Annotated in this window: 48 protein-coding genes and 2 pseudogenes (2 of these 50 cut by a window edge); 25 read left to right on the top strand and 25 right to left on the bottom strand. The window is 68.9% G+C overall.

The features are described 5' to 3' along the window. Positions 1 to 873, top strand: the 3' portion of a protein-coding gene (locus DFQ15_RS04835; RefSeq protein WP_110464881.1) for a polysaccharide lyase family 1 protein. It extends 375 nt beyond the left edge of the window; 873 of the gene's 1,248 nt are visible here — the last part of the coding sequence; its start codon lies off the left edge, out of view; the stop codon is at positions 871 to 873. Positions 874 to 978: 105 nt separating this feature from the next. Here DFQ15_RS04835 and DFQ15_RS04830 read toward each other — a convergent pair whose 3' ends face one another. Beyond that, positions 979 to 1,734 carry a substrate-binding domain-containing protein gene (locus DFQ15_RS04830; protein ID WP_110464880.1) on the bottom strand — a complete coding sequence of 252 codons (756 nt, stop codon included), beginning with the start codon at positions 1,732 to 1,734 and terminating at the stop codon, positions 979 to 981. Between the two features lie 171 nt (positions 1,735 to 1,905). On the opposite strand from DFQ15_RS04830, the gene htpG reads away from it, so the two are divergent. From htpG to DFQ15_RS04815, 3 genes are all read left to right on the top strand, one after another. Then, positions 1,906 to 3,945 carry a molecular chaperone HtpG gene (gene htpG / locus DFQ15_RS04825; protein WP_110464879.1) on the top strand — a complete coding sequence of 680 codons (2,040 nt, stop codon included), beginning with the start codon at positions 1,906 to 1,908 and terminating at the stop codon, positions 3,943 to 3,945. 357 nt (positions 3,946 to 4,302) lie between these two features. Further along, complete coding sequence (gene ruvA / locus DFQ15_RS04820) at positions 4,303 to 4,875, top strand: Holliday junction branch migration protein RuvA (RefSeq protein WP_110464878.1); 573 nt, start codon at positions 4,303 to 4,305, stop codon at positions 4,873 to 4,875. Between the two features lie 121 nt (positions 4,876 to 4,996). Beyond that, positions 4,997 to 6,970, top strand: coding sequence for a serine protease (locus tag DFQ15_RS04815; RefSeq protein ID WP_110464877.1), 1,974 nt, complete (start codon positions 4,997 to 4,999; stop codon positions 6,968 to 6,970). A 200-nt stretch (positions 6,971 to 7,170) separates the two neighbouring features. On the opposite strand, the gene DFQ15_RS04810 is transcribed toward DFQ15_RS04815, so the two are convergent. Next, on the bottom strand, positions 7,171 to 7,461 hold the full coding sequence (locus tag DFQ15_RS04810; RefSeq protein WP_110464876.1) for a helix-turn-helix domain-containing protein: 291 nt from the start codon (positions 7,459 to 7,461) through the stop codon (positions 7,171 to 7,173). Then, positions 7,458 to 7,751 carry a type II toxin-antitoxin system RelE/ParE family toxin gene (locus tag DFQ15_RS04805; RefSeq protein WP_110464875.1) on the bottom strand — a complete coding sequence of 98 codons (294 nt, stop codon included), beginning with the start codon at positions 7,749 to 7,751 and terminating at the stop codon, positions 7,458 to 7,460. The genes DFQ15_RS04810 and DFQ15_RS04805 overlap by 4 nt, the downstream gene beginning before the upstream one ends. 290 nt (positions 7,752 to 8,041) lie before the next feature. Here DFQ15_RS04805 and ruvB point away from each other — a divergent pair, with 290 nt between their 5' ends. Further along, positions 8,042 to 9,106 (top strand): Holliday junction branch migration DNA helicase RuvB, encoded by a 1,065-nt coding sequence (ruvB, locus tag DFQ15_RS04800; RefSeq protein ID WP_110464874.1) that lies wholly within the window; start codon positions 8,042 to 8,044, stop codon positions 9,104 to 9,106. A 178-nt stretch (positions 9,107 to 9,284) separates the two neighbouring features. Here ruvB and moaC read toward each other — a convergent pair whose 3' ends face one another. After that, on the bottom strand, positions 9,285 to 9,767 hold the full coding sequence (gene moaC / locus DFQ15_RS04795; RefSeq protein ID WP_110464873.1) for a cyclic pyranopterin monophosphate synthase MoaC: 483 nt from the start codon (positions 9,765 to 9,767) through the stop codon (positions 9,285 to 9,287). A 152-nt stretch (positions 9,768 to 9,919) separates the two neighbouring features. On the opposite strand from moaC, the gene DFQ15_RS04790 reads away from it, so the two are divergent. After that, positions 9,920 to 11,560 (top strand): M48 family metalloprotease, encoded by a 1,641-nt coding sequence (locus DFQ15_RS04790; RefSeq protein ID WP_110464872.1) that lies wholly within the window; start codon positions 9,920 to 9,922, stop codon positions 11,558 to 11,560. Here DFQ15_RS04790 and DFQ15_RS04785 read toward each other — a convergent pair. From DFQ15_RS04785 to DFQ15_RS04775, 3 genes are all read right to left on the bottom strand, one after another. Next, a complete protein-coding gene (locus tag DFQ15_RS04785) occupies positions 11,528 to 11,881 on the bottom strand; it encodes a phage holin family protein (protein WP_110464871.1) in 354 nt (117 codons plus the stop codon). The two genes, DFQ15_RS04790 and DFQ15_RS04785, sit on opposite strands and share 33 nt — an antisense overlap. A 285-nt stretch (positions 11,882 to 12,166) precedes the next feature. Beyond that, positions 12,167 to 12,625, bottom strand: a complete 459-nt coding sequence (locus DFQ15_RS04780; protein WP_110464870.1) for a hypothetical protein — start codon at positions 12,623 to 12,625, stop codon at positions 12,167 to 12,169. 53 nt (positions 12,626 to 12,678) lie between these two features. Continuing rightward, complete coding sequence (locus tag DFQ15_RS04775; protein ID WP_110464869.1) at positions 12,679 to 13,422, bottom strand: TerC family protein; 744 nt, start codon at positions 13,420 to 13,422, stop codon at positions 12,679 to 12,681. Positions 13,423 to 13,923: 501 nt separating this feature from the next. Between DFQ15_RS04775 and DFQ15_RS04770 the strand changes: the two genes are divergently transcribed. Then, positions 13,924 to 14,388 carry a DUF3717 domain-containing protein gene (locus DFQ15_RS04770; protein WP_110464868.1) on the top strand — a complete coding sequence of 155 codons (465 nt, stop codon included), beginning with the start codon at positions 13,924 to 13,926 and terminating at the stop codon, positions 14,386 to 14,388. After that, positions 14,385 to 14,693, top strand: coding sequence for a putative signal transducing protein (locus DFQ15_RS04765; RefSeq protein ID WP_110464867.1), 309 nt, complete (start codon positions 14,385 to 14,387; stop codon positions 14,691 to 14,693). The genes DFQ15_RS04770 and DFQ15_RS04765 overlap by 4 nt, the downstream gene beginning before the upstream one ends. Positions 14,694 to 14,706: 13 nt before the next feature. Here DFQ15_RS04765 and DFQ15_RS04760 read toward each other — a convergent pair whose 3' ends face one another. Both DFQ15_RS04760 and purB read right to left on the bottom strand, forming a co-directional pair. Next, positions 14,707 to 15,267, bottom strand: a complete 561-nt coding sequence (locus DFQ15_RS04760) for a YaeQ family protein (RefSeq protein WP_055840746.1) — start codon at positions 15,265 to 15,267, stop codon at positions 14,707 to 14,709. Between the two features lie 137 nt (positions 15,268 to 15,404). Further along, a complete protein-coding gene (gene purB / locus DFQ15_RS04755) occupies positions 15,405 to 16,799 on the bottom strand; it encodes an adenylosuccinate lyase (RefSeq protein WP_110464866.1) in 1,395 nt (464 codons plus the stop codon). 121 nt (positions 16,800 to 16,920) lie between these two features. Here purB and DFQ15_RS04750 point away from each other — a divergent pair, with 121 nt between their 5' ends. Further along, the gene (locus DFQ15_RS04750; RefSeq protein ID WP_110464865.1) at positions 16,921 to 17,538 is read left to right on the top strand and encodes a glutathione S-transferase family protein; all 618 of its coding nucleotides are present in this window, start codon (positions 16,921 to 16,923) and stop codon (positions 17,536 to 17,538) included. A gap of 599 nt (positions 17,539 to 18,137) precedes the next feature. On the opposite strand, the gene DFQ15_RS04745 is transcribed toward DFQ15_RS04750, so the two are convergent. Then, positions 18,138 to 18,752, bottom strand: coding sequence for a glutathione peroxidase (locus DFQ15_RS04745; protein ID WP_110464864.1), 615 nt, complete (start codon positions 18,750 to 18,752; stop codon positions 18,138 to 18,140). A gap of 200 nt (positions 18,753 to 18,952) precedes the next feature. Between DFQ15_RS04745 and DFQ15_RS04740 the strand changes: the two genes are divergently transcribed. Continuing rightward, a complete protein-coding gene (locus DFQ15_RS04740; protein ID WP_110464863.1) occupies positions 18,953 to 19,837 on the top strand; it encodes a ferritin family protein in 885 nt (294 codons plus the stop codon). Positions 19,838 to 19,885: 48 nt separating this feature from the next. Here the strand turns inward: DFQ15_RS04740 and xopV are convergent, their stop codons facing one another. The 7 genes and pseudogenes from xopV to DFQ15_RS18105 form a co-directional block, all read right to left on the bottom strand. Continuing rightward, positions 19,886 to 20,908, bottom strand: coding sequence for a XopV/AopV family type III secretion system effector (gene xopV / locus DFQ15_RS04735; RefSeq protein ID WP_233504277.1), 1,023 nt, complete (start codon positions 20,906 to 20,908; stop codon positions 19,886 to 19,888). A gap of 165 nt (positions 20,909 to 21,073) precedes the next feature. Continuing rightward, a complete protein-coding gene (locus DFQ15_RS04730) occupies positions 21,074 to 22,294 on the bottom strand; it encodes an HD-GYP domain-containing protein (RefSeq protein ID WP_158529004.1) in 1,221 nt (406 codons plus the stop codon). Positions 22,295 to 22,599: 305 nt separating this feature from the next. Then, positions 22,600 to 25,743, bottom strand: a complete 3,144-nt coding sequence (locus DFQ15_RS04715) for an efflux RND transporter permease subunit (protein WP_110464859.1) — start codon at positions 25,741 to 25,743, stop codon at positions 22,600 to 22,602. 48 nt (positions 25,744 to 25,791) lie between these two features. Continuing rightward, complete coding sequence (locus DFQ15_RS04710) at positions 25,792 to 27,057, bottom strand: efflux RND transporter periplasmic adaptor subunit (protein ID WP_110464931.1); 1,266 nt, start codon at positions 27,055 to 27,057, stop codon at positions 25,792 to 25,794. 288 nt (positions 27,058 to 27,345) lie between these two features. Then, a pseudogene (locus DFQ15_RS04700) lies at positions 27,346 to 28,806 on the bottom strand (efflux transporter outer membrane subunit); the annotation flags it as partial. Beyond that, on the bottom strand, positions 28,803 to 29,624 hold the full coding sequence (locus tag DFQ15_RS04695) for a CerR family C-terminal domain-containing protein (RefSeq protein WP_110464858.1): 822 nt from the start codon (positions 29,622 to 29,624) through the stop codon (positions 28,803 to 28,805). The gene DFQ15_RS04695 and the pseudogene DFQ15_RS04700, both read right to left, overlap by 4 nt. A gap of 65 nt (positions 29,625 to 29,689) precedes the next feature. Next, a pseudogene (locus DFQ15_RS18105) lies at positions 29,690 to 29,935 on the bottom strand (LysR substrate-binding domain-containing protein); the annotation flags it as partial. Between the two features lie 151 nt (positions 29,936 to 30,086). Between DFQ15_RS18105 and DFQ15_RS17375 the strand changes: the two are divergent. Beyond that, positions 30,087 to 30,227, top strand: coding sequence for a hypothetical protein (locus DFQ15_RS17375; protein ID WP_158529003.1), 141 nt, complete (start codon positions 30,087 to 30,089; stop codon positions 30,225 to 30,227). Here DFQ15_RS17375 and DFQ15_RS04685 read toward each other — a convergent pair. From DFQ15_RS04685 to DFQ15_RS04665, 5 genes are all read right to left on the bottom strand, one after another. After that, positions 30,224 to 32,020 (bottom strand): methyl-accepting chemotaxis protein, encoded by a 1,797-nt coding sequence (locus DFQ15_RS04685; protein ID WP_110464857.1) that lies wholly within the window; start codon positions 32,018 to 32,020, stop codon positions 30,224 to 30,226. The two genes, DFQ15_RS17375 and DFQ15_RS04685, sit on opposite strands and share 4 nt — an antisense overlap. Before the next feature lie 323 nt (positions 32,021 to 32,343). Further along, a complete protein-coding gene (locus DFQ15_RS04680; protein WP_110464856.1) occupies positions 32,344 to 34,008 on the bottom strand; it encodes an ATP-binding protein in 1,665 nt (554 codons plus the stop codon). Positions 34,009 to 34,013: 5 nt separating this feature from the next. Further along, entirely contained in the window at positions 34,014 to 35,528 is a 1,515-nt protein-coding gene (locus tag DFQ15_RS04675; protein WP_110464855.1) for an ATPase domain-containing protein, read from the bottom strand. A gap of 176 nt (positions 35,529 to 35,704) precedes the next feature. Then, positions 35,705 to 36,958, bottom strand: coding sequence for a multifunctional CCA addition/repair protein (locus DFQ15_RS04670; RefSeq protein WP_110464930.1), 1,254 nt, complete (start codon positions 36,956 to 36,958; stop codon positions 35,705 to 35,707). A gap of 8 nt (positions 36,959 to 36,966) precedes the next feature. Further along, on the bottom strand, positions 36,967 to 37,329 hold the full coding sequence (locus tag DFQ15_RS04665) for a glutathione S-transferase C-terminal domain-containing protein (protein WP_374941001.1): 363 nt from the start codon (positions 37,327 to 37,329) through the stop codon (positions 36,967 to 36,969). Positions 37,330 to 37,447: 118 nt separating this feature from the next. Here DFQ15_RS04665 and DFQ15_RS04660 point away from each other — a divergent pair, with 118 nt between their 5' ends. Continuing rightward, positions 37,448 to 39,331: a diguanylate cyclase gene (locus DFQ15_RS04660; protein WP_158529002.1), complete on the top strand. Its 1,884-nt coding sequence runs from the start codon at positions 37,448 to 37,450 to the stop codon at positions 39,329 to 39,331. 24 nt (positions 39,332 to 39,355) lie between these two features. On the opposite strand, the gene DFQ15_RS04655 is transcribed toward DFQ15_RS04660, so the two are convergent. Beyond that, entirely contained in the window at positions 39,356 to 39,928 is a 573-nt protein-coding gene (locus DFQ15_RS04655) for a 5-formyltetrahydrofolate cyclo-ligase (protein WP_110464853.1), read from the bottom strand. Between the two features lie 10 nt (positions 39,929 to 39,938). Between DFQ15_RS04655 and DFQ15_RS04650 the strand changes: the two genes are divergently transcribed. The 7 genes from DFQ15_RS04650 to DFQ15_RS04620 all read left to right on the top strand — a co-directional run bounded on the left by DFQ15_RS04650 (position 39,939) and on the right by DFQ15_RS04620 (position 49,035). Further along, positions 39,939 to 42,023 carry a lytic transglycosylase domain-containing protein gene (locus tag DFQ15_RS04650; protein ID WP_110464852.1) on the top strand — a complete coding sequence of 695 codons (2,085 nt, stop codon included), beginning with the start codon at positions 39,939 to 39,941 and terminating at the stop codon, positions 42,021 to 42,023. A gap of 178 nt (positions 42,024 to 42,201) precedes the next feature. Continuing rightward, complete coding sequence (locus DFQ15_RS04645; RefSeq protein WP_110464851.1) at positions 42,202 to 43,170, top strand: LysR substrate-binding domain-containing protein; 969 nt, start codon at positions 42,202 to 42,204, stop codon at positions 43,168 to 43,170. Between the two features lie 340 nt (positions 43,171 to 43,510). Further along, positions 43,511 to 44,413, top strand: a complete 903-nt coding sequence (locus tag DFQ15_RS04640) for an amino acid ABC transporter substrate-binding protein (protein WP_110464929.1) — start codon at positions 43,511 to 43,513, stop codon at positions 44,411 to 44,413. Positions 44,414 to 44,547: 134 nt separating this feature from the next. Further along, the gene (locus DFQ15_RS04635) at positions 44,548 to 45,276 is read left to right on the top strand and encodes an amino acid ABC transporter permease (protein ID WP_110464850.1); all 729 of its coding nucleotides are present in this window, start codon (positions 44,548 to 44,550) and stop codon (positions 45,274 to 45,276) included. 1 nt (position 45,277) lies between these two features. Then, positions 45,278 to 45,943 (top strand): amino acid ABC transporter permease, encoded by a 666-nt coding sequence (locus tag DFQ15_RS04630; RefSeq protein WP_110464849.1) that lies wholly within the window; start codon positions 45,278 to 45,280, stop codon positions 45,941 to 45,943. Between the two features lie 14 nt (positions 45,944 to 45,957). Further along, positions 45,958 to 46,695 carry an amino acid ABC transporter ATP-binding protein gene (locus tag DFQ15_RS04625; protein ID WP_110464848.1) on the top strand — a complete coding sequence of 246 codons (738 nt, stop codon included), beginning with the start codon at positions 45,958 to 45,960 and terminating at the stop codon, positions 46,693 to 46,695. Between the two features lie 135 nt (positions 46,696 to 46,830). After that, positions 46,831 to 49,035, top strand: a complete 2,205-nt coding sequence (locus DFQ15_RS04620; protein WP_110464847.1) for a sensor domain-containing diguanylate cyclase — start codon at positions 46,831 to 46,833, stop codon at positions 49,033 to 49,035. A 145-nt stretch (positions 49,036 to 49,180) separates the two neighbouring features. Here the strand turns inward: DFQ15_RS04620 and DFQ15_RS04615 are convergent, their stop codons facing one another. Next, positions 49,181 to 50,098 (bottom strand): MurR/RpiR family transcriptional regulator, encoded by a 918-nt coding sequence (locus DFQ15_RS04615; protein ID WP_110464928.1) that lies wholly within the window; start codon positions 50,096 to 50,098, stop codon positions 49,181 to 49,183. 99 nt (positions 50,099 to 50,197) lie between these two features. Here DFQ15_RS04615 and DFQ15_RS04610 point away from each other — a divergent pair, with 99 nt between their 5' ends. From DFQ15_RS04610 to htpX, 5 genes are all read left to right on the top strand, one after another. Beyond that, a complete protein-coding gene (locus DFQ15_RS04610; protein ID WP_110464846.1) occupies positions 50,198 to 51,367 on the top strand; it encodes a M20 family metallopeptidase in 1,170 nt (389 codons plus the stop codon). A 52-nt stretch (positions 51,368 to 51,419) separates the two neighbouring features. Further along, on the top strand, positions 51,420 to 52,418 hold the full coding sequence (locus DFQ15_RS04605; RefSeq protein WP_110464845.1) for a Bug family tripartite tricarboxylate transporter substrate binding protein: 999 nt from the start codon (positions 51,420 to 51,422) through the stop codon (positions 52,416 to 52,418). A 46-nt stretch (positions 52,419 to 52,464) separates the two neighbouring features. Continuing rightward, the gene (gene pyrC / locus DFQ15_RS04600) at positions 52,465 to 53,508 is read left to right on the top strand and encodes a dihydroorotase (RefSeq protein ID WP_110464844.1); all 1,044 of its coding nucleotides are present in this window, start codon (positions 52,465 to 52,467) and stop codon (positions 53,506 to 53,508) included. Between the two features lie 187 nt (positions 53,509 to 53,695). Next, positions 53,696 to 53,905 (top strand): DUF3025 domain-containing protein, encoded by a 210-nt coding sequence (locus DFQ15_RS18180; RefSeq protein ID WP_110464843.1) that lies wholly within the window; start codon positions 53,696 to 53,698, stop codon positions 53,903 to 53,905. A gap of 157 nt (positions 53,906 to 54,062) precedes the next feature. Continuing rightward, positions 54,063 to 54,932: a protease HtpX gene (htpX, locus tag DFQ15_RS04590; RefSeq protein ID WP_110464842.1), complete on the top strand. Its 870-nt coding sequence runs from the start codon at positions 54,063 to 54,065 to the stop codon at positions 54,930 to 54,932. A 117-nt stretch (positions 54,933 to 55,049) separates the two neighbouring features. Here the strand turns inward: htpX and DFQ15_RS04585 are convergent, their stop codons facing one another. Then, entirely contained in the window at positions 55,050 to 55,694 is a 645-nt protein-coding gene (locus DFQ15_RS04585) for a flavin reductase family protein (RefSeq protein WP_110464841.1), read from the bottom strand. A gap of 480 nt (positions 55,695 to 56,174) precedes the next feature. Between DFQ15_RS04585 and DFQ15_RS04580 the strand changes: the two genes are divergently transcribed. Further along, positions 56,175 to 56,284, top strand: the 5' portion of a protein-coding gene (locus DFQ15_RS04580; protein ID WP_158529001.1) for a phospholipase D-like domain-containing protein. It continues 1,489 nt past the right edge of the window; 110 of the gene's 1,599 nt are visible here — the first part of the coding sequence; it begins with the start codon at positions 56,175 to 56,177; its stop codon lies beyond the right edge, outside the window.

Here is a 56,284-nt window from a genome sequence, read left to right as displayed (position 1 = left end):
GTGTATGACAACGCGGGGCGCCGCCCGTTGCAGATCGGCTCGAACAAGTCGATCGTCGGTTGGGGGCCTAACGCAGGCATCAAGGGCAGAGGGCTGCGCGTCGGCGACGGGAGCCGCAACGTCATCATCCAGAACCTCCGGATCACCGACATCAATCCGAACGTCGTGTGGGGCGGCGACGCCCTGACCCTGACCGACGCCGACGGGGTCTGGGTGGACCACAATCTGTTCGCCCGGATCGGGCGCCAGATGGTGGTGACAGGCTACGGCAGTGCCCGGCACATCACCCTGTCCAACAACGAGTTCGACGGACGCACCACGGATTCGGCAACCTGCGACAACCACCACTATTGGGTATTGCTGTTCCTGGGCGCGAACGACACGATCACCCTGGCCCGCAACTACATTCACGACACGTCGGGCCGCGGGCCGCATGTCGGCGGTCTGCACAATTCCACCGTGGCCGCGCACCTGGTCAACAACTATTTCGAGAACGTCAGCCGCGAGGGCGCGGCAATGCCTCTGACGGGCACGGCCACCGTTCTGATGGAGGGAAACTACTTCGACCATGTGTCGTTGCCCGTCTACCGTTATCCCTCCGCTCCGGGGGCCGGCTATGCGTATGCGCCGTTTGTCGGGCATTCCGATCCGCACGCCGGGCTGTGCCGCCGGACCATCGGACGGGATTGCGTACCCAACGATCAGACGGCCAGCGGTGCGGCCTACCAGCCCCTGGACGAGCAGGCGCTCGGCGCTTTCGCTGCGCTGCGCGGACAGCTGGTGCAACCCCGGTCGTTGGCCGACACCATCCTGTCCGTGCGCAAGGGTGCCGGCGTCGGCGTGGTCGCTTCTTCCGGCGCTGCCCGCCGCTAGGCGGTGTACTGAGCCCGGTCGCGGTCGCAATGGGGCGTCGGGTACGGCCCCCCACGCAACCGCCGCCGCTGATCCTGGACCGCCGCTGTCGCCGCGGCTTTGCCGTCAGCGGGCCGGCGGTTCCATGCCCTTGGCACGCAGCACCTCGGCCGCCTCGGGCGCGGCCAGTGCCGCCAGGAAGGCCCGGGCCGCCTCGGGATGGGCCGGGCGCGCCGCCACCGCGCCGATGTAGGTGGTGGTGTTCTGCACCTCGGCCGGCAGCGGCCCGGCCAAGGTGACGCCGGCCACCGGCAGGATCTCGCTGATCTGGTGCACCGCCAGGTCGGCCTCGCCGGTCACCAGCCGCTCGGCGACCAGACCGCCGGGCACCAGCACCGCCTTGCCGCGCATCGGCTCGGCCAGGCCCATCCGGCGGAACAGGCCGTTCAGGTAGATGCCGCTGGAGCCGCCCGAGGCCGGGTCGATATACGCCACCTTGTGCGCCGCCAGCAGCGCCTGGCGCAACAGCGGCACGGTCGACACGTCGGGCACCGGCGCACCGGCCTTCACCGCCACGCCGATGCCCACCTGCGCCAGCCGCTGCAGCCCGGGCGCCACCGTGCCCTTGGCGACCAGCGGCTGCAGGCCGGCCGGCGTGAGGATCAGCACGTCGAACGCCTCGCCGGCCTCGACCCGCTTGGCCAGGGCGCCGGCGGTGTCGTTCAGCACCTCGACCTTGTGGCCGGTGCGGGTCTCGAAGGCGGGAACCAGGGCCACGACCACCTGCTTGAAGGCGCCGGCGGTCAGCACCTTCACCGTGTCGGCATGGGCGGTGCCGGCGATCAGGGCGGCGACCAGGGTGAGGGCGGGGGCGAGGCGCATCGGCGGGCTTTCGGTGGGCCACGGGGTGGCGGATCGCGAAAGTGTAGCCACCGCATGCCGCCCCCTTGAAGCGGTCAGAATGCGGCTCCATCTGGCGAGGTCGCGGGCCGTGCGCCCGTGCCGCCACGATACTTTTTTTCTGTCGTTCGTCCTCCTGATCCACTTCCTGCCATGACCAAGCAAAAACTATCCTTCCAGGCCGAAGTCGCCCAGCTGCTGCACCTCGTCACCCATTCGCTCTACTCGAACAAGGAGATCTTCGTGCGCGAGCTGGTCTCCAACGCATCGGACGCCTGCGACAAGCTGCGCTTCGAGGCGCTCGACACGCCGGCCCTCTACGAAGACCAGCCCACGCTCGAAGTGCGGGTGTCGTTCGACAAGACCGCCAAGACGCTCACCATCGCCGACAACGGTATCGGCCTGACCGAGCAGGACGCCATCGAGAACCTGGGCACGATCGCCAAGAGCGGCACCAAGGATTTCATGAGCAAGCTGTCGTCCGACCAGAAGGCCAACGCGTCGGAGCAGGGCCAGCTGATCGGCCAGTTCGGCGTGGGCTTCTACTCGGGCTTCATCGTGGCCGACAGAATCACCGTCGAATCGCGCCGTGCCGGCGTGCCCGCGGCGGAGGGCGTGCGCTGGGTCAGCGGCGGCGCCGGCGAGTTCGAGGTGGAGCGGATCGAGCGCGCCCGGCGCGGCACCGCCGTCACCCTGCACCTGCGCGACGACGCCGAGGAATACCTCAACGCCTGGAAGCTCAAGCAGATCATCGCCAAGTATTCCGACCACATCAGCCTGCCGATCCTCATGGAGAAGGAGGAGTGGAAGGAAGGCGAGAACGACCAGCCCGGCGACATGGTCAAGACCGGCGAATGGGAAACCGTCAACAAGGCCAGCGCCCTCTGGACCCGGCCGAAGAAGGACGTCACCGCCGAGCAGTACGCCGAGTTCTACAAGCAGATCAGCCACGACCAGGAGGCGCCGCTCGCCTGGAGCCACAACCGGGTCGAGGGCGGCACCGAGTACACCCAGCTGCTCTATATTCCGGCCACCGCGCCGTACGACCTGTGGAACCGCGACAAGAAGGCGGGCGTCAAGCTCTACGTCAAGCGCGTCTTCATCATGGACGACGCCGAGGCGCTGCTGCCGAACTACCTGCGCTTCGTCAAGGGCGTGGTCGATTCGGCCGACCTGCCGCTCAACGTGAGCCGCGAGCTGCTGCAGGAAAGCCGCGACGTGCGCGCGATCCGCGACGGCAGCACCAAGCGCGTGCTGTCGATGCTCGAAGACCTGGCCAGGAAGCAGAAGACCGCACCCGACAGCGGCGAAGGCAGGATCGACATCGGATCGGGCGAGGCCGTGCCGGCCCCCGAGCCGACCGAGGTGACCGACGTGGTCGACAAGAACACCGCTACTCCGGCGGCCGAGGCGGCGGCGGAGTTCGCAGACGAGAGCGGCAAGTACGCCAAGTTCTATGCCGAGTTCGGCTCGGTGCTCAAGGAAGGCCTGGGCGAGGACTTCGCCAACCGCGACCGGATCGCCAAGCTGCTGCGCTTCGCCTCGACCACCACCGAGACCGCCAGCGTCTCGTTCGCCGACTACAAGAGCCGGATGAAGGAAGGCCAGGACGCGATCTACTACATCACCGCCGACAGCCTGGCCGCCGCCAAGAACAGCCCGCACCTCGAGGTCTTCAAGAAGAAGGGCATCGAAGTGCTGCTGATGGCCGAGCGGGTCGACGAATGGGCGCTGACCTACCTGACCGAGTTCGACGGCACGCCGCTGCAATCGGTCGCCAAGGGCGCGGTCGATTTGGGCAAGCTGCAGGACGAGGACGAGAAGAAGGCGGCCGAAGAGGTCGCCGAGAGCGTCAAGCCGCTGCTGGCCAGGCTGAAGGAGGCGCTGAAGAACAAGGCGGCCGACGTGCGCTCCACCACCCGCCTGGTCGATTCGCCCGCCTGCCTGGTGGCCGACGAGCACGGCATGAGCGGCCAGCTGGCCCGCATGCTGAAGCAGGCCGGCCAGAACGCGCCCGACACCAAGCCGGTGCTGGAGGTGAACCCCGAGCATCCGCTGGTCAAGAAGCTCGACGGCAGCGCGCATTTCGACGATCTGGCCAACATCCTGTTCGACCAGGCGCTGCTGGCCGAAGGCGGCCTGCCGGCCGACCCGGCCGCCTATGTGCGCCGGGTGAATGCCCTGCTGGTCTGAAAGACTGGATTTCCTGCTTTTCTAAGAGCGGCTAACACAACCCAGCGAAGCGGTTCTGGCTAGGCGCCGCATCGCAGACAGTACGAGTAGTACGACAAGGTGCGGCAACGACGCCAGAAGGGTTGTGTTAGCCGCTCTAAATGAAAAGTGGCTGTAGTCGGCGCGGACCGCCGACTACTAGCTATTTATTTAATAGCATTCCTTCGGGGCTGGTCCTGCGGGAGTCTTTTTTTTGCCGGTCGGCGGTGTCTTTCATGGGCCGGTGCGGTGCCGTCGCTACCATCCTCCCATGTCGCCCGCATCCTCCCCCCGCTGCCCATCTCTGCTGCCCACCGCCCGCCGCCCGGGAGCCCGCCGATGATCGGCCGACTCCACGGCCTGCTGGCCGAGAAGAACCCGCCCCAGGTGCTGCTGGACGTGCAGGGCGTCGGCTACGAGGTCGATGTGCCGATGAGCACCTTCTACAACCTGCCCGCCACCGGCGAGCGGGTCGTGCTGCTGACCCATTTCATCGTGCGCGAGGATGCGCAGCTGCTCTACGGCTTCCTCACCGCGCAGGAGCGCGACGCCTTCCGGCTGCTGGTCAGGATCTCGGGTATCGGCCCGCGGATGGCGCTGGCGGTGCTCTCGGGCATGAACGTCGGCGAGCTGGCCCAGGCCGTCTCGCTGCAGGAGACCGGCCGGCTGGTCAAGGTGCCGGGTATCGGCAAGAAGACGGCCGAGCGCCTGCTGCTGGAGCTGAAGGGCAGGCTGGGCGCCGACATCGGCGTGCGCACCGGCACCGCCAGCGACGCCCAGGCGGATATCCTGCAGGCGCTGATCGCATTGGGCTACAGCGACAAGGAGGCCGGTGCCGCGCTCAAGGCGTTGCCGGCCGACGTGGGTGTGAGCGAGGGCATCAAGCTGGCGCTGCGGGCCCTGGGCAAGTAGGCTTTCAGGTCGTAATTCCGCGGCCGTTGCGGCGGTACTCCATTACCTGGAAGCGCCGCTGGGTTTTGCATTTGTTTACGATTCGGTCCCGCTTCTGAATTTTCGACTTGAGGGGACGAGCTTGAACCGCAATCCATGGATCCGCGCCCTGAGCGCCGTCGCAGCCGCACTGCTCGTGGCCGGCTGCGGCGGCGGCGCGTCGTCGGACAACGTGGCCCTCTCGGCCAGCACCCGGTCTGTTCCGAGCACCGAGGCCGCGGCGGCACCGGCCGTCACCCAGCTCGACGCCTACGCGCCGTCGCCGGCCACGCTCCAGCAGCAGGAACGCCCCGAGCCGACCCGCGGCGCGCGGCCCGCGCCGGCCCGTGTCGCCCTGGCGCCGATGCTCGCCACGCGGAGCACGGTGCAGCCCGGTACCACGGCGAGCGGCGGCCCCGATGCGCCGCTGCAGATCGGCAGCGGCCGTTCGGTGCTGCAGACCGCCACTGCGGCCGGTATGGCCAGCCACCTGGTCTGGTCGCCGGCCACCGCCACCACGCTGGCGGCCGCCACCAGTTTTCAGTCGCCCGGCGCCGCCGCGGTGCGCATCGGCCTGCTGGTGCGCAAGCTGCCCGCCGGCGCCACGCTGCGGGTCTATGCGCAGAGCCAGGACACCGCCTACCAGGTTTCCGGCCGCGAAGTGCTGGACGTGCTCTCGCTCAACCGCATGGCCGGCGGCACGTCGGACGCCGACCGCACCTACTGGCTGCCGCCGGTTGACGGCGACGAGGCGACGGTCGAGATCGTGCTGCCCGCCGGCGTGCCCGGCAGCGCGGTCGACGTGTCGGTGCCGCAGATCTCACACCTGAAGGTCTCGGCCACGGCCGATCCGGAAGCGCTCAGGACGCTGGCCTCGGGCAGCTGCGAGATCGACGTGAACTGCACCGACGGCAACACCACCCAGCGCAACGCCACGGCGCGGATGTCCTTCGTGCAGGGCGCCAACAGCTATGCCTGCACCGGCACGCTACTCAACAACACCAACAACGACGGCACGCCGTACTTCCTGAGCGCCAACCACTGCATTTCTTCGCAGACCGTTGCCTCCACTCTGGTCACGGCGTTCTTCTACAAGTCGTCCAGCTGCAACAGCGGCACGCCGGCCAGCGGCGTGGCCGTGCTGCGCGGCGGTGCCACGCTGCTCTATGCCAGCGACACTGCCGACACCGCGTTCATGCGGCTCAACAACGCGGCGCCCGCGGGCGCCGAGTTCGCCGGCTGGTCGGTCGGCCAGCCGGCGATAGGAGCCGACCTGATCGGCATCCACCACCCGGCCGGCGACCTGCAGAAGTACGCCCAGGGCGCGCTGTCAGCCTATTTCAACTGCGTGAGAACCGGCGACGTCGGCGTGTCGTGCAGCCAGAGCGACGTCGGCAGCGCCCGGTTCCTGGGGGTGCGGTGGACCACCGGCCTGATCGAAGGCGGCAGCAGCGGATCGGGCATCTTCGCCACGCTGGGCGGCGGCCGCATGCTGGTGGGGCAGCTCTTCGCCGGTGCCGGCAGCTGCACCGACACCTCGACCCGGATGGGCATCTACGGCCGGTTCGACACGGCGTTCAATGCCGCGCTGAGCCAGTGGCTGCGGCCGGCGACCGCGCCGTCGTCGACGAGCCGGTCGCCGGTCTACAGGTTCTACAACACGGCGACCGCGGCGCATTTCTTCACGACGGATCCGGTCGAGCGCGACGGGGTGATCGCGATGTATCCGTCGTTCAACTACGAAGGCATCGGCTTCTACGCCTATGGTGCACCGGCTGCCGGCGCATCTCCGGTCTACCGCTTCTACAACACCGAGACCGGCAAGCACTTCTACACGATCAGCGCTGCCGAGCGCGACAACGTGCTCGCCACCCTGCCCAGCTATCGGCTGGAGGGCGTGAGCTGGTATGCGCAGTCGGCGGAAGGCAATGGCGCCACCGCCATGTACCGCTTCTACAACGCCGCCTACAACACCCACTTCTATACGATCAGTGCGGGCGAGCGAGACAACGTGTTGCGGACCGATCCGAACTACCGCTTCGAAGGCATCGGTTACTACGCCTGGACGGCGCAGTAGGCGGCATGCACCGGGGTGACATGGTGGCCCTGTTGTCCCAATCGGTCTTCGGACCGCTTTTTGGGTTTGTAGCCGGCACAGGCTGCCGGAGAGCAGCTATCGATTCAATAGCAAACCCGCACCCGTTCGAAGTGTTCGGTTCCGCATGGGCCCCGCCGGGGGCGGGTAGCGTAAAAGGAAAAGGCGCCCGGAGGCGCCTTTCAGGAGGTATGCGGTCTACGCGTGCTCTGCGCACGTACTTCGACATGCAGGCCCGCAGATGCGGCCATATTCACGAGCGCGTCCAGGCTGAACGTGTCGATCTTCCCGCGGCTCAGATCGGAGATGCGCGGCTGGGTGACCCCGAATTGCTGCGCGGCCTCCGCCTGCGTCCACCCCTTGCCCTTGATGTGCTGGCGGATCGCGCGCATCAACTCGCTGCGGACCTTCATGTTTTCCGCCTCTTCGGGGGTGTCTTCAACGGCGTCCCAAACGCTTGTGGCTGTGGTCATTTTGCTCTCTTCTTGTTGAGGTCTCGCAATCGGCTCTTTGCAAGATCGATGTCGGTCTGCGCCGTCTGCGGTGTCGTCTTGTGAAAGCAGTGCAGCACGTAGACGGCCTCTTCGTACTTCGCGATGTAGATCACTCGGTAGTTGTTGCTCGCATCGTCCTTGACACGGATTTCGTAGACGCCCGGTCCGACCGTCTTCATCGGCTTCCAATCGTCAGGTTCTTCGCCGTGCTGCACTTGGTCAAGCTGGTAGCCTGCACGGCTTCTTGCGGTCCGTGGGAAGCCTCGCAGATCTTCCTGAGAAGACCCCTCCCACTTGACCGGCTTCGCTCTTGTTGCTCCATTTGTTAATTATATTGGTTTCAGGATGGTTGTGCGGTGGCCGGTCAGGGGCGGGCGGTAGCCCACCGACCGGGGCATTTCCGGGAGTCGGGCCAGGGTCGCGAACAGAGCACCCCGCCAGGAGTGCCGCCGCGCGCGCCCCGAGGCATTTGCCGAATCGGTCCCGATGTAGGCACCGACCCGCGACCGACTTGGCACAATCGCAGGCGTGTCCTACGCCCGATGCCCGACCGCGCTCCATGACCATCCACACCGACGATTTCGCGCCCGCTCCGGCCCCTGCACGGCGTGTCGTGTCCGCGGCGCCCACGTCGCCCCAGGAAGAGGCGATCGAGCGGGCGTTGCGGCCCAAGCTGCTCGACGACTACATCGGCCAGACCAAGGCGCGGGAGCAGCTGGAGATCTTCATCGGCGCGGCCAGGAAGCGCGGCGAGGCGCTCGACCATGTTCTGCTCTTCGGCCCTCCGGGCCTCGGCAAGACGACGCTGAGCCACATCGTCGCGGCCGAGCTGGGCGTCAACCTGCGCCAGACCAGCGGGCCGGTGCTGGAAAAACCCAAGGACCTGGCGGCGCTGCTGACCAACCTCGAGAAGAACGACGTGCTCTTCATCGACGAGATCCACCGCCTCTCCCCGGTGGTCGAGGAAATCCTCTACCCGGCGCTGGAGGACTACCAGATCGACATCATGATCGGCGAGGGCCCGGCCGCGCGCAGCATCAAGCTCGACCTGCAGCCGTTCACCCTGGTGGGCGCCACCACCCGCGCCGGCATGCTGACCAACCCGCTGCGCGACCGTTTCGGCATCGTGGCGCGGCTGGAGTTCTACACCGCCGAGGAATTGGCCCGCATCGTGACCCGCAGCGCCGGCCTGCTGAACGCGCCGATGGATGCCGACGGCGGCTACGAGATCGCCCGCCGCAGCCGCGGCACGCCCCGCATCGCCAACCGGCTGCTGCGCCGGGTGCGAGACTATGCAGACGTCAAGAGCGACGGCCGCATCACCCGCGACATCGCCGACCGGGCGCTGGCGATGCTCGACGTCGATCCGCAGGGCTTCGACGTGATGGACCGCAAGCTGCTGGAGGCGGTGATCCACCGCTTCGACGGCGGCCCGGTGGGGCTGGAGAACATCGCCGCCAGCATCGGCGAGGACGCCGGCACGATCGAGGACGTGATCGAGCCCTACCTGATCCAGCAGGGCTACCTGCAGCGCACCCCGCGCGGCCGCATCGCCACCGTGGCCGCCTTCCGCCACCTGGGCGTGGCCCCGCCCGCCAGCGGCAACGACCTCTTCGGCGCCTGACGCGCGCAGTCCGGCACCACACCAGGAACCCCGTAGGACCGGCTCTGCCGGACTGCCGGGGTTGCCCCCGCCGAGGGGGGAGGCGAAGACACTACGTGCGCAGCCTGGGGGAGAGCCAGAGTCCCTCCCGGCGAGGGAGGCGAAGACACGAAGTGCGTCGCCTGGGGGAGTGCCAAAGCTACCGGCCGATGTAGCTCCCGGACGCGCCGCCGTGCTTCTCCAGCACCCGCACGTCGGTCATCACCATGCCGCGGTCGGCCGCCTTGCACATGTCGTAGATGGTCAGCAGACCGACCTGTACCGCGGTCAGCGCTTCCATCTCCACGCCGGTGGGGCCGACGGTCTCGACCGTCACGGTGCAGGCCACCTGGCCGGTGCCGCCGCTGCGCTCTGTCGCGAATTCGACCTTCACCCGGGTCAGCGCCAGCGGATGGCAGAGCGGGATCAGGTCGCTGGTGCGCTTGGCGGCCTGGATCGCGGCGATGCGGGCGACGCCCAGCACGTCGCCCTTCTTGGCGGTGCCGGCCTCGACCAGGGCCAGGGTCTCGCCGCGCATCCGGATCAGGCCGGTGGCGACGGCGACGCGGTGCGTCGCTTCCTTGGCGCCCACGTCCACCATGTGGGCCTGGCCGGCGTCGTCGAAATGGGTCAGGGTACTCATGGCGCTCTCCGGGACAGCGGTGGGCAGAAGGGGATGAAGGGGGAGGGGGCTGGCGGCCTCGGCGCGGGGCGCACGGGCACGGATGGCTGCGATCGTCTCGCCGGCCACGCGAAAAATGCCGAACGCTCTCCGTCCTCGCGCATCATACGGAGATGCCTTTCGCCTTCCCGTCCTGGCTGTGGGCGCCGCGCCGGCCGCTGCGCGCTCTGCTGATCGCTGCGGTGGCGGTGCCGCTGGCGCTGCCCGCCGGCGTGCATGCGCAACTGCCGACGCTGGGCGACGGCAGCGAGATGAGCGCCGCCGCCGAGCGCCGGCTTGGCGACCGCATCGCCCGCTCGCTCTACCGCGACCCGGACTTCGTCGACGACCCGGTGCTGGTGGAGTACATCCAGGCGATCTGGCAATCCCTGATGGCGGCGGCGCGTGCCCGTGGCGAGATGAGCGACGAGCTGCAGGAGCGCTTCGCCTGGGAGGTGCTGCTGGGCCGCGACCGTACGGTCAACGCCTTCGCGCTGCCGGGCGGCTACCTGGGCGTGCATGCCGGGCTGATCGCGATCACCGCGTCGCGCGACGAGCTGGCCTCGGTGCTGGCGCACGAGCTGAGCCATGTGACGCAGCGGCACATCTCCCGCCTGATGACCCAGCAGAGCCGCAGCACCCCGCTGATGCTGGCCGCGATGGTGATGGGTGCCCTGGCCGCCGGCCGCAGCCCGGAGGCGGCCAATGCGCTGATCGTCGGCGGCAGCGCGGTCCATGCCCAGGGCCAGCTCAACTTCTCCCGGGCGATGGAGCGCGAGGCCGACCGGGTGGGCTACGGCGTGATGACCGGCGCGGGTTTCGACGGCCATGGCTTCGCCGGCATGTTCGAGAAGCTGCAGCAAGCCTCGCGGATCAACGACAACGGCTCGTTTCCGTATTTGCGCAGCCATCCGCTGACCACCGAGCGGATCGCCGACATGCGCTCCCGCCTGCCGATGGCGGGGCTGGCGCCGGATACGGCCGGCCGCTCGCCCGCCGCCGACAACGGCGGTAACTCCCGCGCGCAGGCCACCGCCGGCGTGCTGCCGCCGGTCAACGTCACCGCGGCGACCGTGCCGGGCGGTCTGGCGCACGCGATGGTCGTCGCCCGCGCCCGGGTGGTGTCGCGGCCGGGCGTCGATGCCCTGCGCGCCTGGGCGGGCGAGCCCGACCAGGGAGGCTTCAAGGCCCAGCCGCCGGTGCGGCAGGTGGTGGCGCTCTACGCCGGTGCTCTGGCCAGCGTGCAGCAACGCGACCTGGACCATGCCCGCACGCTCGCGGCCCGCCTGGTGCCGCTGGTGGCCGGCGACGCGCGGCCGGCCCGGCTGGTGCGGCTGCTGGGCGCCGAGATCGAACTGACTGGGAACCGTGGCGCGGCGGCGGCTGCGTATCTGGCCGTACCTGCCGACAAGGCGGCACCGGCCGGCCGGCCCGAGGTCGTCTACTACGCCCAGGCCGGCCAGCACGGCAGCGGCGCCCGCGACGTGTCCGACCGGCTGCAGACCTGGGTGGCCCGCAACCCGCGCGACGCGACCGCCTGGCAGCTGCTGGCGGCCGCCTACCGCGCCGACGGCCAGCCGCTGCGCGCCCTGCGGGCCGAGGCCGAGGCGCAGATCGCCCATGTGGACTGGCAGGGCGCGGTCGACCGCTATCGGGCCGGCCAGGAGCTGATGCGGGCCGGCGGCCCGGGTGCCGACTACGTGGAGGCGTCGATCAGCGACACCCGCCTGCGCGAGGCCGAACTACGCCTTCGAGAAGAGGCCGCCGAGCGCTGACTCGATCACGATGCCCAGCACCGAGTAGAGCAGCGAACCGACCAGCGCCGCCCCGAAGCCGGTGACGTGGAAGCCGGTGAGCACGCCCGAGGCCGCCCAGAACATCAGCGCGTTGATGACGAAGAGAAAGAGCCCGAGCGTGATGACGGTCACCGGCAGCGTCAGCACCACCAGGATCGGCCGCAGCACGACGTTGAACAGCCCGATGACGAAGGCCGCCACCAGCGCGGCGGTGAAATCGCGCACTTCGACGCCGTCGTACACGTAGGCCACGCAAAGCAGGGCGGCCGCGCTCAGCAGCCATTTGAGGATCAGCTTCATCCCAAAAGAATACACCGGGCAGCGGCTGGAGCCGCTCCCGGTGTCCGACCATTCACAACGCCGCTTATCCACTACCCGGGATGCCGCGGATCCGGCTCCGCCGGTCCGCCGGCATCGCCCCCTGCAAGGGGGTAGGCGAAGACACGCAGTGCGAAGCCTGGGGGTGTGCCTTAGAGCGGCTAACACAACCCAGCGAAGCGGTTCTGGCTAGGCGCCGCATCGCAGACAGTACGAGTAGTACGACAAGGTGCGGCAACGACGCCAGAAGGGTTGTGTTAGCCGCTCTTATTCAGCCGCCAGCACGAGCATGGCGCCCATGCCCATCACGGCGCCCGGCACCACCCAGCGGCTTTCCTTGGCCGCCGGCTGGTCGCCGCTGAGCGGCTGCAGGTCCTGGCCGAACTTCGGCCGGCGGGCGTCCAGCACGCGGGCGCCGGGGTGCTCCGACAGCAGCCGCTCGGTCAGCTCGGGCAGCGGGCCCTTGGCCAGCACCGGCACGACGGTGTCGCCGTGCGCCTGCAGCCAGGGCAGGGCTTCGCCGAACAGCTTGTCGGCCCACTTGGCGCGCCAGCTCTCGCGGGCGCTGTGGCTGACCCACTTGCTGATGCGGTGGGTCATGCGGGGCGCGCAGGCCACCACCACCCACTGCACCGGCTGGGCCGTGCTGCGGGCGCTGCCGCGCAAGGTCGCTAGCTGCTGCTGCGCGTAGGACGCATCGTCGACGTACACAATGATCTTGTCCATGAAAGCTCCTTCGGGGTGGTGGAACGGGGGCAAACGGATCTCGGTCGTACGCATCAGTCGATCGGATTGACCGCAGCCGCGGTCTTGGCCTGGTCGATACGCTCGGAGCCGGGCACGCGGCGGCGGGTGGTCAGCCAGCCCGCCAGCAACACGCCGACGATGGCCAGTACGCAGACCGCCCAGTAGGCCGCCTGGTGAATCGGCTCGCCGCCCTTGAAGATGCCGTCGAGCAATTTCTCGTTGACGATCATCTTGGCGGCGGTGAAGGCCAACACGGCAGCGCCCAACTGGATGATGATCGGGAATTTCTCGACCAGCTTCAGCACCAGCGTACTGCCGAACACCACGATCGGAATGCTGATCAACAGGCCGATCACGACCAGGTCGAACGCGCCGTGCGCGGCACCGGCTACGCCCAGCACGTTGTCGATACCCATCAGCGCATCGGCGATCACGATGGTCTTCATCGCGCCCCAGAAGGTGGTGGCGCCGGTGGCGTGCTCTTCGCCGTCGTCGTGGCCCTGGTCGGCCAGCAGCTTGTAGGCGATGTAGAGCAGGCCCAGGCCACCGACCAGCATCAGGCCCGGGATCTTGAGCAGCCAGACCACGCCGACCGTCATGACCGAGCGCACGACGATCGCGCCGACGGTGCCCCAGACGATGGCCTTCTTCTGTAGATGGGTGGGAAGGCGGCGCGCCGCCAGCGCGATCACGATCGCGTTGTCGCCTGCCAGGACGAGGTCGATGAGGACGATCGCCAGCAGCGCCGACCACCAGGGTGTGGAAAACATTTCCATGAAAACAAGCTCCGAGATATCGTTTCGATCGACAACCTGGAGCAGGCATGGAAGAAGAGAACGACCCCGGCGCGCGACGGCGTGGAGGCATGCACACTTCGACCAAACCCGCTAGAGGTTCTAATCGAAGGTCTTGCTCGGCACGCTGTAATGCAGATTTTGATGCCCAGCAAGCCGGAAGTGTTGTACTTCGTATTGACGACTTGCCGATACCTCCCGCCACAGCCCCCTGGGGGGCCTCCCTGTGCGGCAAGAAGCGGGAGCTACTCCCCTTCGTGCGGGTATTAGAGCATTGGCGCGCGCGGGCCGGCAAGCCGCTTGCGGCTGTTTGTTGCAGGGAGTTTCCCTCGGTTTTCAAGCCGAAAGATGCCGTGGCCGGCGTTCGGTGCCGACTTGTAGCTATCTAATTTATAGCAGCCACTTTTCGGACGAGCGGCGGGCGGCGGCGGGTCGCTATCATCGCGCTCCCGTTGCGGCCAGTCGCCGCATCCATCACGCCGCATGGCCGCCCTCCACATCACCGACATCGAGTCCGCCATCAACTACTGGCGGATGAAGAAGCCCTCGCCCGACGGGGTGACCCTGGCGGCCGAGGTGCGGGCGCTGGCCGAGGTCTATGCGCTGATGGTGTACTTCCACCACGACGAGGTGGCGCAGCAGGGCTTTCCGCCCGCCGCGTGGGAGGCCTGGCATGCCTGGTACGAGACGACGCCCGACACGCCCTGCATCGCGATCTGCTCCACCAGCCAGGGCGACGAGATGTGCAAGGGCTGCGGCCGCACCTTCTTCGAGGTGCAGCACTGGCCCGGCATGGAGCCGGTCGAGAAGCGCGCCACCTGGCGCCGCATCACCCTCGACGGCAGCGCCTGGCGCTTCAACCGCTATGCCGAGCGCGCCGCCGAGGGCCGCAGCGAGGAACGGGAAGACGGCGACGCCCGGCCGGTGCCGATGTTCGGTCCGCGATGATCCGCATCGCCCAGGCTCCGAATGCGGCGATCGCCACCGTCTGGGCCGACCTGCTGTGCGAGGCGGGCTATCCCGCGTCGATCCAGCGGCTGTTTCTGGGCAGCGCCGCCGGCGAACTCGCGCCGGGCGACTGTCTGCCCGAGATCTGGGTCCGCCACGACGAGCACGCCGCCGCCGCGCGCACCCTGCTCGACCAGCTGCAGGCGCTTCCGCAGCGGCGCTGGACCTGCCCGCGGTGCGGCGAGGCGATCGAAGGCGGCTTCGAGGAATGCTGGAACTGCGGCGCACCGATGCCGCGCGGCTAGGCCGCCTGCGCCGCTACTTCCAGCGGACGCACTCCACCGTCACCGTGGTCTTCTCGTCGCCCAGCGCCAGCACGCCGTCCTGCACCGTCGCCTGCAGGTGCATGCTGCGCTGGGCCAGGGCGGCGAGTTCCTGCGATTGGTCGGTGGGCACGCGCCAGACCTGCAGCTTGTCGAGCCGGGTGAGCTTGTTCTCGATGCCCTTCCACCAGACCTCGGCCGCATGGTTGAAGCAGTAGAGCAATACCGCGTCGGCCTTGCTGCAGGCCTTCGAGAGCGGCTTGTCCTCGGGCTGGCCCACCTCGATCCACAGCCGGGTGCGGCCGGTGAAGTCGCGCAGGCTGACGTCGGGGTCCTCGGGGTTCGACAGTCCGGCGCCGAAGGCCAGGGTGCCGTCGCCGCCGCAGGTGGTCTGCAGCTGGTGCGCGTTGAGTGCCAGCGCGGCCAGCCGGATCATCATCCGCTCGTCGGTCTCGCTCGGATGGCGCGCCAGGGTCAGCGCATGGTCGGCGTAGTAGTTGTGGTCGATGTCCGCAATGGCGATGCTCGCCTTGAAGATGGTCGATTTGAGTGCCATGGCATCGTCCTGAAAGAGGGGGCGTATTTCAGCGGGATGCGGACGATCCGGCTTTGCCGGTCGCCTCGCATCGCCCCCTGCAAGGGGGTGGGCGAACGACACACCGCGGCAGCGGCGTGCGAAGCCTGGGGGTGTGCTCAAGCCCTTCGGGCGAGCTCTGCCGCCTTGCCGATGTAGCTGGCCGGCGTCATCGCCAGCAGGCGGGTCTTTTCGTCCTCGGGAATCTCCAGCGAGCGGATCAGCGCGTGCAGGTCCTCCGCGCGCACCGTCTTGCCGCGAGTGACCGCCTTCAGCTTCTCGTAGGCGCCCTGCACGCCGTAGCGGCGCATGACGGTCTGGATCGGCTCGGCCAGCACTTCCCACGAGGCGTCCAGGTCGGCGTCGGTGGCTTCGCGGTTGAGCTCGAGCTTGCCCAGGCCCACGCCCAGCGAGTGGTAGGCCAGCAGGGTGTAGCCCAGGGCGACGCCCATGTTGCGCAGCACCGTGCTGTCGGTCAGGTCGCGCTGCCAGCGGCTGATCGGCAGCTTCTCGCTCAGGTGGCGCAGCAGCGCGTTGGCCAGGCCCAGGTTGCCCTCGGCGTTCTCGAAGTCGATCGGGTTGACCTTGTGCGGCATGGTCGACGAGCCGATCTCGCCCTCTTTGAGCCGCTGCTTGAAGTAGCCCAGGCTCACGTAGCCCCAGACGTCGCGCGACCAGTCGACCAGAATGGTGTTGGTGCGGGCCAGCGCGTCGAACAGCTCGGCCATGTAGTCGTGCGGCTCGATCTGGATGCTGTAGGGCTGGAAGGTCACGCCCAGGCCCAGCGGCTCGGGCGTCTCGACGACCTCGCGGGCGAAGGCCTCCCAGTCGAAGTCGGGCCAGGCCGAGAGGTGCGCGTTGTAGTTGCCGACGGCGCCGTTCATCTTGGCGAGCAGCTTGACGCCCGCGATCTTCTCGCGTGCCGCGGCCAACCGCACCACCACGTTGGCGATCTCCTTGCCGACGGTCGTCGGGCTGGCGGTCTGGCCGTGGGTGCGGGAGAGCAACGGCACGTCGGCATAGGCGTGGGCCATATCGCGCAGCCTGGCGACGATACCGTCGAGCGCCGGCAGCATGACCTGGTCGCGCGCCGCCTTCAGCTGCAGCGCATGGCTGGTGTTGTTGATGTCTTCGCTGGTGCAGGCGAAGTGCACGAATTCGCTGGCCGACTGCAGCTCCGGCCTAGCTTCGAACCTGCTCTTGATCCAGTACTCGACCGCCTTCACGTCGTGGTTGGTGGTCTTCTCGATCTCCTTGATCGCCAGCGCGTCGGCTGCGGAGAAGTTCTTCGCCAGGCCCAGCAAGTAGGCGCGGGCGCCGGGCGTCAGCGGCTCGAATTCGGCGAAGCCGGCATCCGACAGCGCGATGAACCAGACCACCTCGACCTGCACCCGGCGGTGCATGAAGCCCTGCTCGCTCATCAGCGGGCGCAACGCGGCGAGCCGGTCGGCATAGCGGCCATCGAGCGGCGAAAGGGCGGTGACGGCGAAATGGGCGGCGGGTGAGGGGCTCATGGCCGGGATTGTAGGTGCGGGCCTGCGCCACACCGCGCCGCGGCGACAGCATGCTCGACGGTGCGTGCCGATAGAATCGTCCCTCCGTCGACCTCCGGCCGTTCCCCCATTTTTCTTTTCCATGAAATTGATCGGATCCAACGCCAGTCCCTACGTGCGCAAGGTTCGCGTCGTCATGGCAGAGAAAAAGCTCGACTACCAGTTCGTGCTGGAGAACGTGTGGGCCGCCGACACGGCCATCTCCGCATCGAACCCGCTCGGCAAGGTGCCCTGCCTGGTGATGGAAGGCGCCGAGGCGGTGTTCGACTCGCGCGTCATCGTGGAATACCTCGACACCCTGTCGCCGGTCGGCAAGTTGATTCCGTCCTCGGGCCGCGAGCGCGCCGAGGTCAAGACCTGGGAAGCGCTGGCTGACGGCCTCCTCGACGCCGCGCTGCTGGCGCGCCTGGAGCAGGGCGGCTTCGCCGGCCGTACCGAGAGCGAGCGTAGCCAGGTCTGGACCGACCTTCAGCTGGCCAAGGTCCACGCCGCGATCAAGGCGATCGCCAAGGGCCTGGGCGACAAGCCGTTTTGCAGCGGCATCCACCTGAGCCTGTCCGACATCGCCGTCGGCTGCGCCTTGCTGTGGCTGGAGTTCCGCTTTCCCGACATCGACTGGCGCGCCGACCACGCCAACCTGGCCCGGCTCGCCGACAAGCTGTCGCTGCGCCCGAGCTTCGCGGATACGCGGCCTTCCTGAGCGCTCCTGGCGGGCGCGTCGCGGCGCCCGTTCTAAGAGCGGCTAACACACCCTTCTGGCGTCGTTGCCGCACCTTGTCGTACTACTCGTACTGTCTGCGATGCGGCGCCTAGCCAGAACCGCTTCGCTGGGTTGTGTTAGCCGCTCTAAATGAAAAGTGGCTGTAGTCGGCGATCTGAAAAGGCCGTGCGATAGCTATTTCATAGCGGAGTCGGGCCTGCGAAGTTTTTGCCGGTCAGCCAGCAGGCATGCGCGGCCGACCTTCGCGACACGGCTGCGCCATCGCAGGGCACCGCTTTTCGAACCCGGGTATGGGGGAGGCTATCGGCGCCGAAGCGCCAGCCGCACTCCCCTTGCGACTGTCCGAATACAAAATTGCTGCGAAGCGCCCCGACGCGAAGGAGGGAGGGAGGAGGGAGGAGAAGAGTCGCCCCGGGATTGCAGTCCGGTCATCGGGGACCGGAAGGCTTCGCAACAAAAAACCGGTGAGCGGTGTTTACCGCGAGTGCGGAATATGAGCAGCAACCTACATCCGGGTTCCGCCGCCGTCGCTCCGTTTGCGTAATCTTTTGTAAGCTGACTGTCAGGAAGGAGCCGAGTCAATTCTTCGCCGCCAGCAGGTTCTCCACGTCGCGCACCAGGTCGCGGCTGTCGGGCGAGGTCATGCTGCTGTAGCTCTCGACGATGCGGCCGTCGCGGCCGATCAGGTATTTGTAGAAATTCCACTTCGGCGCGGTGCCGGTGGCCTGGGCCAATTGCCGGAAGAACGGATGCGCGTCGGCGCCGCGTACCGCTGTCTTGGTGAACATCGGAAACTGCACGCCGAAGGTGTTCTCGCAGAAATCGGCGATTTCCCTGTTCGACGCCGATTCCTGCGCGAAATCGTTGGACGGGAAGCCCAGCACCACCAGCCCCCGGTCCTTGTACTTGGCATGCAGGGCCTCCAGACCCTTGTACTGCGGAGTGAAGCCGCAGAAGCTGGCGGTGTTGACCACCAGCAGCACCTTGCCGCTGTACTGGCAGAGCGACTGCGGCTTTTCGTCCTGCAGCCGGTCGAAGGTGTAGCGCAGCGTGGCGGGGCAGGAGGCGGGGTCGGCCGCTGCCGTCGAGGTCGCCGGAGCGGCAGGCGTCGCCGCGGAAACGGCGCCGGCGGCGCAGAGCGCCAGGGCGGCCAGGACGGCCGGAAGGCGAAGGGCGCGGATCGGGATGTGCATGGTGGGCCGGATGGTGCGGCAGAACGCGGCTTCTGTCGAGCCGCCCGGGCCGGTGTCGCGGGGCCGGCGCCCTTGTCGGACAGGGACTCGCGGCCGCGAAAGCCGGGGGCGCGAACGGCTCGCATCTTCCTGGCGGCGGTGCCGCCTCCGGCCGTTTCACCAGGGGCGCCGCCTAAAATTGAGGCGTTACAAGGACTGCCATGCTCTACCCCGAACTCTTCAAGCAACTCGAATCCGTGCGCTGGGACATGGACCGGGACATTCCCTGGGACACGTTCGACGCCTCGCTGCTGGCCGACGAGCAGGCCGAGACGGTCAAAATGAACGCGATCACCGAGTGGGCGGCCCTGCCGGCGACCGAGATGTTCCTGCGCGACAACCGCGACGACAGCGACTTCTCGGCCTTCATGTCGATCTGGTTCTTCGAGGAGCAGAAGCACTCGCTGGTACTGATGGAGTACTTGAAGCGTTTCGCCCCCCAGCATGCGCCGACCGAAAAGGAGCTGCACGATATCCGCTTCGACTTCGACCCGGCCCCGCCGCTCGAGACGCTGATGCTGCACTTCTGTGGCGAAATCCGCCTCAACCACTGGTACCGCCGCGCGGCCGAATGGCACACCGAGCCGGTCATCAAGCAGATCTACACCACTCTCAGCCAGGACGAGGCCCGTCACGGCGGCGCCTACTTGCGCTACATGAAGCGGGCAATCGCCAAGTCGGGCGACGAAGCCAAGCTGGCCTTCACCAAGGTCGGCGTGCTGATGGCCAGCGCCCGGCGCACCGCGCAGGCCTTGCACCCGACCAACCTGCACGTCAATAAATCCTTGTTCCCGCGCGACACCATCCAGAGCCGCATGCCCGACCCGGAATGGCTGGAGCACTGGCTCGATACCCAGATCAAATTCGACGCGGCCTGGGAAGGCAAGGTCGGCGAGCGCATCCTGCACAACCTGAGCCTGCTGCTCGGCCGCACTTTCGCCACGGTGCAGGAGTTGAACCGCTACCGCAAGGAGCTGGGTGCGCAGATGGCGGCGACGCCCGGATCAGAAGCCCCATCCGCAGCAGCCCTGGAGACGAAGGCTTGAATCCACCGCCCGTCCGCACGGTTGCAGCGATCCAGGGGATGGGTTGAATCAACCGCCCTGGGCGACGTTGGCGGCCCTGCTTGCCGCAGTCGCTGCGTCGTGCGATGGAGTGGATGGATTTCGTAGCGGCACCGGCGGCTTGGTGATCCATTCCTGTTTCACAGGCAAGCCGTACTGCTGGAAGAGCCGGGCGACCTGCGCAAGATGCTCGGGTGTGCGGTCTACATATTCGCTGAAGCGACCGGAATCGTTATCGATCGACAACTCGCCGTGGTCGTCGTAGTAGAGCGTGCCGCAAATGCGGGCTTCGGGTATCTGGCAATTACTCTGCCAAGGTTGTTGCCATGGCTGGCCCCCGACCAGGGTGACGTGGCCTTGCGCGAACGGCTGTTTCTTCTTGCGTGCCTGCTTGGTTGTCATCGGCTCATCCAATGCCACGCCAGGATGCACTTCACCGATAACCAGGCTGCCGTTCTTGGCGATATTCCACTTGTATTCCAGTTTCTTTTCGCGCAGGTCGTCCAGCCGCAAGCGCTGAGCTAGCGAGCGCTGCGACGGGGTTGCACCGTCTGTCTCGGTTTGGGCACGGAACGTCGGCGTTCGCCGGCTGTTGTCGATTTCGTCGACAGTCATGCCGAAACGCTCGGCCAGGGCGGAGGAATCGCCGGAATGCGCGTCTTCCCGTGCCGGTGCGGTGGACACGAACAGCCGCGTCGGGTTGATCCTCACACGCGCCCGGCCTTCGCCGAGGTCTTCTATTTCCTGCTTCTGGATCGGTGTTCTGTGCACCGCTCCCGACTCGGTATCCCATATCTTTCCTCGTGCCGGCTGGACGCTTGCGAATAGCGCGTCGAGACGCGGGGTGGGTGTCGGGAGCCGGGCCAACGCGGCCGTAGCCGAATGGGTGCGGCGCAGGCGCGGTAACCCATCGAGGGGCCCGCCTGACGGTGGTGCGCAGATGCGTAGCGGGGTATCGCGCTGCGCGCCGATGCTGCCGTCCGGCGCGGCGGGCGATGTGGGGACACCGGTTGCGGAGATTTCCATGAAATTGCCTCGGATCGCCAAAATCAAATCTTCGGATCAACTCCTCCAGGTGCGTCGGTGCAATGCGAATCCATGGGGCATCAGGCGATATACGGCGCCATGCCAGTGCGCTCGGACGAGGCACTGCGGGGGCGGATAGACAGGAAAACAGCCGAGAAGCTCGCGGGAAAAGTGCATGACGGGCTCAGCGAATCAGATCATTCCAAGCAGTCGGTCGAGCTGCAGCTTGACCTTCACCTCGCCGTGGGTCACGCCGTTGGCGATCTTGTAGGCGGGCTGCATCGTGTCGCGTACCACCATCTCGCCGATCGGCGAGCCCTGTCGGTTCAGCACCACCGCCACCTTCGGCGTGGTGCCGGTGCGGCCGCGCTTGAGCACGATCGCCGTCTCGTTGCTCGCCAGCTTGACGAAGCAGCCCGGCGGATAGACGCCGATGGCGCTGAACAGCGCCTTGCCCGCCTCGTCCACCTTCTGGTCCCGGTCGAGGTAGCTGGCCCGCATCGCGACGGCCGCCGGCATGGCGGTGCGCGAGACCCGCGGCGACAGGCGTGCCGCGAAGATGTCGGCCCGTTCGATCAGCCGGGCCAGCCGCTCGGCCGGCTGCATGTCCTGCAGGGCCCCCGAGGGCGGCTCGTGGTGCAGTCGCACCGCATCGAGCCACAGCGGATCGGTGATGCCCTGGCGCTCGAGCAGCCCGGCCGAGCCGTGGGCATGCATGGCGATCACCGCCATCTGGTTCTCGTTGGGGCGGGCGGTCTGCTGGGCCAGCTCGTCCTGCAGCTCGGTCATGCTGATGTTCATCGTCAGCGCGGCCTTGCCCACCGTCTCGACCGTGGCGGCGTCCCATTTGAGGGTGTCGCGGGCCGCCATGATGCAGACCACGGCTACCAGCATGCCGTGCGTGGCGCTGTACATCTCCAGCTCGCTCGATGCGAAATGGGTCAGGGCGAACAGGGTGGCGTCGGGCATGCGGCGCGATAGCACGTCCAGCTCGGCGTGCAGCCGCCCCAGGCGGGTCAGGAAATCGGGGGCTTTCGGATCGCGCAGCAGGGCGGTCGCGCGGATCTGCATGTCGTGCCAGTCGGGCGGTGCACCACGCAGCGTCTCCTCGGCGCGGCTGCGCGGATCGACGGTCGGCAGCCCGGCGTCGATCCAGGCGGTCGCGATCTGGCCGATCGTGTGCTCCTTGCGCACCAGCACGTCGATCTGGCCCATGAACGCACGGTGCTGCTCGGGCGACTCGGCGATATCGACGCAGAGCGTGCCGACGCGCGTGACCATCGCCTGCACCTGGTCACGGGCCTCGAATACGAAGCCCTTCGACGCCAGCAGCGTACCGCTGGTGGTCCTGATCGAAAACGGCAACGGCTTGCCGATTCTGATCGAGTCGAGGTTGAGCGGGATGAGCTTCATGGGAGCCCGAGATTATCCTGCGTTTGTATGCAATCGTATCACGCAGGTGAGGAGCACTCCCCCAAAGCTGGTGACCGCGAACGGCGTCTCCTTATTGTCCTGGTTGCCCAAAATGCACAACCGGCCGCCGCGCGCCACCTGGCTGCCGGCGTACGGCATGGCGCCCGCCGAATCGCACACCGCAGGCGAAAGAGCCGGATATCGCATGCAATCCACATGCACCGAAGCGAGGAGCATACGACGCCGCTGTCGACGCGCCCGAAAAGCCCCAACCGGCGGTCGGATCCAGCCGCCCGCCTTCGCGGTCAAGGCTGCGGGCCGGCCGCCGGCTCGCCCTGCGGCGCCCGCCTGCCCCGCGCCGTGCGCATCACCCACTGCCCCAGGTCGTCGATGTAGGTGAACACCGGCGGGATCACCAACAGGCTCAGCACGGTCGAGGTGAGCAGGCCGCCGATGACCGCGACCGCCATCGGCGAGCGGAAGCTCGAATCGGCCGCGCCCAGGCCGAGCGCGATCGGCATCATGCCGGCGCCCATGGCGAGCGTCGTCATGACGATCGGCCGGGCGCGCTTGTGGCAGGCGTCCAGCAGTGCGTCCCGGCGGCTCATCGGCGGGCGGTCGTGCGCATCGGCGCCACTGACCGCATCACCGCCGGCGTGGCGCTGGCCGCGGCGGGCCAGGATCGCGTACTCGACCAGCAGGATCGAGTTTTTGGTCGCGATGCCCATCAGCATGATCAGCCCGATGAGCGAGGGCATCGAGAAGCTCTTCTGCGCGATCAAGAGGCCGACGAAGGCGCCGCCGAGCGACAGCGGGAGCGCGGCCAGGATGGTCACCGGGTGCAGGAAGTCCTTGAACAGCAGCACCAGCACGATGTAGATGCACAGCACGCCGGTGAGCATCGCCAGGCCGAAGCTCGCGAACAGCTCGCCCATCACCTCGGCGTCGCCCACCTCGGTCACCCGCACGCCGGGCGGCAGGTTCCTGACCGAGGGCAGCTCGCGCACCAGCTTGGCCGCGTCGCCCAGCGGCACACCCGACAGCTCGATCTCGAAGTTGATGTTGCGCGCCCGGTCGTAGCGGCTGATGACGGCCGGGCCGCCGGCCACCTCCAGCGTGGCGACGTCGCCCAGCATCACCGGGCCGCGGGTGCCGGGCACGGTCAGGCGCTCCAACACGGCCAGGTCGGTACGGGCCGCGTCGCCCAGGCGCACCACGATCGGCACCTGCCGCGTCGCCAGGTTGAGCTTGGGCAGCGCCACGTCGTAGTCGCCGACGGTGGCCACGCGCAGCGTCTCGGCGATGGCGGCGCTGGTCACGCCCCGGTCGGCGGCGCGGGCGGAGTCGGGCCGCACCGCGATCTCGGGGCGCACCAGGCTGGCCGACGAGCCGATGTTGCCGAAGCCCGGCACGCTGCGCAGATCGCGCTCCACGTCCCGGGCGGCGGCGGCCAGCGCCTGCGGATCGTCGCCGGCCAGCACCAGGATGTATTTCTCGTTGCCGCCGGCCAGGCCCACCTTCATCCGCACGCCGGGTTGCGATTCCAGCGCGGTGCGGATCAGGGACTCGGTCACCTGCTTGCGCGGCCGCTCGCCGCGCGGCACCAGCTGGATGGTCAGCGTGGCCTTGCGCGGCTCGGCCGCGGCGCTGCCGGCGACCGGGTCGGAGCCCGCGCTGCCGGCGCCGACGGTGGTGTAGATGCTCCTGATGTTGTCGAGCCGCATCAGCCGCAGGCGCGTGTCCTCGGCCGCGGCCATCGTCTGCCGCAGGGTGCTGCCGGGCGGCAGCTCCAGGTACACCTGGGTCTGCGAGTTGTCGTCGGGCGGAATGAAGCCGGTCGGCAGCAGCGGGATCAGCGCGATCGAGCCGACGAAGAACACCATCGCCGGCGCGGTCGTCGCCAGCCGGTGCCTGAGGCACCAGGCGACCCAGCGCATGTAGGCGGCGAGCCAGCGCGGCTCCTTCTCGGCATCGACGATCGGCTTCAACAGATAGGCCGCCATCATCGGCGTCAGCACCCGGGCGACCAACAGCGAGGCGAACACGGCGAGCGCCGCCGTCCAGCCGAACTGCTTGAAGAAGCGGCCGGCGATGCCGCTCATGAAGGCGGTCGGCAGGAACACCGCGATCAGGGTGAAGGTGGTCGCGACGACGGCCAGCCCGATCTCGTCGGCCGCCTCCATCGCCGCCTGGTAGGGCGACTTGCCCATGCGCAGGTGGCGCACGATGTTCTCCACCTCGACGATCGCATCGTCCACCAGGATGCCGATCACCAAAGACAGCGCCAGCAGCGTGATCACGTTGACCGAGAAGCCCAGCGCGTACATGCCGATGAAGGCCGGGACCACCGACAGCGGCAGCGCCACCGCCGAGACCAGCGTGGCACGCCAGTTGCGCAAAAAGAGCCACACGACGATCACCGCCAGGATCGCGCCCTCGTAGAGCAGGTGCATCGAGCCTTCGTACTCCTCGGCCACCGGCTGCACGAAGTTGAACGCCTCGGTCAGGGTGATGTCGGGATGGTCGGCCTTCAGCTGCTCCAGCACCTTCTGCACCTGCGCGCCCACTTCCACCTCGCTGGCGCCGCGGCTGCGGGCCACCTCGAAGCCGACGACCGGCTTGCCGTCGAGCAGGGCTGCGGCGCGGCGCTCGGCCACGGTGTCGGTGACGGTGGCGACCTGGTCGAGCCGGACGCGCTGGCCGCTGGCGAGCGAGAGCTGCAGCGCGCCCAGTTCGGCGGCCGATTGGACGGTGGCCAGGGTGCGCACCGGCTGCTCGCTGCCGCCCAGGTCGGCCCGGCCGCCGGCGCTCTCCGCCTGCACCTGCCGCAACTGGCGCGAGATGTCGGCCGCGCTGGCGCCGAGGGACTGGAGCTTGTTGGCATCGAGCGCCACCCGCACCTCGCGCTGCACGCCGCCCACGCGGTTGACCGCGCCCACGCCGGGCACCGCCAGCAGGCGCCGGGCGATGGTGTCCTCGACGAACCACGAAAGGCCCTCGTCGTCGAGCTTGGTGGACTGCACCGTGTAGGCCAGCACCGGCGTGCCGGCCAGGTCGACCTTGGTGATGATCGGGTCGCGCAGGTCGGCCGGCATGTCGGCGCGGACCCGGCTCACGGCCGAGCGCACGTCGTCCACCGCTTCCTGCACCGGCTTCTCCAGCCGGAACTCGGCCAGGATGGTGACGGTGCCGTCCTGCACCGTGGTGGTGATGTGCTTCAGGCCCTGCAGCGTGGCGATCGAGTTCTCGATCTTGCGGGCCACGTCGGTCTCCAGCTGGCCGGGCGCGGCGCCGGGCAGCAGGGCGGTGACGTTGACCAGCGGCAGGTCCATGTCGGGGAAGTTCTGCACCTTCATCGCCTCGAAGGACAGCAGGCCGGCGAAGGCCAGCAGCACGAACAGCATCACCGCCGGGATCGGGTTCTTGATCGACCAGGAGGAAACGTTCATGGCCGGGCTACCGCGAGAGGGGGGCAGGGTTTCGACATCGTCTGCTCCTTATTTCGTAGCAGCAGGTCGGGGCGTTTCGCCGGCTGCGGGTGTTTTCAGTTCCGATTCCTGCACCACCTTGACCAGGTCGCGGTCGTTCAGGAAGCCCGCGCCCTGCACCACCACCGGCGTGTCGGCCGCCAGGCCCGCGGTGATCTCCAGCCGGTCGCCCACGCGGCGGCCGGTCTGCACCTTGCGCTGCGACACCCGCTGGTCCTGGTCGACCGCGAAGACGTAGCTGAACGCCTCGCGTACCACCACCGACCGCTGCGGCACAGTCAGCGCATCGGTCTGGCCCAGCGCGAAGTCGCCGTGGGCGAACATGCCCGGGCGGAACAGGCCCCCGGGGCTGGGGCGGCCCGGCGCCGGGTCGGCCGGAATGCCGTAACCCGCCTGCGACGGCAGGTCGACGTAGACGAGGCCGTTGCGGGTCTGCGGATCGACCGTCGGCGCCACCATCCGCACCTTGCCCTCCAGCACCGCGCCGCTGGCGGCCACGATGCGGGCGACGGTGCCCGGCTGGATGCGGCCCAGCTCCGCCGAAGTGACCTCCGCCCGCCATTCGAGCCGGCCCTTCCTGACCATACGGAACAGCTCGGTGCCTGCGCCCACCACCGCGCCGACGGTCGCGGTGCGGGAAGAGATCACGCCGCTGTCGGGTGCGCGGACCGAGGCGTAGCCCAGCCGCACCTGCTGAGCGTTGTAGGCCGCGCGGGCCGCTTCCACCCGGGCCTTGGCGGTCTGCTCGGTGGTCTGGTACTGGGCGATCTGGGAGGCGCTGAGCGCGCCGCTCTTCTCCAGCGTGCGGGCGCGCCGGGCATTGGCCGCGGCGTCGGCGGCGGTGGCCTCGGCCTCCAGCACGCTGGCGCGCGACTGGGCCAGCTCGGCCTTGACCGTCTCGGCCGAGAAGGTGGCCAGCACCTGGCCGGCCTTGACCGTGTCGCCCACGTTGACACGCACGTCGGTCAGCCGCAGGCCGTTGGCCTCCGATCCGATGATCGCCTCCTGCCAGGCGGCGATGCTGCCGTTGGCGGCGAAGGTCACCGGCAGCGAGATTTTCTGCGGCAGCACGGTGGTCACGCTCAGGGCCGGGCGCGGCGCGGCGGGCTTGTCGGCCGCACGCGCGCGGTTCAAGCCGAAAAGGCCTGCAGCCGTTGCCAGTCCCAGGCCGCCAGCTATCAAAAGAAGAGCGACCCTGCGCCGTGCGGGCTGCGCCAGGGGGGCGGGCAGCAGGCGGGCGGCGAGGGTGTAGGCGGTGCGCAGGGCAGGGTGCATGGCGGTGTCCGGCAGGGGGCTGGAAGCGGTGGGCGTGGGGCGCGAAAGGGCGGCGGGGCGGGGATCGGTCGGGCCATCAGCGGGCCGCGCCGGGAGACGAAGGCGACGCGGGCGGTGCGGACGACGAGGACGGTGCCGGCGCTGCGAGCGCCGGGGTCGCAGCGGCCGACGGCGTGCCGCCCGCGCCCGCGCTGGCGACGGCGGTGCCCGGCGCGCCCGGCACCGGCCCGTCCTGCGAGAACGCCGGATCGCGCGGCCGGCGGCCGCTGGCTCCCAGCCGCCGCCGGCCGCGCGGTACAGCGCGATCCAGGCGGCCATGCGTTCGCGCTTCAGGTTCACCCGCGTCGTCTCGGCCGCCAGTGCGGTGCGGCGGGCGTCCTCCAGCTGGATCTGGCTGGCCAGGCCCGCGTCGTAGCGCGCCTGGAAGCCTTCGAACGAGGCGCGGTAGCCGGCCGCGGCGGTCTCGGCATCGGCGGTGCGGTCGGCGGTGGCGCGCAGGTTGACCAGCGCCTCCTCCACCTCGCGCACCGCCTGGCGCAGGCGTGCGCGGTAGACGGCGACCGCCTCGTCGTACTTGATGCGTGCCGCGGCGGCGTTGGCAACGCGCCGGCCACCGTCGAACAGCGGCAGCGACAGCTGGATCGGCCCGAGCGTCCAGATGTTGCTGCTGCCCGAGACCGACGGTGCATCGACATAGAAGCGCCCGACCGATCCGCCGATGGTGAGCCGCGGATAGCGTTGCGCGTCGGCATTGCCCACGTCGGCGCTGGCGGCCACTACGTCGCGCGCGGCAACCGCGATGTCGGGCCGCTGGGCCAGCACCTGGGCCGGCAGCTCGGCGATGGAAAAAAGCGATTCCGGCGGCGGCCGCACCGGCGTGGCGGCCAGCTCCTGCCGCAGCAGATCTTCGTCCAGCGCGGTGAGGGCGACGAGGCCCTTCACCGCCACGTCGCACTGCGCCTGCTGCTGCAGGAGGCGGTTGCCCGCGTCGGCCGCGCTGGCGCGGGCCAGCGCGTCGTCGGCCGGTGCCTGGAAGCCGGCCTGGGTGCTGAGAGCCGAGTGCCGGGCGCTCTCGCGGCGCGACCGGGCATCGCTGCGGACCACCTCCAGCTGCTCGCGGCAGGCGCGCAGGGCGTTGAGCTGGTTGGCCGTCTCGGCCGCGACCGACACTCGCGCGTCGTGCCAGCCGGCCTGCGCGCCTTCGAGCCGGGCCTGCGCCGCGTCGCGCGCCGCACGGTTGCCGCCGAACACGTCGGGCTCCCACGACGCCTGCAGGTTGCCCTGCGCCGAGGTGGCGACCGCGAAGAACTGCGGCTGGAAACCGCGGCTGATGTTGGCGGTGGCGTCCAGCGTCGGGCCCAGCGCCGCGCCGGTGGTGATGCGCTGGGCGCGCGCCTGGCCGATGCGCGAGGCCGCCTGCGCCAGGGTGGGGCTGGCCGCGTTGGCGGCATCCACCAGCGGGGCAAGCAGCGGATCGCCCGTGCCTTCCCACCAGCGCGCCAGGCCGGCCGGGGTGCCGCCGTGGGGCAGAGACGGATCGACGGCCGGGTTGGCGGCGATGGTGGGGACTCCGGTGGTCGGCGCCGGCGGCAGCGGTGTGCGCCAGGCGGTCGGCACCGGGGCCTCGGGCACCGCGGGCGGGCGCGGCAGGGTGCAGGCGGCCAGCGCCAAGGGCAGCAGGATCGGTGCGAAGCGGCCGGCGACGCAGGGGCGGAGCGCGCCGGAGCGCGGGGCGAGGGGCTGGTTCATGGCACGGGTTTCCGGGTCTTGCGGCCGGCGGGGGTGCGCTGCGGGGCAGCCGGCTCGGCTGCGCCGGACGGCGCGCGGAAGGAGCGGTTTCGGGTGGCGGCAGTGCGCCCGATTGCCGAGCGGGCGGCCGCGGGCGTGCGTGCCGCGGCAGCACGGCGCCGACGCTCGGTCGTGACCAGGGCCAGGCCGTTGTCTGTCAGTCGGTCGGCCCAGGTATCGATCGCGTCGGTGCTGCCGAGCAGCCCGGGCCGCACCGCCTCGACGATATCCCGTGCCACGAACAGGTGGATCGCCAGCCCGTCGAGCGCGAAGGCCAGGCGGTGCAGGTCGTCGTCGTCTTGCCGCATGTCCAGGTGGCGGCGCAGCACGGCCAACAGCGCAGCATGCGGCGCCATCGCGTCCTGGCGCATTTCCTCGGCCCACTGGTCGGTCGGCTCCAGCATCTCGCGGATGCGCAGCCGCAGGCACTGGCGGGCCAGCTCGCCCTGCTTGAGCGGCTCCACGAAGAAGGCGTAGTAGGCGTGCAGCGCCTGGCGCAGCGACAGGTGCGGCGGGCTGATCAGCGGGATCACGTCGCGCGCCGCGCCCATCGGCTCGGTGAAGGTGGAGGCGTAGAGGCCGGCCTTGTCGCCGAAATAGTAGCGGATGGCCGCCAGGTTCACCGACGCGGCCTGCGCGATCTCGCGGGTCGAGGTGCGGGCGAAGCCCTTCTCGGAGAAGAGCCGCAGCGCCGCGTGCAGCAGGCGCTCGCGCGCCTCGGCTCCGTCGGCGCGGTGTGCGGCGGGCAGGGCGGTCGGGTCGGGCAGGGTGGAATCCATCGGCCGCGATTAGAGCACGACTTCAATCGGTCGATTGAATTGTCGTCGGGGGAGGGCCGCGCGGCGAATGCCGCACGACCGTCCGCCACCAGCGTGCGGATCGTGTCGTCGTCGTCGCGCGCCGGAGCCTGCGGCAGCGCCACCACCGCCAGATCGAGGCTGCCGACGGCGAGCCGGGCCATGCTCTCGTCGGAGGTGCGCACCCGCACTTTCACCTCGATGCCGGGATGCGCGCGGGCCAGGCGCTCCAGTGCCGGGCGGGCGACGAGGCGTACGAAGCGAGGGGTATCGTGCTGACCATCGGCTTGCATGCCCGTCCGCTTGGCGCCGTCACCACGGACGAGCGCATCCACGAATGTCCGGTGGAACGGTACCGCGGAGCGGCCCATGTGCGGGTGCTGCCGATGGCGTCGGATGCGCCGACGGAGCGCCATCCGCAGGTCGGCAACGGCACCGAACGACATGCACCTGGCCGTGACCCACAGCCTGCGCACCGGCCAGACCGTGCCGAGCGCGGTGCTCGACAACCTGGGCAGGGGTGCGGCCGGTGCGGCGGTGCGGAACCCGCGCCTGATAGCCGGGGCGGGCCGTCCGGCAGATTAGAAGCTTTCCCAGTCTTCGGCGTTGCCGCCGGGCACCGACTGCGTCGCTTTCGCCGGGGCGGGCGCTGCGGCAGTCGGACGCGTCGCCGGCTTAGGGGCCGCCGGCGCGGGTTGCGCCGACAGGCGCCGCACGGCGACCGGGCTGGCGGCCGGCGGACTGGCGATCGCCCGTGCGGCGGCAGGGGCCGGCACGGCCGGCGTAGGGGCCATGGCGCGGCGTGCAGCCATCGCGCCGTGGTCCAGCTGGAACACCGCGACGGTGTCGACCAGCTGCTGGGCCTGCTGCTTCAGGCTGGCGGCTGCGGCCGCGCTCTCCTCGACCAGGGCCGCGTTCTGCTGCGTGACCTGGTCCATCTGGGTGATCGCCTCGCCGACCTGGGCGACGCCCTGGCTCTGCTCGGCGCTGGCGGCGCTGATCTCGCCCATGATGTCGGCCACCCGGCGGATCGAATCGACCACCTCGCGCATGGTGGTGCCTGCCTGGTCCACCAGCGCGGTGCCCTGCTCGACCTGGTTGACGCTCGACGAGATCAACGACTTGATCTCCTTGGCCGCATCGGCGCTGCGCTGCGCCAGGCTGCGCACTTCGCTGGCCACGACGGCGAAGCCTCGGCCCTGCTCGCCGGCACGGGCGGCTTCCACCGCTGCATTCAGCGCGAGGATATTGGTCTGGAAGGCGATGCCGTCGATCACCGAGATGATGTCGGCGATGCGCTTGGAGCCTTCGTTGATGCCGCGCATCGTGTCGACCACCTGACCGACCACCGCGCCGCCGCGTTCGGCCACGCTGCTGGCGCTGACGGCCAGCTGGTTGGCCTGGCGGGCGTTGTCGGCATTCTGCCGCACGGTGGAATTGAGCTGCTCCATCGACGCGGCGGTTTCCTCCAGCGCGCTGGCCTGCTCCTCGGTGCGCTGGCTCAAATCGGCATTGCCCTGGGAGATCTGCGCGCTGGCGGTGGCGACGCTCTCGGCGTTGCCGCGGACGTCGGCCACGACCCGCGAGAGGCTGTCCTGCATCCGTTTCAGTTGGGCCATCATGCTGCGGTCGTCACCGGCGCGCAGATCGATCTGCACCGACAGGTTGCCCGCGGCGACGTTCTGCGCCAGGTCGGCGGCACTGGCCGGCTCGCCGCCGAGCCGCCGCGTGACCGAGCGCACGATGGTCACCGCCAGCAGCGTGGCCGCGGCACAGATCAGGACGAGCAGGCCGATCACCCAGGTACGGGCGGTTTCGTAGCTGCTCTTGGCGCCACCGGCAGCCGCGGCGGCACCCTTGTCGTTGATGTCGATCAACGATTCGAGTGCTTGCAACGTCCGCAGGAGCGCGGCGCGCGACGGGCCGCGGTAGGCGTCCCGGGCCTGCGCCATCGAGGCCACGCCGGCGCGCGACAGTGTCAGGAGCGCTGACTGTGCGGCTAAATATTCGCCGAGGCCGGCGCGATAGGCATCGTACTGCCGGCGCTCATCGGGAGTCGCGATCAACGGTTCGTAGGCGGCCGTATGCTCGGCCAGCGTAGCCTTGGCTTTCGCGATGCGCTGCTCCACATCGTCCATGTCGCTGCCTCCGGACGACAGCAGATGATCGCCTTCCGCGCGGCGGATCTGATTGACGCTGGCGCGCATCTTGCCGAGGACGTTGACGCTGGGCATCCAGTTGGTGGCGATGTCGTCGGTGCGGGCGTAGATGCCCGACATCTGGAAGATGGCGAATACACCGAGGACGAGGGTGAGAACCACGACCGAAAAGAAGGCGGTACCGAGTTGGGTACCGAGTTTGGCGTTGGACAAAGGCATGGCGTAGGCGAAATACGGAAGAACATGCCGGCACACCCGGAAGGCGGCCAGCTCGGAGGATTTGGAAACACACAGAATTATTTGTTACTTTTTGCTGCGGAGTTCGTAGGACAATTTCCCGCGCGAGGGGTAAACCTTTCGTTCTGCCGTCGTAGACGTGCAATTTCACCCTGATTAAAATCCATTTTCCATCTATTGGATAGTAAAGGGCCGTGATTTTTCAATTGCTGGAGGTTGTTTCGACCAGGCGTCGCGGTGGTGTTTCGATCTTTCGGCCGACAGCGCTTTCGGGAGCATCGTCGGCAGAGGGAAGGGCGGAGGAGTCAGCTGCGCATTGCCTGCGCCACGGCGTCGAGCAGAGTCGAGATGTCGAAGGGCTCGACCAGGATCGACTGCGTGCCCAGCACCCGCCCGACCTCGACCATGTCGGCGTAACCGGTCGCAAGGATCACCGGCAGGCCGGGAATCTCCCGTAGTGCGTGCTGGATGACCTGGGCGCCGTTCATCAGTGGCATCGCGTAGTCGACGATCAGCAGCTCGGGCGGATGGATGGCCAGGGCCGCCAGGCCCGCATGGCCGTCGGCCGCGTCGGTGACGATGTGGCCGGCCAGCTGCAGGCTCTCGACGATCACCCGGCGGACGTCGGCGTCGTCCTCCACCACCAGGATGCGGTGGCTCAGGCCCGGCTGGGGCGGCGCGGAGGCAGCCTCGGGCAAGGCCGCCTCTTGACGGTCGTCGAGCAGCGGGAAGCACATCTCGACCACTGTGCCCCGGCCCGATTCGCTTTCGATGCGCGCCAGGCCGTCCGACTGCTGCGCGAAGCCGTAGACCTGGCTCAACCCCAGGCCGGTGCCACTGCCGACCGGCTTGGTGGTGAAGAACGGGTCGAACACCTTCTGCAGCAACGCCGCGGGAATGCCGGGGCCGTCGTCGGCCACCGACACCACCACGTAGGTGCCGGGCGACAGGGCCGGGTCAGGTCTGGCCTCGGCCCGCCGGGTGGACAGGGTCAGTCTGCCGCCCGAGTCCATCGCGTCCTTGGCGTTGACCGCCAGGTTGAGTACCGCCATCTCGAGCTGGCTCGGGTCGAGCTTGGCCCAGAGAGGCTCTTCCGAAAGCTCCCACCGCAGCTCCACGCCGGCACCGACCGACACCGACACCAGCTCCTGCATGCCCAGCATCAGCGCATTGATGTCGGTCAGGCGCGGGAGCAGGGACTGGGCGCGGGCGAACGACAGCAGCTGTCCGGTGAGCCGGGAGCCGCGGCCCACCGCCCGCTTGGCCTGCGCCGCCACCTTGGCGACGCGCGGCTCGGGCGCCAGGCGGGCCAGCAGGTCGAGGTTCATGCTGACGACATGCAGCAGGTTGTTGAAATCGTGCGCGATGCCGCCGGTGAGCCGGCCTATCGCCTCCATCTTCTGAACCTGCACCAAAGCCGCCTGGGCACGCTCGCGCTCGGAGATCTCTGCCATCAGCCGGTCGTTGGTGCCGGCCAGCTCGCGGGTGCGGGCCGCGATGCGGCCTTCGAGCTCGCCGTTGAGACGCTCGACGGTGGCTCGCGCCTCGCCGAGGTCTTCGAGGTTGCGGCGGGTCGCGTACTGGCGGTTGCGGGCGCGCACCGCGGCCTCGACGGCGCTGGCGAGGGTCTCGGCGTTCACCGGCCGCTCCAGCAGCACCACGTTGCCGAGCGCGTGCAGCGACGCGGCGGCGCGCACCGAACGGCGGGTGGGTTGCCGCGTGGTGAGTACGATGAAGGGAAAGTCCGACCAGCTCGGCTGCCGGCGCAGCCAGTTGTCGAGCGTGCCGCCCGGCGTCACGCCGAACGCCTCTTCGGTGACCACCGCGGCGGCGGCCCCCTGGGCCAGCCCGGCCAGCATCTCGTCCTGCGACTGGCAGACCTGGGCGGGAATGCCGCGGCCGGCCAGCACTTCGTGCACCACATTGGCATCGCGTCCCCGCGGCGCGTGCACCATCACCCGACGTTCCATGGCGATCAGGGCTCGTCGATGGCGGGATCGTCGCTCAGCAGAGGCTGCGCGCCGCGGTAGGTCGACACGCCGCGCATCACCCCTTCGAAATCGTTCAGCGCGGTGCCGATCTGTATGCCGTCGGCGCCCATGCGGAATTCGCGGATCGTAAGCTCGTGGTTGCGGGTGCGGCTCTTGACCACCGACACCGCCTTCAGCAGGTTGCCCCGCGCCTCGAAGAACCGGAACAGCAGGATCGCGTCGCTCAGGTAGCTCAGGTCCACGTCGCTGCCGCCCGCGCCGAAGAGGCCGTGCTGGCTCAGCACCAGGATCGTGGCGATGCCGCGCTGGTTGAGGTAGGTCAGCAGCTCGTGCATCTGCAGCAGCAGGAACTTGCCGCCCGGCATCGCCTGCAGGTAGGCGTTGAGGCTGTCGATGCCCACCATCGAGGCGCCGCGCGTCTCCACCGCCCGGCGCACCAGGCTCGCGAACTCGCCCGGCGAGACCTGCGCCGGGTCGAGCGGGACGATTTCGAGCAGGCCGCTCGCGACGTGGTGCTCGATCACGATGCCGAGCGCCTTGCAGCGTGCCATCAGCGTGCCCAGCCCCTCGTCGAACAGGTAGTACGACACCTTCTCGCCGCGGTCGAGCGCGGCCGCGATGCAGGACATGGCGATGGTGGTCTTGCCGACACCGGACGGTCCGGCGAAGAGCGTGTTGCTGCCGTAGGTCAGGCCGCCGCCGAGCATGGTGTCGAGCGCCTCGGTACCGCTGCTGCCGACCCGGTGCGAGAACTCCACCTTGTGCTCCGACGCGATCAACCGCGGATACACCGACAGCCCGCCTGTGTCGAGCTTGAAGTCGTGTTCCCCGCCGCGGAACTTGGCGCCGCGCAGCTTCGACACCCGCAGGAAGCGCTTGTCGCCGCCGTACTCGCCGACCGTCTGCTCCAGCGTGATGACGCCGTGGGCGACGCTGTGCAGTTGCAGGTCGTTGGACTGGGCCGAGCGATCGTCGAGCATCAGGACGGTGCAGCCCGACGTCGAGAAGAAGTGTCTGAGCGCCAGGATCTGGAGTCGGTAACGCAGCGGGTCCTGGGCCAGCAGTCGCATCTCGGACAGGCTGTCGAACACCACGCGGTGCGGCCGGGACCGCTCCACCTCTGCCATCACGCCGCGGGTGGTCTCGCCCAGCTCGACCTCGGACGGGTGCAGGATCGACTGCTCCCTGTCGGGGCTCAGACCTTCGAGGGTGACCAGCTCGAAGATGTTCAGCCCGTCGAGCGTCCAGCCGTGCGACGCCGCCACGGTGCGCAACTCTTCGGCGGTTTCCGAAAGTGTGACATAGAGCGCGCTTTCGCCTTGCGCCACGCCCTGCAGCAGGTACTGGATGCCGAGCGTGGTCTTGCCGGTGCCGGGCGAGCCCTCGACGAGGTAGAGATTGTGCGAAGGCAGGCCGCCTCCCAGGATGTCGTCGAGCCCGGCAATGCCTGTCGAGGAACGCGCTTGTACGGGGCTGGTGAAGGGCGGGTTGGAGGTCATGGGAAGGGGCGTGCTCGGAGGGTTGCGGAAGATGCCCTCTGTCGGGCGTTGACGCCGGCGGCCAGCATACCCGGTCGGGATGGTTTCCAAATACCGAGGCAGTGCGAATACGGCCCGGATCGAGGTGTATTGCGGCCCGTCGGGCGGACGGGCTGCGGCGGTCCGGCGGCGACGGCTCAGCCGGCGGCCGCGAAGCCCACGGTTGCGGTGCCGATCGCCCGTGCCCGCGCCTGCTGGATCCGCTCGCCGATCCTGGGGCCGCAGGCGCCTTCGCGGGCGGCCTGGGCGGCGACGGCGGCGGTGTCCACCGTCTGCGCCGCATGCAGCGCGGCCCGCAACCGGTCGCGCTGGGGATAGGGCGCGTCTTCCTTGCCGCCGCGGCCGCGGGCATCGCATTCGCAGGCGAGCAGGACGTCCTCGAAGCGCTGCGGCCGGCGCCAGGCGTCGCAGCGGTCGAGCAGGCGGACCAGGGCGGCGGGGTTCAGCTCGCCGCTGCGGTGGATGTTGCCGTGCTCTCGCGCCACCACGTCGGCCAGCTCGCGGCATTCCACCGGCACCCGCAGCCGCTCGCAGACGCTCTGCAGCAGCCGGGCGCTGCGCTGTTCGTGGCCGATGTGGCGCGGCAGCACGTCGGCGGGGGTGGTGCCCTTGCCCAGGTCGTGGCACAGGCAGGCGAAGCGCACCGCCAGCGGTGCCCGCAGCCGGGCGGACATGTCCATCACCATCGCCAGGTGCACGCCGGTGTCGACCTCGGGGTGGTAGTCGGCGCGCTGGGGCACGCCCCAGAGCCGGTCGACCTCGGGCAGCAGCCGGGCCAGCGCGCCGCAGCGGCGCAGCACCTCCAGCATGCGGGAGGGCGCCGGCTCCATCAGGCCGCGCGCCAGTTCCTGCCAGACGCGCTCGGGCACCAGGGCGTCGGCCTCGCCGTCGTCGACCATCGCCCGCATCAGGGCCTCGGTCTCGGGAGCGACGGTGAAGTCGGCGAAGCGGGCGGCGAAGCGCGCCAGGCGCAGGATGCGCACCGGGTCTTCGCGGAAGGCGTCGGTCACGTGGCGCAGCACCCGGGCCTCCAGGTCGCGCCGTCCGCCGTAGGGATCGACCAGGCCGGCGTCGCCCACCGCGCCCGGCGGCTGGGCCATGGCGTTGACCGTCAGGTCGCGGCGGGCCAGGTCTTGCTCCAGCGTCACCTCGGGCGCGGCCTGCACCGCGAAGCCGCGGTAGCCGCGCGCCGTCTTGCGCTCGGTGCGGGCCAGCGCGTATTCCTCGCGGGTACGCGGATGCAGGAAGACGGGGAAGTCGCGGCCCACCGGCACGTAGCCCTCGGCCTCCATCGCCTCGGGCGTGGCGCCCACCACCACCCAGTCGGTGTCGTTCACCGGCAGTCCGAGGAGCGCATCGCGCACCGCGCCGCCCACCTTGTAGACCTGCATCGGCACGCTCAGCGGGCGAGCCGGCAGGGCTCTTCGAAATTCCGGAAATCCTGCTCGGCCAGGGCCCCGTCTATCCAGGCGGCCATGCCGGGCAGGGCGGCCACCCGTTTCGCATGGTCGGCCACGGCGGGCGGTACCGGCAGGGCGTAGGTGCGCAGCCGCATGCAGACCGGGGCGAAGAAGGCGTCGGCCGCGCTGAAGTTGCCGAAGAGCATCGGCCCGGCGCAGCGCCCGAGCAGGCCGGTCCGGAGGACGCGGTGGTGTTCGACGTCGGCGTGCACCCCGGGCTGGTCGCGCATCGATAGCATCGATACCCAGGGGCGCATCGACCAGGAGGAGTGGTTTTTTTTGCCGATGACGAGGATGGGCATGGCGGGTCTTTCGGTGGGGCGGCCCTTGTGGTGAAGGGGTGGGGCCGATGCATGCGCAGGGGCCGGGGACATGCGGGCGGTTACGTTTTGTTCGGGTTTCGGCGTTACACTTTTTAGTATGCACACCTTAGCGGCGAGCGGTTATTTTCGCCGCCGCCTCACCCATTTCTGGAACCGCGATGGGCGTGCCATCCTGTGGATGGCGTTGGCTTGGGCGCTGGGGCTGTGGCTTTTCCAGATCGTGGCAGAGAAGGCGGCGGTGCGCCAGGCGGTGGGCAGCGTCCACCCCAGCGCCCCGATTTCCTTGCAGCGCCAGGCAGGCGGGCAGGGCATCGGCGGCAAGCTGGGCTTCCTGGTCGACCGTACCGGAGAGCTGCGGATCGAGCAGATCGTCGCTGCCGATACGCAGGACCCGCACCTGCGTTTCCGCTATCCCGGCGACACCCAGCGGATCGGCGTGGGCCTGGGTCGGGGCGTGGTATGGGCCAAGTTCCAGTTCATCGTGGCGGAGCGGGCGCGCGATGCCCACTGGCTGATGGTGATGCCGTCGGTGGCGGCGCGGGATCTCCGATTCCACGGTCCGTACGACGCCGGCGGCACCCGCATGGCACCGCCGCAGGTGGCCGGTGCCGACCACCCGTTCTCGTCGCGGCCGGTGCCGACCGAGCGGATGTCGTTCCCTTTCCGGGTGCCGGAGCCGGGGCTCTACACCGTCTACTTCCGGGTGCAGTCCGATGTCATGCAGGTCTACGCGCCCCGGCTGTGGAACGAGACCGACTATCTCGTCTCCACCGAAGGCAAGCGCCTCTTCGACGGCCTGACCTACGGCATCCTGCTGGGCATGCTGGTCTACAACCTGCTGCTGCTCTCGATCTTTCGGGAGCGGATGCATACGTACTACCTGATCACCTGCGCCTGCGCGGTGCTGACGCTGGCCAGCTTCAACGGCCACCTGTCCCGCTACCTGTGGCCCGATGCGCCGGCGCTGCCGCAGTACCTCTACACCGCGGCACCGCTGCTCTGGGCCGTGTTCGCCAGCCAGTTCGGCCGCCATTTCCTCGATCTGCGGGCGCATGCGCGCCGCATCGACCAGGCGTTGGCGGCACTGGTGCTGGTGCTGACCTGCATGCTGGTGGCGGTGACCGCCGACGGCGACTTGTCGCTGCAGGTGCGCTGGCTGTCGCGGGCGACCGAGGTGGTCGCGGTGCTCGGCCCGCCGCTCCTGGCGGTCGGCGGCCTGCGGGCCTACCGTGCCGGTTTCAAGCCGGCGCTGCTCTACCTGAGCGGGTTGGCGATCCTGGTGTTGTCGGCGCTGCTGCTGATCCTTTCGAACTGGGGTGTGCTGCCCTGGAGCGGCCTGCAGCTCAATTTGCTGCAACTGGGCGCCGCGGCCGAGCTGGTGGTGCTGTCGGTGGCGCTCGGCAGCCGCCTCCGGTCGCTGCGGCGGGCACAGCAGGAGCTGCACGCCCGCGCCGACAGCCTGGTGACCCAGGCCGAGACCGATCCGCTCACCGGCGTGGCCAATCGGCGCGGCCTGCAGCGGCGCGCCGAACGGCAGTTCGCCACCGGTGCGCCGCAGGCCCTGCTGCTGCTCGATCTGGACCGCTTCAAGCCGATCAACGACCGCTTCGGCCACCACGCCGGCGACCTGGTGCTGGTGGAGCTGGCGCGGCGCCTGCGCAGCGAGCTGCGCGACATCGACACGGTCGCGCGGCTGGGCGGCGACGAGTTCGTGGTGCTGGTGAGCGGCGAGACCGACCGGGGCGCGCTCTCGGCGATGGCCCACCGCATGAGCGAACAGATGCGCGCGCCGGTGGACTACGAAGGCCGGGCGCTGATGGTCACCGCCAGCATCGGCATCGCGCGGTTCCCGAGGGATGCGCGCGACCTCGCCGGCTTGCTGCGGGCTGCCGACGCGGCGATGTACCACAGCAAGCAGCAGCACCATTCGGACTTCGCCTTCCCCGAGGACATGCAGCCCGCCGCCCGGGCCGCGGGCTGAGCCCCGCGCACGGCCGTGCCTGACCTACTGCGGCCAGACCACGCCGTTGTCGTTGAGAATCGCGTCCAGCGGCAGGTCGTGCGCCTCGGGCTCGAAATCGGGCAGGAAGCCCTGCCCGAAGCCGAGGCCCACGGTGAACGGCCGCGGCTCCAGCGATGCCAGCGTCCGGTCGTAGAAACCGCCGCCGTAGCCGAGCCGGTAGCCGCCCGCGCCGTAGCCGACGCAGGGCACGAAGAGCAGGGTGGGCACCACCACCTCGGTGTCCTTCGGCTTGGGGATGGCGTAGGCGTCTTCCTCCATCGGGCAGCCGGGGTACCAGACGTGGAAGGTGAGCGTGCCGGCCGTCTTGTCGACCACCGGCAGGCCGATCTGGCGGCGCTGCGGCGCGCCCTGCAGCTCGCCGTCTTCCTTCCAGCGGTGCAGCGCCGGCAGCGGATCGAACTCTCCCTTGATCGGCCAGTAGGCGCCGATCACCGCGTCGGGCCGGCCGATGAGCCAGATGCGCATCACCCGCTGGAGCTGGTCGGAGCGAGAGAGGCGGTCCGGCAGATTCAGTCTTTCTTCGATCAACGCCCTGCGAATGGCTGACTTGTCCATAATTCCTTCGATGAAATTCCAGAAGATTCTGACATCTGCGCTCGCCTTCGGGCTGCTGGCCGGCACCGGGGCCGCCGCGCAGGCCCAAGGCACGCCCGCCGGGCGAGGGGACGATGTCCTGCTGGAGATGAACCAGGCCTTCAAGCGCGGCGACCGCGCCCGCCTGGCGGCGCTGCTGCCTATGGCCCAGGGCCACGCGCTGGAGCCGTGGGCCGCCTACTGGGAACTGCGTGCCCGGATCGACTCCGCCCAGCCCGAGGAGATCGAGGCCTTCTTCGCCCGCTGGTCCGGCACCTACCAGGAAGACCGGCTGCGCAACGACTGGCTGCGCATCCTGGGCCAGCGCCGCGACTGGCAGCGCTTCGCCGACGCCTATCCGCTGTTCCGCATGAACGACGACCGCGAGGTGCGCTGCTACGCCATCGTGGTCGAGCGGCTGCGCGGCACCGGTCCGCTGCCCGCGGCCACCGTCGACGAGGTGCGCCGCAACTGGTACGGCATGCGCGAATCGGACGACGGCTGCACCCTGGCCGCGGCCGAACTGTTCGCCGCGCGGCAGTTCACCGCCGACGACGTCTGGCGCAAGGCGCGCCTGGCGATCGACGCCAACCGGCCACGGGTGGCCCGCGCCGCTGTCGAGATCGTGGCGCCCGAGGAATCGGCCCTGGTCGCGCAGATCGGCGACAACCCGGCGCGCTTCCTGGCCTCCAAGGCCACCGCCGGCAGCCGCACCCGCAAGGAACTGGTGACGCTCGCCTTGCTGAAGATGAACGCTTCCGACCCCGACGCGGCCGCCCAGCAGCTCGACAGCAAATGGAGCGTGCAGATGAGGCCCGAGGAGCGCAACTGGGTCTGGGGCGCGATCGGCCGGCAGGCCGCCTCGCGCCTGTCGCCCACCGCGCTCGAATACTTCGCCAAGGTCACCCGCGATACCGACCTGCATGGCGAGATGCTGGCCTGGAAGGCGCGCGCCGCGCTGCGCGCCGGCAACTGGAAGGAAGTGCTGTCGGCCATCACCGCGATGGACGACGCGCTGCGCGTCGACAGCGCCTGGGTCTACTGGCGTGCCAAGGCGCTGCTGGCCGGAGGCCCGCTGGGCACGGCACCGGCGCCGACGGCCGCGGTGCAGCCCGAAAGCGCCTCGCTGCCCGCGGCCACCGCGGCGGCGGGCAGGGTCTCCGACCGGCAGCGGGCCGAGGCGCGCCAACTGCTCGAAGGCATCGCCAGCCCGCGCGGCTTCTACGAGCAGCTGGCGCTGGAAGAGCTGGGCCAGCGCATCGCGATGCCCGAGCGGCCGGCGCCGCCCACCACGCAGGAACGCGAGGCGGCCCGCACCAATCCGTCGCTGGCCCGCGGCCTCTACGCGATCCTGCTCGGCCTACGCAGCGAAGGCGTGCGCGAGTGGAACTACGCCACCAACCTGCATGCGACAGGCGGCATGGGCGACCGCGAACTGCTGGCCGCCGCCGACATGGCCTGCCAGAGCGAGATCTGGGACCGCTGCATCAACACCAGCGAACGCACCAGATCGGTCTTCGACACCGGCCAGCGGTTCCCGATGCCGCACCAGTCGGGGGTGGTGATGCGCAGCCGGCAGATCGGCCTGGACCCGGCCTACGTCTACGGCCTGATCCGCCAGGAGAGCCGCTTCATCACCGATGCCCGCTCGGGCGTCGGCGCCTCCGGCCTGATGCAGGTCATGCCCGCCACCGCGCGCTGGACGGCCAACAAGATCGGGATGGGCGGCTTCCGGCCGGAGCAGATCAACGACCGCGATACCAACATCGCCATCGGCACCGCCTACCTGAAGCTGGCGCTCGACGACTTCCAGGGCTCGATGCCGCTGGCCGCCGCCGCCTACAACGCCGGCCCCGGCCGGCCGCGCAGCTGGCGCAACGGCCCGGTGGTCGACGCCGCGATATGGGCCGAGAACGTGCCCTTCGCCGAGACCCGCGACTACGTGAAGAAGGTGCTGGCCAACACCACCAGCTACGCCGCGATCCTGAGCGGCCAGCCGCAGTCGCTGCGCGCCCGGCTCGGTACCGTCGGTCCGAAAGACCCGAACTTCGTCGAGCCGAACAAGGACCTGCCCTGAGCCGGGTTCTTGAAAGAAAAGAGGCTGTAGCCGGCATGCGGAAACGACCTGTAGCTATTAAAAAAATAGCAGCGGTCCGGATGCCCGTGCGGCGCTTGGCCGCCGACGTTGGCGGCAACCGTGCTTTTTCTCGCGGGCGCCGGCATGGCGGGCCGGAGCCGTCCCCATAATCCGCGCCATGGAAACCAAGTGGCTCGAGGATTTCGTCAGCCTGGCCGAGACGCGCAGCTTCAGCCGCTCGGCCCAGCTCCGGCATGTGACCCAGCCGGCGTTCTCGCGGCGCATCCAGGCGCTCGAGGCCTGGGCCGGGGCCGACCTGGTCGACCGCAGCTCGTATCCCACGCGGCTCACCGCCTCGGGCGAGACGCTGTACGCCCAGTCGCTCGAACTGCTGCAGTCGCTGCAGACCACCCGCGCGATGCTGCGTGGCCGCGGTACCGCGGGGCAGGACGTGATCGATTTCGCGGTGCCGCACAGCCTGGCCTTCACCTTCTTCCCGACCTGGATCTCGTCGCTGCGGCAGGGTTTCGGCTTGGTGCGCAGCCGGCTCCTGGCGCTCAACGTGCACGACGCGGTGCTGCGCCTGATGGAGGGCAGCTGCGATTTGCTGATCGCCTACCACCACAGCGCCCAGCCGGTGCAGCTCGACGCCTCGCGCTACGAGATGGTGGCGCTCGGCGAGGAGACGGTCGCCCCCTACACCCGGCCCGATGCCGACGGCAAGCCGCTCCATACATTGCCCGGCCGCGCCGGCCAGCCGCTGCCCTACCTGGGCTACGGGCCGGCGGCCTACCTGGGCCGGGTGGTGGAGCGGCTGCTGAAGGACCACGGCACCGCCATCCACCTCGACCGGGTATACGAAACCGACATGGCCGAAGGCCTGAAGGCGATGGCGATCGAGGGCCATGGCATCGCCTTCCTGCCGCAGAGCGCGGTGCGGCGCGAGCTGCGCGGGCGCCGGCTGGTGAGCGCCCAGCCGCACAGCCTGCCGCCGCTGGAGGTGACGATGGAGATCCGCGCCTACCGCGAGAAGCCGGTGGTGCGCAGCACCGCATCCGAGCGGGCGTCGGTCCGCGGCCGGGCCGCGGCGCGCCGACCGGCCGACGCGCTGTGGGAGTACCTGCAGGCCCGCGCGCCCGCCACGTGACGGTTCGCAATGCGTTCGGTCGCTTCATGCAACTTGTGCATGCGGCTGCGTGCACACGGCATTGGATAGGCACGCTGTACGCCCCTTACATTCCGTTCGCATGTCACCGGAGACGTCGCCGCGGTTTTTCGGATGGCATTGGGCACGGAGCTTGCAAAGACCGCCTGCGGTGTGAGACGGCACCCACCGTGTGTTACCAGCCATGAAACTTTTGTGAACCCGTGTACGACTGACTCCGCGCCACCATGGCCACCTCTCGGTTGTAACCCCCTGCGGCCGCCCAGGAATTCCGTTCTAGACTCCCCCCCTGTTCCATTTGCATGAATTCAAGGAGATTCGCATGAAGAAACAATTGCTGACGATCGCCGTCCTGGCAACCATGGCTGGAGGCGCATCGGCGCAAGCTACCGACACACTCGCCAAGATCAAGGCGTCGGGCGTCATCACCGAAGGTGTGCGCGAATCCTCCGGCCTCTCCTACACTCTGGGCGACGGCAAGTACACCGGCTTCCACTACGACGTGTGCGCCGCCATCATCAACGACATCCAGAAGAACCTGGGCCTGTCGAAAATCGAGACCAAGTACCAGCCGGTCACCTCGCAGAACCGCATCCCCCTGGTGCAGAACGGCACGGTCGACCTGGAATGCGGCTCCACCACCAACAACGCCACCCGTGCCAAGGACGTGTCCTTCGCCGTGACGACCTACGTGGAAGAAGTCCGCATCGCCACGAAGGCCAACTCGGGCATCAACGGCATCAAGGACCTGGCCGGCAAGACGATCGCCACCACGACCGGCACCACCTCCGTGCAGACGCTGCGCAAGCACAAGCGCGCCGAGAACGTGCAGTTCAAGGAAGTCTTCGGCAAGGACCACTCCGACAGCTTCCTGCTGCTGGAATCGGGCCGCGCCGACGCCTTCATCATGGACGGCTCGATCCTGGCCGCCAACATCGCCAAGTCGAAGGCGCCGGCCGACTTCAAGATCGTCGGCGAAGTGCTGTCGGTCGAGCCGATCGCGATCATGATGCGCAAGGACGACGCCGCTTTCAAGAAGGTGGTCGACGACAGTATCAAGGCGCAGATCGCCTCCGGCGCGATGGCCAAGCTCTACGACAAGTGGTTCATGCAGCCGGTGCCGCCGGCCAATGTGAAGATCGGCCTGCCGCTGTCGGCCGCCACGAAGGACGCGTGGGCCCATCCGAACGACAAACCGATGGAAGAGTACGCCGTCAAAGAATAAACGCGAGCCTTGCCGCGAGCGCCGACGCCCACCGCCCCGGTGGGCGTTGTCTTGTGGAGAGCCGCAGGTGCGCCGCCCCGGCGGTACTGCAGCAGGCGCTGATCGACATAACAGCTTGAGAAGGAATCCCCATCATGGGATCGAATTGGGATTGGCAGGTGTTCCTGCAAGACCCTGGAGGCGAGCATCCGACCTACCTCCAGTGGCTGATGTCCGCCTGGGGGTGGACGGTGTCGGTATCGCTGCTGGCGCTGTTGGTGGCCCTGGTGCTGGGATTCGCCGTCGGTACCCTGCGTACGCTGCCCGACAACCCGGTGTGGGTGAAGCTCGGCAACGCCTGGGTGGAGCTGTTCCGCAACATTCCGCTGCTGGTCCAGATATTTCTCTGGTACCACGTGGTGCCGGCGCTCTTCACGCCGATGCGCAACCTTCCGGGCTTCGTGCTCGTCGTGCTGGCGCTCGGCTTCTTCACCTCGGCCCGTATCGCCGAGCAGGTGCGCTCGGGCATCCAGGCCCTGCCGCGCGGCCAGCGCTATGCGGGTATGGCGATGGGTTTCACCACGTTGCAGTACTACCGCTTCGTGCTGATCCCGCTCGCGTTCCGGATCATCCTGCCCCCGCTCACCAGCGAGACGATGAACATCTTCAAGAACTCGTCGGTCGCGTTCGCGGTGTCGGTCGCCGAACTGACCATGTTCGCGATGCAGGTGCAGGAAGAGACCTCGCGCGGCATCGAGGTGTACCTGGCCGTGACCGGCCTCTACATCGTGTCGGCCTTCACCATCAACCGGGTCATGGCGTACTTCGAGAAACGGGTGCGCGTCCCGGGCTTCGTGGTCGCCGGCGGCGGCGGAGGCCACTGACATGAATCTCGACTTCGCCTTCCTCAACTGGGAGTTGATCCGCGCCTTCGTACTGAAGGGCTTCTGGTTCAGCATCGGCCTGACGATCGTCGCCACCATCGGCGGCGTGCTGCTCGGCACCGTGCTGGCGCTGATGCGGCTCTCGGGCAAGCAGCTGCTCGCCGTGCCCGCCACCCTCTACGTCAACGGCATGCGCAGCATTCCGCTGGTGATGGTGATCCTGTGGTTCTTCCTGCTGGTGCCCTTCCTGATCGGCCGTCCGATCGGTGCCGACGTGTCCGCGTACGTGACCTTCATCGCGTTCGAGGCCGCCTACTTCAGCGAGATCATGCGGGCCGGTATCCAGTCGATCCCGCGCGGCCAGGTGCATGCGGGCCAGGCGGTCGGCATGAGCTACGGGCAGAACATGCGCCTGGTGGTGCTGCCGCAGGCGTTCCGCAACATGCTGCCGGTGCTGCTGACGCAGACCATCATCCTGTTCCAAGACACCTCGCTGGTCTACGCCATCGGCGCCTACGACATGCTCAAGGGCTTCGAGACCGCCGGCAAGAACTACGGCCGTCCGATCGAGGCCTATCTCACCGCCGCGGTCGTCTACTTCGTGATCTGCTTCGCGCTGTCGTGGCTGGTCAAGCGGCTGCACAAGAAAATCGCCATCATCCGTTGAGCGGAGAGTCAAACATGATCGAACTCAAGAACGTTTCCAAGTGGTACGGCAGCTTCCAGGTGCTGAACGACTGCTCCACCAACATCCAGAAGGGTGAGGTGGTGGTGGTATGCGGACCTTCGGGCTCCGGCAAGTCGACCCTGATCAAGACCATCAACGCGCTCGAACCCTTCCAGAAGGGCGAGATCTACGTCGACGGCACCGCGGTGCACGACCCGAAGACCAATCTGCCCAAGCTGCGCAGCCGGGTCGGCATGGTGTTCCAGCACTTCGAGCTGTTCCCGCACCTGTCGGTGACCGAGAACCTGACGATCGCCCAGATCAAGGTGCTGGGCCGCAAGCCCGACGACGCCAAGGCGCGCGGCCTGAAGATGCTCGACCGCGTGGGCCTCACGGCGCACAAGGACAAGTTCCCGGGCCAGCTCTCGGGCGGCCAGCAGCAGCGCGTGGCGATCGCCCGGGCGCTCTCGATGGACCCGATCGTGATGCTGTTCGACGAACCCACCTCGGCGCTCGACCCCGAGATGGTCGGCGAAGTGCTCGACGTGATGGTGGGCCTGGCCAAGGAAGGCATGACCATGATGGTCGTGACCCACGAGATGGGCTTCGCCCGCAAGGTCTCCAACCGGGTGATCTTCATGGACGTGGGCGGCAAGATCCTCGAGGACTGCTCGCGCGACGAGTTCTTCAACAACTCCGATGCCCGCCAGCCGCGGACCAAGGACTTCCTGAACAAGATCCTGCAGCACTGACCCGCCGCCCTATCCGCGAAAGGGCCGCAGCATCGTCGCCGCGGCCCTTTCGCATCCCCTGGAATCCCCCCGCGCCGCCATCGGTTTGTCGCATACTGTCGGGCTAGTCCCAGCGGCGCCGTCGGCGCATTTCTCATGGCAGCAGTCTTCCCCGAAAACGAAGCGCAGCGCATCGCCGGGCTGCACGGATTGCACATCCTCGACACGCCGCCCGAGGCCGACTACAACGACCTGGCCCGGCTGGCCTCCGAGATCTGCGGGGTGCCGGTGGCCCTCATCACCCTGGTCGACCGCGACCGCCAGTGGTTCAAGGCCCGCGTCGGCACCGACGTCGCGGAACTACCGCGCGAAATCTCCTTCTGTGGCCACGCGATCCTCACGCCCGACCGCCTGATGGTGGTCGAGGACCTGCTGCTGGACCCACGCTTCTGCGACAACCCGCTGGTCACCGACGATCCCAAGGTTCGCTTCTACGCCGGCGTGCCGATCGTGCTCGACGACGGCGAGGCGCTCGGCACGCTCTGCATCGTCGACACCGTGCCGCGCAGCCTGCCGCCCGCGCAGGCACGGGCGCTGCGGGCCCTGGCGCGTCAGGTGGCGGTGCTGTTCGAGCTGCGACGCCGGGTGGCGCAGGTGGAACGGCAGTCGGCCGCGCTGCAGGCGCTGTCGGAGCGCCGGCTGGCCGAGCAGCGGCACAGCGCCGAGCGGCTGGAGCTGGTGCTGCGCGGCGGCAACCTCGGCTTCTGGGAGCTTGACCTGCCGGGCAACCGCTGGACGGTGAACGCCCGGGAGCGGGAACTGCTCGGCTACACCGAGGACGACGCCCGGCCCGGGCGGCTGCGTTGGCAGAGCCTGGTCCACCGCGCCGACTGGCGGGCCCTGCGTGCCGCGCTCGACGCGCATCTGGCCGGCGAGAATCCGTACTTCGTCAGCCAGTACCGGCTGCGCCACCGGGCCGGCCACTGGGTCTGGGTCCAGGGCCATGCGGTGGTGGTGTCGCGCGACGCGGCCGGCTGGCCGGCGCTGATCGTCGGCACCCACATGGACATCACCGGCCGCCGCCGCGAGCGCGCCGCCCTGGAGCATGCGCGCGACATGCTGGGCCGCACCGGCGCGATGGCCCAGGTCGGCGGCTGGGAACTGGACGTGCTCAGCCGGCGCTTGCACTGGTCCGACGAGGTCTACCGCATCCACGAGGTGGAGCGGGGCAGCGACCCGTCGCCGCACGACGCCCTCGCCTTCTATGCGCCCGAGGCCCGGCCCGCGATCGAGACGGCGCTGGCGCGCGCCTTGGAAGATGGCACGCCCTGGGACCTGGAACTGCCCTTCGTCACCGCCCGGGGCCGCCCGCTGTGGGTACGCGCGCAGGGCATGGCGGTGCACCGCAGGCACGGCCGCACCACCATGCTGGCCGGCGCTTTCCAGGACATCACCGACCGCAAGCGCGCCGAGCTGCGGGTGGCCGAGAGCGAGACCCGGCTGCGCACGATCACCGACAACCTGCCGGTGCTGATTGCAGAATTCGACACCGAGCAGCGCTTCCGCTTCTGCAACGCCACCTACCGCGACTGGCTGGGCACCGACCCCGAGAAGATGCTGGGCCGCACGGTGCAGCAGTCGGTCGCGCCCGAATACTTCGAGCGGCGCCGCGTCTATCTGGACCGGGCGCTGGCGGGCGATAAGGTGAGCTTCGAGCAGACGCTCGATCTGCCGGCAGGCCTGCGCACGCTGCAGAGCACCTACCTGCCGCAGCGCGACGCCGACGGCCGGGTGACCAGCATCTATGCGCTCACCACCGACATCACCGCGCTCAAGGACACGCAGCGCCTGCTCGATGCGATGGCCCGCACCGACCTGCTCACCGGCCTGCCCAACCGGCGCCATTTCGACGAGCGCCTGGCCGAGGCCGCGGCCCGCAGCCGCCGCACCGGCAGCGCGCTGGCGGTGCTGTACCTGGACGTGGATCGGTTCAAGTCGATCAACGACACGCGCGGCCATGCCGCCGGCGACGACGTGCTCTGCGGACTGGCGCAGCGGCTGCGAGACTGCCTGCGCGAGACCGACCTGGTGGCGCGCCACGCCGGCGACGAGTTCGCGATCCTGCTGGAGGGCGCCGCCGTGCCGTTCGATCTTCCGGTGGTGGGTGCCAAGCTGCTGCGGGCGATGGAGACTCCGCTGATGGCGCAGGGTGCGCCGCTGACCGTCGGCATCAGCATCGGCGCCACGGTGTACCGGGGCGGACAGGGCTCGCCCGACGAACTGCTGCAGCGCGCCGACCGGGCCCTCTATATCGCCAAGACCGAAGGCCGCGGCCGTTTCCATCTGGGCGAGGTGGGCTGAGCTGCGTCGGATTGCAGGCCCGGTGGGGTGGCCGTGTCGGAGGAGGGCCGGGGCGCCGGACTGGCGGCATCCAGCAGTGCGCTGTACTCGGAAGAGGACGGCGTGGTGCGACGGCGAAAAGCGGAAGGCGATAGGGGCGAACACCCTAGGGCTTGCCCGGCCGGCGCGCCTGGCCCGGTTCCGCCAGCAGGTGCGCTTCCACCTCCTGCCAGAGGCGGTCGCGCTGGGCCAGCGCTTCCGACACCGCCTCGTGCCGCAGCTGCGCCACGGCCGACACCAGCGCGTTGCACAGGAAGAACGCGGCGGTGTAGGAGTTGAACGGCGACGCGTTGGAGGTCCGCACCAGCAACCGGTGGTCGGCCAGCATGGCCAGCGGTGCGGTGGCGCTGTCGGTGATCGTAAGCACCCGGCCGCCGGCCGCGCGGAAGCGTTCGGCCACCTTCACCGGGCCGCTCGCGTAGCGGCGGATGCTGAAGGCCAGCAGCAGGTCGCCCGGTTGCACCCAGAGCAGCTGGTCGGTGGCGGCGATGGCGCCGGTGCCGAGTTCCTGCACGCCGGGACGGCACATGTTGAGGTGCAGCGTCAGCCAGGCCGCCACCGGCGCGCTGTTGATCTGCGCCAGCACGAAGACGCGGCCGGTGTCCCGCGCCAGCAGCGCGGCCATCGCTTCGAAGGCCTCCATGTCCAGCCCGTCGTGGGTGGCGGTGATGTTGTGCTGGTCGTGCAGCAGCGCGTCGTCCACGCACTGCTGCAGGCTGCGCCGGGTGCCGATGGTGATCGGTGCGCGCTGGCCCGCCGTCTGCAGCAGGGCGGTCATCTCGGCGCGCGCCTCGCGCTGGGCCTCGGCATAGCTGCCGTAGCCCAGCTTGGCGAAGAGCCGCACCACGGTCGAGGCGCTGGTGCCGGTGCGGGCCGCGAGCGCGGTCGCCGATTCGAGCAGCGCATGCGGGTAGTCGCGCTCCAGCGCCTCGGCCAGCGTGCGTTCGGAAGCGGTCAGGCCGACCGCGGGATCGGCCAGGCGCTCGGGCAGCAGGGCTACCGGGTTCTGCAATGGTGATTTCATGGTGTCGCTTTTGTGCAATATGTATTGCAAACAACCGGTCTGCATGTGACACTTCGGCGAAAACGCCCCACCGTACGGCTATCGCCAGAAGGATTCTCCATGCACGATACGCTCGACCCCACTCGTGCCCTGACACGCGCCCACATCCTCGACTGGCTTGCCGGTCAGGCGCAGGCGATGCAAGATCTGTTGCAGGAAGTGGTCGATATCGACAGCGGCAGCCGCGACGAGTCGGGAATCGCGGCGGTGGCGGGCGTTTTCCGCAAACGGTTGGAGCGGGCCGGCGTCGCCGTCGAACTCGTGCCAGTTTCAGGTTACGGCCTGCTGCTGCAGGCGCAAGTGCCCGGCCCGTCCGAAGGCGCCCCGATTTTGCTCATGGGCCACATGGACACCGTCTACCCGGCCGGCACCGCAGCGCACCGACCTTTCCGGGTGGATGACGGCCGTGCGTACGGCCCTGGCGTGGCCGACATGAAATCGGGCCTGGTGATGAACGTCTTCGTAGCCGAGGCTTTCGCCCGCTGCGGCGGCCACCGGGTGCCGCTGCGGCTCTTCTTCTCGTGCGACGAGGAAATCGGATCTCCCGCCACCCGCGAGAAGATCATGGCCGCGGCACAGGGCGTGCGCGCGGTGTTCAACGCCGAGCCGGCCCGCGTCACCGGTAACCTGGTCACCAGCCGCAAGGGTTCGATGGCGATCGAGTTCGAGGTGGAGGGCGTGGCCGCCCATGCCGGGGTCAACCATGCCGCCGGCGCCAGCGCCATCGGCGCCCTTGCCCACAAGATCGTGGCTTTGCACGCCATGACCGACACGGCCAGCGGCATCAGCACCAACGTCGGCGTGGTGGCCGGCGGCGTGGTGCCCAACATGGTGGCACCGCTCGCGAAGGCCGAACTCGACGTGCGCTACACCGCCGATACCGATCCCGACAAGCTGTTCGGCCAGGTGCGGGCCATCGTCGAGGCCGAAGACGTGCCGCGCACCCGCGGTCGGATCACCGCGGTGCGCCGGACCCTGCCGATGAAGCCGACGCCCGACGCCCTGCTGGCGCTCTACCAGCGCGGCGCCGAATCGCTCGGCTTCAAGGTGCAAGGCGAATTCACCGGCGGCGCCGCCGACAGCGGCCTCACCGCATCTGTGGGTGCGCCGACCTTGTGCGGCACCGGCCCGGTCGGCGGCCATGCCCACACCGAGCGCGAGTACTGCGAGCTGGCCACCTTCGTGCCACGCGCCCAGGCACTGGCGCTGGCCATCCTCGACCACCCCTGATCCCCGTTCCGCCTGCCCCATCCCCTTCGTACCCACCCCCGAGAGGAGTTCCATGCCATCCAAGCAGAACCACCGCCGCCAGATCCTTCGAGCCGGCCTCGGACTGGGTCTTGCCGGCTTGGCACCCCTCGTGGTCCAGGCCCAGGAAAAGTACCCGTCACGTCCGATCATGCTGGTCGTGCCGTTTCCGCCGGGCGGATCGGTGGATCTGATGGCGCGCCAGTACGCCGAGCCGTTGTCCCGCCTTCTGGGCGTGCCGATGGTGGTCGATAACCGGCCCGGCGCCGGCGGCTCGGTGGCATCGCTCGCGGTGGCGCGCGCCAGGCCCGACGGCTACACGCTGGTGGTGTCGTCGCAGAGCAGCCATTTGGCCAATCCGCTCACCCAGCCCAAGGTGGGCTACGACCCGCTCAAGGACTTCGAGAACATAGCGATCCTCGGCCGCCAGCCCAATGTGCTGGTGGTGCATTCCAGCCTGCCGATCAAGTCTTTCAAGGAATTCGTCGACTACGCCAAGAACAATCCCGGCAAGCTCAACTACGGCAGCGGCGGAGTCGGCAGCATGGGTCAGCTGAATGTGGAAATGCTGAAGTCCGTCGCCGGCGTCTACGCCACCCACATCCCCTACCGCGGTGGCACCCAGTTGATCACCGCGGTGCTGGCCAACGAAGTGCAATTCATCCTCGACAACCTCCTCATCATGCTGCCGCACATCCAGTCGGGCAAGGTGCGCGCGCTGGCGGTGGCGGCCGACGAGCGCATGCCACAACTGCCGGATGTACCGACGATGGCAGAGGTGGGCTATCCCCAGCTCAACCTCACTTCCTGGACCGGCCTGGCCGCGCCCGGCGGCACGCCCGATGCTATCGTGCAGACGCTGTACAAGGCGGTGCGCCAGGCCGCGACCGCGCCGGCGATGGTCGCCAACTTGAAGGAGCGCGGCGTGATCGTGCCCGAGGAAATGCCACCCGCCGCTTTCAAGAAGATGATGGCCGACCGGATGGTGAGGTTCGGCGAAGTAGTGCGCAAGGCCGGCATCACCGCCGAGTAAGGTCGGCGCCGTGTCGGCCGCCGCTGCAATGGGACAATGCCGTCCCATGACCGCAGCCGCCCCCGATACCCTCACCCTGATCCGTCCCGACGACTGGCACCTGCATGTGCGCGACGGCGCCGCCCTGCAGGCCGTCGTGCCCGCCACCGCCCGCCAGATGGCGCGGGCGCTGATCATGCCCAACCTGCGCCCGCCGGTGACCACCGCGCAGCAGGCGATCGACTACCGCGACCGCATCCGGGCCGCGGTGCCGTCCGGCACCGCTTTCGAGCCGCTGATGGCGCTCTACCTGACCGACCGGCTGCCGCCCGGGGAGATCGTCCGCGGCAAGGCGGCCGGCGTGGTCGCCGTCAAGCTCTACCCGGCCGGCGCCACCACCAACAGCGATGCCGGCGTGACCGACATCCGACTGGCCTATCCGACGCTGGAGGCGATGCAGAAGCACGGCCTGCTGCTGCTGATCCACGGCGAGGTGGCCGACGCGTCGATCGACGTGTTCGACCGCGAGGCCGCCTTCGTCGAGCGGGTGCTGATCCCGCTGCGCCGCGATTTCCCCGAGCTGAAGATCGTCTTCGAGCACCTGACCACCAAGGAAGGCGCCGACTACGTGCGCGGCGCCGACCGTTTCCTCGCCGCCACCATCACGCCGCAGCACCTGCTCTACAACCGCAACGCGCTCTTCACCGGCGGACTGCGGCCGCACTTCTACTGCCTGCCGATCTTGAAGCGCGAATTGCACCGACAGGCACTGGTCGAGGCGGCCACCAGCGGCAGCCCCAAGTTCTTCCTGGGCACCGACAGCGCGCCGCACGCCGCCCACTTGAAGGAACACGCCAGCGGCTGCGCCGGCTGCTACAGCGCGCTCGCCGCGCTGGAGCTGTACGCCGAGGCCTTCGACAACGCTCACGCCCTCGACAAGCTCGAAGGCTTCGCCAGCCTGCACGGCCCCGATTTCTACGGCCTGCCGCGCAACACCGACACGGTGACGCTGCGCCGCCAGACCTGGACGGTGCCCGAGACGGTGCCCTTCGGCGACGCGACGCTGAAGCCGCTGCGCGGCGGCGACACGCTGGCCTGGAAGCTGGTATGACGCTATCCACCGACCTGCGCGCGCGGCCCGCATGGCGCCGCTGATCGACACGAGGGGACTTCGCAAGTATCCGTTCGCGACAAGCGCCTGCACAAGCCCGCCGAGGCGTGACTCGTTGCTGCGGTGTCGAGAGCCTCGTCTGTCGACCGGAGGCGGCCGTGGTTCGCGGCATGATGTCTGAACGCGCATGCCGTTGAAACGCCCTGCCGCATTGGCGGGCATATGGCAGACGTCCCGAACGTGTGGGACCCCGATGCGACCCTCCGATTCGTCGCCGAGCACTTTCGTGCCGCCGCCGGTAGTCGGCGTGCCGGGCTGTTGGCCGGCCAACGAGGCCCCGGCGTCCTACGACGATCCGCGCGTCTTCCGGCCGGCCCGGGTGTCGGCGGGCGCCTGAACTTTTGCTCCTATCATCGCTCTCATGCAAGTCCCTCGCAGGGCAGCACTCAGAACCAGACAACACAGCGAATCTGCGACGTGGCACGGCTTGAAGGGCGGCACCGCTGCCTCCATCTGCTGCGCGATGGACATGCAAGTCCAACCACGGAGAATCCATGAAACGCATCGCCTTGTTCGTCCTCACCAACCTCGCTGTCGTGGTGGTGCTGGGCATCGTCGCCAGCCTGCTGGGCGTCAACCGCTACCTCACGCCCAACGGCCTCGACCTCACCTCCCTGCTCGGCTTCGCGCTCGTCATGGGTTTCGGCGGCGCCATCATCTCGCTGCTGATCAGCAAGCCCGTGGCCAAGTGGAGTTCGGGCGTGCGGGTGATCAACCAGCCCGCCAACGCAGACGAGGCCTGGATCGTCGAGACGGTCCGCAAGTTCGCCGACAAGGCCGGCATCGGCATGCCCGAGGTCGGCATCTTCGAGGGCGATCCCAACGCCTTCGCCACCGGCGCCTTCAAGAACAGCGCGCTGGTCGCCGTCTCCACCGGCCTGCTGCAGGGCATGACCCGCGAGGAGGTCGAGGCGGTGATCGGCCACGAGGTGGCCCACATCGCCAATGGCGACATGGTCACCATGACGCTGATCCAGGGCGTGATGAACACCTTCGTGGTGTTCCTGTCGCGCGTCATCGGCTACGCGGTCGACAGTTTCCTCAACAAGAACAACGAGAGCCGCTCGGGCCCCGGCATCGGCTACTGGGTGACGACCATCGTGCTCGACATCGTCCTGGGATTCGCCGCCGCGATCGTGGTGGCCTGGTTCTCCCGCCAGCGCGAGTTCCGCGCCGACGCCGGTGCCGCCCAGCTGATGGGCCGCAAGCAGCCCATGGTCAACGCCCTGGCCCGCCTCGGCGGCATGGTGCCCGGCGAACTGCCCAAGAGCGTGCAGGCGATGGGCATCACCGGTGGCATCGGCAAGCTGTTCTCGACGCACCCGCCGATCGAGGAACGCATCGCCGCACTGCAGCGGAGCTAACCCCCAGGCTCCGCACTGCGTATCTTCGCCCACCCCCTTGCAGGGGGCGACACCAGCGGCCCGGCGAAGCCGGATCCGCGGTGTTTCCGATGGGGGTGCCGCTTCGTTTGGTGGTGCTCAGCGCGGGCGTTGCATCTGGAACTGGGCTTCGGCGCCGATCTCGAAATAATCGGCCGGCCCGCCGCCGCGCAGGATCGGCCGCGCGGCGGCCGTCTGGTAGATGCCGTCTTGCAGCAGGCTGCGATCGATGTGCACGCCCACCACCTCGCCCAGCACCAGCCAGGTATCGACGGGCGTGCCCGCGGCGCTCTGCAAGCGCAGCACCTGGCTCAGCCTGCATTCGAACGACACCGGGCTCTGCGCCACCCGCGGCACGGCGATGCCGCGGGACGGCGCGGGCGCAAGGCCCGACAGCGCGAACTCGTCCACCTCGGGCGGCACCGCGGCGCAGGTGGCGTTCATCGCCTCGGCCAGCGGGCGGGTCGCCAGGTTCCAGGCGAATTCGCCGGTCGCCTCGATATTGCGCACGCTGTCCTTGTAGCCGATGCTCGCGAAGCCGACGATCGGCGGCGTGTAGTTGAACGCGTTGAAGAAACTGTAGGGCGCCAGGTTGAGCCGTCCCAGCGCGTCGTGCGACGAAATCCAGCCGATCGGCCGGGGACCGACGATGGAATTGAACGGATCGTGCGGCAGGCCGTGGCCGTCGGCGGGGCGGTAGTAGTGGAAATCGGGCACGGGGCGCTTCTGCAAGGGCTCGGTCATGTGCAAGCGAGTCTACGATCTCCTGGTACCAGCGCTATATCGCGGTGAATAGCTAGAGCGTGTCATGCCTGTTGCAACAGGCGTCGAAGACAGCGGGGAGGTCATGTGTGCCATACAGATTGCTACCGGCGGCACGCTGTTGATCGGTTGGGCGGCCCACCCGCCTACCCGGCCTCGGACGTGTCGCGCGAGTTGCGCTGCCTCGTCCGAGGCGATGCGCCCGAACAATTCGGCATCAGATGCTGGACTACGGCGCGACGTGCCCTGTGGGGTCTCTTCGCGTCTGCGATCACCACTTCGCCGTACGGTCGTCCCATGCCTCGGGGTACTTACATTCGACATCGAAGCAGTGAAGCATCTGGGCCAAGTGCTCCGACAGTGTCGAATGCCGAGGGCACAACTGTCAGCGGCGCGGCTACCAGATGCGGCTTCTACGTGGCTGTGACACGCCAGTTCATCTCAACACTTCGAACCAGATCTATGTTCACCGTCAATAACCATCGGTTGCCGCCAGCGTACCTGACCGCGACAGAGCCATCGGTCGAGCCGACGCCTGCCGCGCATGGCCCGTCTTCAGGTTTCGAGTCGGC

Origin of the sequence: Xylophilus ampelinus (assembly GCF_003217575.1) — a bacterium.
Taxonomy (GTDB): domain Bacteria; phylum Pseudomonadota; class Gammaproteobacteria; order Burkholderiales; family Burkholderiaceae_C; genus Xylophilus; species Xylophilus ampelinus.
Note: the sequence above shows the minus strand (reverse complement) of the source record. Positions and strands in the feature narration are given on the sequence as shown.

Excerpts from the sequence above, each read along its gene's own strand:
- DFQ15_RS04625 (WP_110464848.1), top strand. The coding sequence starts at position 45,958 with ATGATCGAACTCAAGAACGTTTCCAAGTGGTACGGCAGCTTCCAGGTG.
- DFQ15_RS04655 (WP_110464853.1), bottom strand. The coding sequence starts at position 39,928 with ATGGACAAGTCAGCCATTCGCAGGGCGTTGATCGAAGAAAGACTGAAT.
- DFQ15_RS04780 (WP_110464870.1), bottom strand. The coding sequence starts at position 12,625 with ATGGACAAGATCATTGTGTACGTCGACGATGCGTCCTACGCGCAGCAG.
- DFQ15_RS04675 (WP_110464855.1), bottom strand. The coding sequence starts at position 35,528 with ATGACCTCCAACCCGCCCTTCACCAGCCCCGTACAAGCGCGTTCCTCG.
- DFQ15_RS04760 (WP_055840746.1), bottom strand. The coding sequence starts at position 15,267 with ATGGCACTCAAATCGACCATCTTCAAGGCGAGCATCGCCATTGCGGAC.
- DFQ15_RS04715 (WP_110464859.1), bottom strand. The coding sequence starts at position 25,743 with ATGAACGTTTCCTCCTGGTCGATCAAGAACCCGATCCCGGCGGTGATG.
- pyrC (WP_110464844.1), top strand. The coding sequence starts at position 52,465 with ATGACCGCAGCCGCCCCCGATACCCTCACCCTGATCCGTCCCGACGAC.
- DFQ15_RS04730 (WP_158529004.1), bottom strand. The coding sequence starts at position 22,294 with ATGAAGCTCATCCCGCTCAACCTCGACTCGATCAGAATCGGCAAGCCG.
- DFQ15_RS04650 (WP_110464852.1), top strand. The coding sequence starts at position 39,939 with ATGAAATTCCAGAAGATTCTGACATCTGCGCTCGCCTTCGGGCTGCTG.
- DFQ15_RS04615 (WP_110464928.1), bottom strand. The coding sequence starts at position 50,098 with ATGAAATCACCATTGCAGAACCCGGTAGCCCTGCTGCCCGAGCGCCTG.
- DFQ15_RS04605 (WP_110464845.1), top strand. The coding sequence starts at position 51,420 with ATGCCATCCAAGCAGAACCACCGCCGCCAGATCCTTCGAGCCGGCCTC.
- DFQ15_RS04620 (WP_110464847.1), top strand. The coding sequence starts at position 46,831 with ATGGCAGCAGTCTTCCCCGAAAACGAAGCGCAGCGCATCGCCGGGCTG.
- htpG (WP_110464879.1), top strand. The coding sequence starts at position 1,906 with ATGACCAAGCAAAAACTATCCTTCCAGGCCGAAGTCGCCCAGCTGCTG.
- DFQ15_RS04745 (WP_110464864.1), bottom strand. The coding sequence starts at position 18,752 with ATGCACATCCCGATCCGCGCCCTTCGCCTTCCGGCCGTCCTGGCCGCC.
- DFQ15_RS17375 (WP_158529003.1), top strand. The coding sequence starts at position 30,087 with ATGCACCTGGCCGTGACCCACAGCCTGCGCACCGGCCAGACCGTGCCG.
- DFQ15_RS04775 (WP_110464869.1), bottom strand. The coding sequence starts at position 13,422 with ATGGAAATGTTTTCCACACCCTGGTGGTCGGCGCTGCTGGCGATCGTC.
- DFQ15_RS04610 (WP_110464846.1), top strand. The coding sequence starts at position 50,198 with ATGCACGATACGCTCGACCCCACTCGTGCCCTGACACGCGCCCACATC.
- ruvA (WP_110464878.1), top strand. The coding sequence starts at position 4,303 with ATGATCGGCCGACTCCACGGCCTGCTGGCCGAGAAGAACCCGCCCCAG.
- purB (WP_110464866.1), bottom strand. The coding sequence starts at position 16,799 with ATGAGCCCCTCACCCGCCGCCCATTTCGCCGTCACCGCCCTTTCGCCG.
- moaC (WP_110464873.1), bottom strand. The coding sequence starts at position 9,767 with ATGAGTACCCTGACCCATTTCGACGACGCCGGCCAGGCCCACATGGTG.
- DFQ15_RS04790 (WP_110464872.1), top strand. The coding sequence starts at position 9,920 with ATGCCTTTCGCCTTCCCGTCCTGGCTGTGGGCGCCGCGCCGGCCGCTG.
- DFQ15_RS04765 (WP_110464867.1), top strand. The coding sequence starts at position 14,385 with ATGATCCGCATCGCCCAGGCTCCGAATGCGGCGATCGCCACCGTCTGG.
- DFQ15_RS04810 (WP_110464876.1), bottom strand. The coding sequence starts at position 7,461 with ATGACCACAGCCACAAGCGTTTGGGACGCCGTTGAAGACACCCCCGAA.
- DFQ15_RS18180 (WP_110464843.1), top strand. The coding sequence starts at position 53,696 with ATGCCGTTGAAACGCCCTGCCGCATTGGCGGGCATATGGCAGACGTCC.
- DFQ15_RS04770 (WP_110464868.1), top strand. The coding sequence starts at position 13,924 with ATGGCCGCCCTCCACATCACCGACATCGAGTCCGCCATCAACTACTGG.
- DFQ15_RS04645 (WP_110464851.1), top strand. The coding sequence starts at position 42,202 with ATGGAAACCAAGTGGCTCGAGGATTTCGTCAGCCTGGCCGAGACGCGC.
- DFQ15_RS04710 (WP_110464931.1), bottom strand. The coding sequence starts at position 27,057 with ATGCACCCTGCCCTGCGCACCGCCTACACCCTCGCCGCCCGCCTGCTG.
- DFQ15_RS04830 (WP_110464880.1), bottom strand. The coding sequence starts at position 1,734 with ATGCGCCTCGCCCCCGCCCTCACCCTGGTCGCCGCCCTGATCGCCGGC.
- DFQ15_RS04785 (WP_110464871.1), bottom strand. The coding sequence starts at position 11,881 with ATGAAGCTGATCCTCAAATGGCTGCTGAGCGCGGCCGCCCTGCTTTGC.
- DFQ15_RS04635 (WP_110464850.1), top strand. The coding sequence starts at position 44,548 with ATGGGATCGAATTGGGATTGGCAGGTGTTCCTGCAAGACCCTGGAGGC.
- DFQ15_RS04740 (WP_110464863.1), top strand. The coding sequence starts at position 18,953 with ATGCTCTACCCCGAACTCTTCAAGCAACTCGAATCCGTGCGCTGGGAC.
- DFQ15_RS04630 (WP_110464849.1), top strand. The coding sequence starts at position 45,278 with ATGAATCTCGACTTCGCCTTCCTCAACTGGGAGTTGATCCGCGCCTTC.
- DFQ15_RS04585 (WP_110464841.1), bottom strand. The coding sequence starts at position 55,694 with ATGACCGAGCCCTTGCAGAAGCGCCCCGTGCCCGATTTCCACTACTAC.
- DFQ15_RS04680 (WP_110464856.1), bottom strand. The coding sequence starts at position 34,008 with ATGGAACGTCGGGTGATGGTGCACGCGCCGCGGGGACGCGATGCCAAT.
- DFQ15_RS04670 (WP_110464930.1), bottom strand. The coding sequence starts at position 36,958 with ATGCAGGTCTACAAGGTGGGCGGCGCGGTGCGCGATGCGCTCCTCGGA.
- DFQ15_RS04685 (WP_110464857.1), bottom strand. The coding sequence starts at position 32,020 with ATGCCTTTGTCCAACGCCAAACTCGGTACCCAACTCGGTACCGCCTTC.
- DFQ15_RS04665 (WP_374941001.1), bottom strand. The coding sequence starts at position 37,329 with ATGCCCATCCTCGTCATCGGCAAAAAAAACCACTCCTCCTGGTCGATG.
- DFQ15_RS04640 (WP_110464929.1), top strand. The coding sequence starts at position 43,511 with ATGAAGAAACAATTGCTGACGATCGCCGTCCTGGCAACCATGGCTGGA.
- DFQ15_RS04660 (WP_158529002.1), top strand. The coding sequence starts at position 37,448 with ATGCACACCTTAGCGGCGAGCGGTTATTTTCGCCGCCGCCTCACCCAT.
- ruvB (WP_110464874.1), top strand. The coding sequence starts at position 8,042 with ATGACCATCCACACCGACGATTTCGCGCCCGCTCCGGCCCCTGCACGG.
- htpX (WP_110464842.1), top strand. The coding sequence starts at position 54,063 with ATGAAACGCATCGCCTTGTTCGTCCTCACCAACCTCGCTGTCGTGGTG.
- DFQ15_RS04750 (WP_110464865.1), top strand. The coding sequence starts at position 16,921 with ATGAAATTGATCGGATCCAACGCCAGTCCCTACGTGCGCAAGGTTCGC.
- DFQ15_RS04695 (WP_110464858.1), bottom strand. The coding sequence starts at position 29,624 with ATGGATTCCACCCTGCCCGACCCGACCGCCCTGCCCGCCGCACACCGC.